The organism is Pedococcus sp. P2_E5 (assembly GCF_056403895.1).
Genome location: NZ_JBFUEP010000019.1, coordinates 1 through 55,507 on the forward strand (window position 1 = coordinate 1; position 55,507 = coordinate 55,507).

Here is a 55,507-nt window from a genome sequence, read left to right on the forward strand (position 1 = left end):
CCACGTCGGAGGGTAGGGCTTCCCAGTTGTAGATCAGCTGCGCTTCACCGATCTGCTCACCCATGCGGGCGCCGATCATGTGCACGCCGACCACCGGGCCGTCCTTCTCGCGGACCAGCTTGACGAAGCCCTGGGTCTGCAGGATCTGGGACTTGCCGTTGCCCCCGAGGTTGTACTCATAGGTCTCGATCTCGGCGTACTTCTCGCCGGCCTGGGACTCGGTGAGCCCGACCGAGGCGATCTCGGGGTCGCAGTAGGTGACGCGTGGGATCCCGACCTCGTCGATCACGGCCGGCGACAACCCGGCGATCTCCTCGGCGACGAAGATGCCCTGGGCGAACCCGCGGTGCGCCAGCTGGAGGCCGGGCACGATGTCTCCCACGGCATACACGCCGTCGACTCCGGTGCGCAGCCGCTCGTCGGTGATGACGAAGCCGCGGTCCAGCGTCACGCTGGCCTCGGCGTAGCCGAGCCCTTCGGTGACCGGTCCGCGCCCGACGGCCACGAGCAGGAGGTCCGCCTCGAGGGAGCTGCCGTCCTCGAGCGACACCGACACGGTGTCGCCGGACTGCGTCGCCCCCGCAAACTTCACGCCCGTCTTGAACGCGATCTTGCGCTTGCGGAAGGACCGCTCGAGGGTCTTGGAGATGGCCTCGTCCTCGGAGGCGACGAGTCGGGGCAGGGCCTCGACGATGGTCACCTCGGAGCCGAACGACTTGAACACGGATGCGAACTCGACGCCGATGACGCCACCTCCGAGCACCACGACCCGCGGTGGGACGAAGTCGAGCGTCAGCGCCTGCTCGCTGGTCATGATGCGTCCGCCGATCTCGAGCCCCGGCAGCGACTTGGCGTAGGAGCCGGTGGCGAGCACGACGTTGCGCCCGCGGATCTGGCGGCCGTCGACCTCGACGGTGGAGCGGTCGACCAGGCGTCCGGCGCCCTCGACCAGCTCGATCTTGTGCGCCTTCGCCAGACCCTGCAGTCCCTTGTACAGACGGGCGATGACGCCGTCCTTGTAGGCGTTGACACCCGACATGTCGACGGACTCGAAGGTCGACTTCACCCCGAACTGCTCACCCTCGCGGGCGGTGTCGGCGACCTCGGCGGCGTGCAGCAGCGCCTTGGTCGGGATGCAGCCGACGTGCAGGCAGGTGCCGCCGAGCTTGCCCTTCTCCACGAGAGCGACCCGCAGTCCGAGCTCGGCCGCCCGGAACGCGCAGGCGTAGCCGCCACTTCCTCCTCCGAGGATCACCACGTCGTACGTGGTCTCTTCAGTGGCCTCGGCGTCAGCCGGCATGCTCGCTCCCTTGCGTCGTGTGCGTCGGATTGTCGCGTCGCTCACGGGTCGCGGTCAGGTCGTGGCCGGTCCGGGATCGACACAGAGCATCTTGTCACTGATTGCACAGCAAGGCGCAAGCAGGTCGACCGATGGCCCGCAGGTCAGGGGGCCCCGGCGCTCCGCTGCCCCGAATGGCGTCGGATCGCGGCGCCAATCCCCGTATCGTTGCCCCCATGGCGTGGTGGAAGCGGAGCGGCAAGCGCTCGGACCGGGGACCCTCCGACGGGCCCAACATGGCCGTGGACCAGCAGGCCGTCCGCAAGCACCTGACCGAGTTCGCCACCAGCCGCCGGGGTGTCGAGGCCTATGTCGAGCCGCCGACCAACGTCACCGCGACGACGGTGATCCTCATCGCCTTCGACGGCGAGTGGACCCGTCGGGCCGCGGGGTCGCGCGATGCGGCCTTCGCTCTCGCGCGCAGCCTCGAGGTGCCCGTCTACGACGTGCTCCAGACCGGCTACCCCAACCGGATGCGCGAGTGGAACTCGCGCCAGCGCAAGAAGCAGTGACCCGTATGCCGCGTGGCTGGCAGAGTGGGTACAGACCTGCGGGCCGGGAACCGGCCCGTTCAGCACCGAGAAGCAGGGAGGCACCATGGCCAAGTCCGGTGACGCACGGAAGTCCGGGGAACCGAAGCCGGGGGGACAGGGACCGAGCGAGGAGATGAAGCGCAAGTTCCGCGAGGCCCTCGACAAGAAGCAGTCGCACTCAGGTCGCGACGTGTCCGACGACACCGAGCACGGCAAGGTCGACCACGCGCAGGCGGCGGCGACGACCGCGACGCAGCAGATGTTCCGTCGCAAGAGCGGCGGCTGACCGCGCCTGACAGCTGAACCGCGCCTGCCGGCGGAACCGCCAGGCAGGCCAACGCCAGAGGGGCCCGTCCGATGTGGACGAGCCCCTCTGGCATTCGAGCACTTCTGGCCACGGGTGGCTCACCCGGGCGGCGATCCGGGCCTGCGATACGACACCGGTGGCCAGAGGTCGGGAGGGGTGGGGTGTCAGCCGGCGTAGCCCTCGACCAGGGTGAGGAGGGTGGCGACGCCGTAGCCGGTGGCGCCCTTCGGGGTGTAGCCCCACGCCGACCCCTCGTTGTACGACGGCCCGGCGATGTCGACGTGCGCCCAGGGCGTGCCCTTGGTGACGAACTCCTGGAGGAAGAGGCCAGCGGTGAGCATCCCGCCCCACCGCTCGCCCTTGTGGGCGAGGTCCGCCACGCCGGAGTCGAGCTGGCTGCGCAGGTCGCTGGGCAGGGGCATCGCCCACGCCGCCTCCCCGGCGGCGGCGGCTGCACTGCCGACCCGGTCGCGGAAGGCGTCGTCGTTGGCCATGATCCCCGCGACGCGGCCACCGAGGGCGACCATCTGGGCCCCGGTGAGGGTCGCGATGTCGACGATGGCGTCGGGCTTGGCCTCACCGGCCAGGCAGATGCCGTCACCGAGGACCATGCGTCCCTCGGCATCGGTGTCGAGGATCTCGACGGTGGTGCCGTTCCGCATCGTCACGACGTCGCTGGGGCGCTGCGCGGTGCCACTGGGCATGTTCTCGGCGAGGCAGAGGTAGCCGGTGACCTTGACGGGCAGCCCGAGCTGGGCAGCGGCGAACACCGTGGCTGCGACCGCGGCGGCTCCGGCCATGTCGGACTTCATCGTGAGCATCCCCGTGGCGGGCTTGAGGTTGAGGCCACCGGAGTCGAACGTGATGCCCTTGCCGACCAGGGCCACCGAGGCCGTGGCCCTCGGCGGGTTCCACGTCAGGGTGACCATGCGCGGCGGGTTGACCGAGCCCTGGCCGACGCCGACGATGCCGCCGAAGCCGCCCTTCTCCAGGGCCTTCTCGTCCAGCACCTTGATGGTGACCTTGGCGGTCGCGGCGGCGTTGCGCGCCTTGACGGAGTCTGCGAACGACTGGGGGAAGAGCTGGTTCGGGGGAGTGTTGACCAGGTCGCGGGCGTAGGCCTTGGCATCAGCGAGGATACCCGCGCGGGTGGCGCCGGCCTTGACGGCCTTGACGCGGGCGTCCGAGGTGGCGACGGTGACCGTCGTGATGCCCTTGGTGGCCTTGGCCGCGGGGCCGCGCACGCCGGCATACCGGTAGGCGCCGAGCGCAGTGCCCTCGGCGACGGCGGCGACGGACTCCGCACCTGTGGTCGGCAGCGCGACGACGACCTTGGTCGCGTTCTTGAGCGACCTGGAGGCGGCGCCGGCAGCGCGCCGCAGCACCTCGTGGTCGAACGACGTCGTCCGGGCGGTGCCCTTGCCCAGGCCCGTGAGGACGACGAGCGGTGCGGCCACGCCGGGCACGGCCGCGATGGTGAGCACCTCGTCGGCGGCACCCGTGGCGTGCAACGCCGCGAGCTGGGCGGCGACGTGCGTGGCGGCGGGCCGCAGCAGTCCGTGGCCCGCGGCCAGGGCCGCCTTGCCGTCGGAGTCGACCGTGGCGAGGACGAGGGCGTCTGCCTTGAGGTCGTGGGCGGGGCGGTCGGAGACGTTGACGGTCGTCACGTACTCATCCTTCGTATCGGGGCTGGTGGCACCTGCTGGTGCGCAGGATAGCCGTGCCGTGTGAGGTGCAGGTCGAGGGCGGTAGCGTTCGGAGCATGAGCGACGGAGCCCTGAAGACCTCACCCCTGCACGACCGGCATGTGGCCCTCGGGGCCAAGATGGCCGACTTCGGTGGCTGGGAGATGCCCATCGAGTACCCCGGTGGCGGGGTCGTCCGCGAGCACACCGCGGTGCGCACCTCGGTCGGCATCTTCGACGTCTCGCACCTCGGCAAGGCGCGCGTGTCCGGGCCCGGGGCCAAGGACTTCGTGAACTCGTGCCTGGCCAACGACCTGGGCCGCATCCACGAGGGCAAGGCGCAGTACACGTTGTGCTGCAACGACTCCGGCGGGGTCGTCGACGACCTCATCGCCTACCTGCGCAGTGACGACGACGTCTTCCTCATCCCGAACGCCGCCAACACCGGCGCGGTGGTCGAGCTGCTCGCGGCGGCTGCCCCCGAGGGTCTCACGGTGGAGAACCTCCACGAGGGGTACGGCGTCATCGCGGTCCAGGGCACCAGGAGCGACGAGGTGCTCGAGGCGCTCGGGCTGCCCACCGGACACGAGTACATGTCCTTCGTCGAGACCGACTGGAGCGGCCATCCCGTCATCGTCTGCCGCACCGGCTACACCGGCGAGCGTGGCTACGAGCTGGTGCCGGCGTGGGAGGCCTCCGCGCAGCTGTGGGACGCGCTCATCGAGGCGGCGGCGCCGCACGACGGACTGCCCTGTGGCCTGGGTGCCCGCGACACGTTGCGCACCGAGATGGGGTACGCCCTGCACGGCAACGAGCTCTCCCCGACCATCTCGCCGGTCCAGGCGCGCGTCGGCTGGGCGGTCGGCTGGAAGAAGGAGGCGTTCTGGGGTCGCGAGGCCCTCGTCGCCGAGAAGGCTGCCGGCCCCGCGCGGGTGGCCTGGGGCCTGCTCGCGACCGGCCGCGGCATACCCCGGGCGCACTGCGAGGTGAAGGTCGACGGCGAGGTGGTCGGCGAGGTGACGTCGGGGACGTTCAGCCCCACGCTCAAGAACGGCATCGCCCTGGCCCTGCTCGCGCCGACGGTCGCCGTGGGCGACGAGGTCGTCATCGACGTCCGCGGCCGCGAGGTGACCGCCACGGTCGTGAAGCCGCCGTTCGTGCAGGTCGACGTCCGCGAGGACTGAGACGGCGCGCAGCGGACTCGCAGGGGCTTCGGTATGCCGGACAAGGACTTTCGCGGACACGTGTACTCCGCGCGGGTCGAGTGGAGCGGGTCCACCGCAGGGGGCTATCGCGCCTACCCGCGGGCCCACACGGCCTGGACGCCACCCGCGACCGAGGGGTTCGACCTGAGTGCCGACCCGCACTTTCGTGGTGACCCCGACCTGCCCAACCCCGAGCAGCTGCTCGTCCTCGCGGCGTCGTCGTGCCAGCTGCTGTCGTTCCTCGCCGTCGCTGCGCGTGGCGGCGTGGACGTCCTCGGCTATGCGGACGACGCGTCCGGGGAGATGCCGGCCGACCTCGTCCCGGAGCGCATCACGCGGATCGTCCTGCGGCCGGTCGTGACCGTGGCGCCCGGGACCGATCCGGCGCTGGTGTTGCAGATGTCCCATGAGGCCCACGACCAGTGCTACATCGCCAACTCGCTGACCACCGAGGTCGTCGTGGAGCCCGAGGTCGTCACGGCCTGAGGCACGGCTCACGGGCACCGGGCTGTCGGGGGTCCGGCGTATTTTCGCAGGATGAGATACGGCTTCGTCGTTCCCTTCGCCGACGCCCGCGAGTTCGCCGAGGTTGCGGCGCTCGGTGAGCAGCACGGCTGGGACGCCGTGTTCACCTGGGAGAGTCTCTACGGCGAGCACGCCTGGGTGACCCTGGCCGCAGCGGCGATGGAGACGTCGACGATCCGGCTGGGCACGCTGCTCACACCGGCCAGCCGACACCGGCCGTGGGATCTCGCGTCGATGGTCAGCTCCGTCGACCGGCTCAGCGGAGGCCGGGTGGTCATGTCGGTCGGCCTCGGCGCGCTGCACCCCGGGTGGACCCGGTTCGAGCCCGACGAGGGCCGGGCGGTGCGAGCGCAGAAGCTCGACGAGTCGCTTGCCGTCTATCGCGGGCTGCTGTCGGGCGAACCGTTCACCTACGACGGTGCGCACTACCCGGTCGGGCGCCCAGGTCGCGGCGCCCCGCCGCTGCCGCCGCCACCGACGCAACGACCGCATCCGCCGGTGTGGGTGGTGGGCGCCCACCTGCCAGGGCGGAGCAGGCAGCCGTCGCTGGAGCGGGCCGCGCGGTGGCAGGGGGTGCTCCCCACCGTCGCCGTACCCGACGCCAAACCAGGCAGTCCGCACCTCACCCTGGAGTCGGTGGCCGAGGCCCTGGCCGCGGTTCGTCGACTGCGTGACGAGGCCGGGCTGGCGTGGGAGGGCTACGACGTGGTCATCGAGGGCGACAGCACGGGGGAGTTCGTCAGGTCGGCGGGCACGCCGGACCAGTGGGCGACGATCGGCGCGACGTGGTGGATCGAGAGCTGGTGGAGCGTCGCGCCCGGTGCGGCCGGGCTGGCCGAGATCCGCCGACGGGTCGAGACCGGTCCGCCGGGCTACCCGTCGACGAGCTCGCCCGCGGGTCCTCCGAGCTAGCCGACGACGTCCGAGACCCGCAGCATGGGCACCGGATGCATCACCTTGGCGACCTGCGGCGCGAAGGCCGGTGAGTCGCCCAGGATGCGACTCGCGGGACCGTCGGCGACCACCTCCCCTTCCGCCAGGATGACCACCCGGGTCGCGACCTCGGCCGCCAGCTCCACGTCGTGCGTGGCCAGGATGACGGTGCGGCCGGCGACCGCCAGCTGCGTCAGCAGCGAGGTCAGGCGGGCCTTGGCCGGGTAGTCCAGTCCGCGGGTGGGTTCGTCGAGCAGGACCACCTCGCTGCCGCGAGACAGCACGAGGCTCAGCGCCACGCACATCTTCTGGCCCTCGGAGAGCTGGGCGGGGTGGCGGTCGCGGGCCAGTCCCGGGACCAGACGCTCGAGGACGGCGGCAGTCGACCCCCGCGAGAGGGCGAACGCGGCATCGTTGGCAGTGAGCTGGTGGTCGACAGGGGAGTCCGTCAGGAGGGCGCCCGGGTCCTGCGGCGCGAGGGCGGAGCGGCCGAAGAGCGTGGCCCGTCCGGACGTCGGCTCCAGGCTCCCGGCGAGGGCGCCCAGCAGGCTCGACTTGCCGGCCCCGTTGCGACCCATCAGCACGACCACCTCGCCCGCACCCGCCTGGAGAGTCACCGTGCGGAGCGCGACGACCTGCCCGCGGACCAGGCTGAGCCGGAGTGCCTGCACTCGCACCTCGACTCGCGAGGCGACTCGCGCGTCGACTCGCGCGTCGACTCGCGCGTCGGTGACGTGGCCCACACGGTCGACCGTCGTTCCGGCGCTGTCCTCGAGGGCGGCGCGCAGGTCGCGAGCCTGCCGCCGGGCGGCCCGGACCGAGAGGGGCAGCGGGGTCCAGCCCAGCCGAAGGCCGAGCTCGACCACAGGAGGGCGGATGGCAGAGCGGGCCATCGCCACCGCAGGGTCGAGTGGGCCGGTGACCCGACCTGCCTCGACGAGGAGCACGGAGTCGGCGTGGTGCACCACCCGCTCCAGCCGGTGCTCGGCGACGAGGACGGTGATGCCGACGTCGTGGACGAGGCGGTGCAGGATCGCGAGGACCTCCTCGGCCGCCACCGGATCCAGCGCTGACGTGGGTTCGTCGAGGACCAGGACCCGAGGACCGGCAGCCAGAGCCACCCCGATGGCCGCTCGCTGCTGCTGACCGCCGGACAGGTCGACCACGGAACGGTTGCGGAGGTCCGCGAGGCCGAGGAGGTCGAGCGTCTCCTCGACCTGTCGCTGCCCGCCGTGAGGGTCGTCCGCACGCGGTCGGACGCCAGCGGCGATGGCCGACTCCACCGTTCCGGTGGTCAGGCCGGCTGCGGGATCCTGTCGAACCAGCCGCACGATGGCTCCGCCCTCGTCGGCATCCGCGTCTCGCAGGTCCACACCGTCCACCTGCACGCGGCCGGTCTGGGTGACCTCGGCGCCCGTGCGGGGGCCGACACCGGCGCCCGTACCCCAGTAGTCGCCGAGGCAGCGCAGCAGGGAGGTCTTGCCCGATCCGGTCGGTCCGACCACCAGCACCAGCTCACCCTCGGGGATCGTGAAGGAGGCGTCGCGCAGGGCCGGCTCCCCGGCATACGCGATGGTCACGGCCTCGAACACGATCACGGGCCGAACCCTAGAGTGGAACCATGAGCGATGCGTGGACCTGGACCTACCTCGATGCCGAGGGCAACGCCGTGACCGGCAACGAGCTGGTGACGACCGCGTTCCCGTCGCAGTCGGACGCCGAGAACTGGTTCGGCGAGTCGTGGCACGAGCTCACCGACCTCGGCGTCGACGCGGTCAACCTGTTCCACGAGGGCGTCCTCGTCTACGGACCGATGAGCCTGCGCGCCGCGGAGTAGCTGCCGACCAGCAGCCCGGACACCACTCAGACGGGGTAGTCGCCGCGCTTGGCCAGGGCTTTCGGCATGCGCGAGCGCCGGAGCTGGAAGCCGCGCATCACGGCGTACATCGCCAGCCCGCGGCCGACCTTGTCCGCACCGAACTTGGCGACCAGCAGCTTCTTGAGCCGCCGCCACATGAGGAAACCGTCGATGACCGCGACGAGCAGCAGCGCGTAGACGCCGATCGAGACCGCGGCGAACACGGCCGGGATCCGGATGAACGACAGGGCGAGCACCACGACCATCACGGGAAGCATGAACTCGCCGACGTTCCAGCGGGCATCGATGTAGTCGCGGATGTAGCGACGCACCGGTCCCTTGTCGCGCGCGGGCAGGTGGGCGTCGTCGCCGGTGGCCATCGCGGCCCGCTGCTTGAGCTGGGCCTCGCGGCGCTTGACCTTGTCGGTGTCGCGGGCAGCCTTGCGGTCGGTCACCACCAGCGGACGCCGGTTCGCCGCCTCCTGGTCCTTGCGCTTGGGCGTGGGCCGGTTCTTGGCTCCCTCGCGGGGGGCACGAGCGACCTGCTGCTCGTTCAGGGTCTTGTTACGTCCAAACACGAGTTCACTGTATGCCGTGTGGTCGCCATCCCCTGAATCGCGCGTCCCCACGCCCCAACTTCTGCTGGCAGAACTTGGCTCGCCCAGCAGAGGTCGCAACCCGCGCTGAGCGACCCCACCCGCGCTGGGCGAGCCAGGCTGCGCGGCATACCTCGAGGTGCTGGCGCAGCCACGCGTTAGGCTCCCCGACGTGACCGACGACGTGCTGACGACCGACCAGATCTCCGCCCTCAAGACCACTGTCGCGGGCCTGATGCCCGGCCTGCGCAAGGACCTCGAGGACCTCACCCGCATCCCCAGCGTGAGCCTCGACGCGTTCGACCAGGCCCACGTCGAGGCCAGTGCCGAGGCCACCGCAACACTGCTGCGGGCCGAGGGACTCGACGTCGAGATCGTGCGCGAGGGAGGTCGTCCGGCGGTCATCGGGCACATCGACGGACCCGAGGGCGCGCCCACCGTCATGCTCTACGCCCACCACGACGTGCAGCCGCCCGGAGACGACAAGGACTGGGACAGCCCGCCGTTCGAGCCGACCGAGCGTGACGGCCGCCTCTATGGGCGGGGCGCCGCCGACGACAAGGCCGGCATCATGGCGCATCTCGCGGCCCTGCGCGCCCACGCGGGCAACCTGCCCGTCGGCGTCACCGTCTTCGTCGAGGGGGAGGAGGAGATCGGCTCCGACTCGCTCCCGACCCTGCTGGAGAAGCACGGCGAGAAGCTTCGCGCCGACGCCATCGTCCTGGCCGACTCCACCAACTGGGCCATCGGCGAGCCGGCGCTCACCACCACCCTGCGCGGCCTGATCCGCGTGGTCGTCACGGTGACGACCCTTGACCACGGTGTGCACTCGGGCATGTTCGGTGGCGCCGTGCCGGACGCCATCACGCCGCTCATCCGCATCCTGGCGACGCTGCACGACGACGCAGGCGACGTCGCGATCGCCGGGCTCAAGTCCGGCAAGGCCAGCGACCTGGCGTTCGACGAGGCGCGGTTGCGTGAGGAGTCCGGCCTGCTCGACGGGGTCGAGGTCATCGGCACCGGCACCCTGCTCGACCGCATCTGGACCAAGCCGACCGCCACGGTCATCGGCATCGACGCCCCCTCGGTCGCCAAGTCCTCCAACACGCTGGTGCCCACAGCCAGCGCCAAGGTGTCCATCCGCCTCGCCCCCGACGAGGTGCCGATGGAGGCGTATGCCGCGGTGCAGCGTCACATCGCGGCCAACACCCCGTGGGGTGCCAGGGTCGAGATCCACCTCGACGACCAGGGCGCCGGCTTCGACGCCGACGCCAACGGGCCCGTCTACGACCAGGCGCGCGCCGCCTTCACCGATGCCTGGGGAGTCGAACCGGTCGACATCGGAGTGGGCGGCTCGATCCCCTTCGTCGCGTCCTTCGCGGAGAAGTTCCCCGACGCGGCGATCCTCGTGACGGGGGTCGAGGACCCCGACACCCGCGCCCACGGCGCCAACGAGTCGCTGCACCTGGGGGAGTTCGAGAAGGTCTGCGTCGCCGAGGCCGTGCTGCTCGCGCGTCTCGGCGCCATGCCTCGCTGACGGCGGCGGGCCCCGCTGAACCCTCCCGACCCGAGCGAACGGAACCCCTGATGAGCGAAGCCACGAACGACGCCCGCCCCCACGACGTCGTCATCTTCGGGGCCACCGGCTTCGTCGGCCGGCTCGTGGCGGAGTACCTCGCCGAGCACGCACCAGAGGGTGTCCGGATCGCCTTGGCCGGCAGGTCGCCCCAGCGCCTGGAGGAGGTCCGAGCCGCGTTGCCGGCTCGCGCCCACGACTGGCCGCTGGTCACCGCCGACGTGGCAGATCCGACGTCCTTGCGCAGCATGGCCGAGTCGACGACCGCCCTGGCCTCCACAGTCGGCCCCTATCTGCGCTACGGCGTCCCGGTCGTCCAGGCCTGCGCGGACGCGGGCACGCACTACGCGGACCTCACCGGCGAAGTCCTGTTCGTGCGCAAGGCGATCGATGCCGTCGACGCCCGCGCGCAGGAGACCGGTGCGCGCATCGTCACGGCCTGCGGCTACGACTCGATCCCCTCCGACCTCGGTGTGCTGTTGCTGCACCAACGTGCGGTCGCCGACGCCGCGGGGGGACTGCTCGACACGACGCTGCACGCCAAGTCCAAGGGCGGTCTCAGTGGCGGCACGATCGACTCCTCGCGAGCCCAGCTCGAGGCAGTGGGCGAGGACCGGGCGTTGCGCAAGGTGCTCTTCGACCCCTACGCCCTGAGCCCGGACCGCTCTGCCGAACCCGACCTCGGCAAGGAGCGCGATACCAGGTCGGTCTTCGCCGACTCCGAGACGGGCGAGTGGGTCGGGCCGTTCGTCATGGCTGGGTTCAACACGCGAATCGTCAGGCGCAGCAACGCTTTGCGGGGCTACGCCTATGGTCGACGCTTCCGCTACCGCGAGGTGAGCGCCTATGGCCGGGGGTTGCGCGGGCGCCGCCGGGCCACCGTCTTCACCGCGGCGATGGGCCTGGCCTTCGCCGGTCTGGCCAACCCGCGTACCCGTCCGATCTTCGACCGCCTGGCGCCGTCGCCGGGCGAGGGCCCGAGTGAGCAGGTCCGCCGGTCCGGCTGGTTCTCCATGAAGATCCGCACCACCACCGAGACCGGGCGGCGCTACCTCGCGACGGTGTCGGCCGCGGGCGACCCCGGGTATGCCGCGACGGCCGTCATGCTCGGTGAGTCCGCCCTGTGCCTGGCCCTGGACGGCACGCGCCTACACCCGGCTGCAGGGGTGCTCACCCCTGCCACCGCGATGGGCGACGCCCTGGTCGAGCGGCTGCGGGCTCGCGACTTCGTGCTGACCGTGGACGAGCTGTCCGACCGCCCCTGAAAGTCTCAGGTCGGGCTGCCCGTCCACGGAAACCGGAGTCACTCTGCCGGATCGCAGATTCCCTGCGAACTATCCAGTCTGCGCCCGGATGCCTGCGATCGCCTCCACCACCCGACGTAGTGCACCCGCGCCCGTAGGCCCGCAGCCCCCGGGTGGCCCGCAGCGCCCGTAGGCCCGCAGCGATTCGTCGCCGGAAGGGGTCAACCTTTCCGGGGTGCGCTGCGACTCTGAGGGTGTGAGCCCCATCCTGCGACCTGCCGAGCCGAGCGAGTTCGGTCCCGATGCCACTGACGTGGTCGTCGGTCGCGAAGAGGCCCTGCCGTTGTTGTTCAGGGCGCACGCGGCCAGCCTGGTCCGCCTGGCGTACTTCCTCACGAGCGACCGAGGTGTCGCCGAGGAGGCCGTGCAGGACGCGTATGTCTCCCTGTACCGGAACTGGCACACCCTGCGGGACCGCGCGGCGACCCTGCCCTACCTGCGCGCGGTCGTCGTCAACCGGTGCCGGTCCGCTCACCGGCGGCGGGCACGCACGGTCCGCGCGACCGAACCGCTGACGCCGGACCTCGCGTGGCTGCCCGGGGCGGACACCGAGGCGGTCGCCCACGACGAGGCGCTGCGGATCGCGACCGGCGTCCAAGGGCTGCCGACCCGGCAGCGCGAGGTCGTCGTGTGCCGCTACTACCTCGATCTGACCGAGCGACAGACGGCCGACCTGCTGGAGATCTCGGTGGGATCGGTGAAGAAGCACGCCAGCCGGGCGCTGGCCCGGCTGCACGACCGACTGGAGGTGTCGCTGTGAACGCCATGGAGGGCCGCACCCGCGAGGCGCTGCACCGTGTCGCGGACGGGCTGGTCGTCTCCGAGCACGACCTGGATCGAATGGAGGGGAACCTGATGACACTGCTCGACTCACGACCCACCGACGAACGGACAACACCCCGACGACAGCGGGACTGGCTGGTGGCTGCGGTCGCCGCCGTGGCCCTCGTCGTCGGGAGCGTCGCGCTGTGGCAGGCGAACACCACCACCACGCAGACCCCACCGGCAGGTCGCCTCGCGCCGAGTGAACCCCTGGTCCCGCCCGAGCTCGTCGGGCTGTGGCAGAACCAGCCCGCCGGCCCGTGGCTCTGGGAGTTCACGGCCGACGGTCGGATCACGTACACCGACACCGCCGCCGGCTACCTGGACGGAGGTCAGGGGAAGGAACGGGTCATCCAGCGCAATGGTGACCTCTACACGCTGGTCGACTCCTCGACGACGCCCGGCGGCGGCTGCGCCAAGCTGCGCATCCGGGTGGTCGGGCCCGGGATCCTCACCGTCGGGGGCGGTTGCCCGGGCGACAGTCTCGACCTGCGCCTGGAGAAGGTGTCGCCGCGCGACACCACGGATCCGCAGCTCACCGTGAGGTTCCCGAACGAGGTCCGGCGCCATGTCACGCTCGGGACCCAGCTCGAAGGGTCCTGGATCGACCAGGAGACCGGTCGGGTCCTGGTCGTGGGGCTCCCTCGCGTGGGTGGCGAGCTGCCCTACATGGTGGACGACGACGGAGACGGCTTGGTGCGCCCGGACCAACGAGGCGTCCTGACCGTCGAGGCGGACGGGAGCGTGCGTGCGCAACCCAGCAGCACCACGGCCGCGTCCGGAGGGTGCACGCCGGCCTTCTCATCGGTCTTCTCGACCACGGCGACCCTGGTCACCACGAGCGGCGCGGACAGCTGCTACCCGCAGGAGACCCGGCAGACCTGGTTGCGACTGAACTAGTCGGCCACACCAGCTGGTTGGTCGAGGCGACTCACTCAGTCCTTGGAGGTCTCTCCCGGGAGGGCCAGCATCTGGTCCAGGGCCACGCGGGCGAAGTGGGCCACCTCGTCGTCGACCTTGATGGCGTTGACCACCCGGCCGGCCACCAGGGACTCGAGTGCCCAGACCAGGTGGGGCAGGTCGATGCGGTTCATCGTGGAGCAGTAGCAGACGTTCTTCTCCAGGAAGGAGATCTGCTGTCGCGGGAACAGCGTGCCCAGACGCCTCACCAGGTTGAGCTCGGTGCCGACCACCCATTTCGTGCCATCTGGGGCGGCGGCGATGGTCTGGATGATCCTCTCGGTCGAGCCCACCTCGTCGGCAGCCTCGACCACCTCGTGCTGGCACTCGGGGTGGACGATCACCTTGACGTCAGGAATCTCGCGACGAGCCTGCTCCACGGCTGCGAGGCTGAACCGGCCGTGGACGGAGCAGTGTCCCCGCCACAGGATCATCGTGGCGTCCTGGAGCTCCTGGCGCGTGAGGCCGCCCATCGGCTTGTGGGGGTCGAACACGACACAGCCGTCGAGCGAGCCGCCGAGGTCGCGGACGAAGGTGTTGCGGCCCAGGTGCTGGTCGGGCAGGAACAGCACCTTGCCGCCGTCGCCGGCCTGGTCCAGCGCCCAGGTCAGCGCGGTCTTGGCGTTCGACGACGTGCAGATCGTGCCGCCGTGCCGACCGGTGAAGGCCTTGATGGCAGCGGAGGAGTTCATGTACGTCACCGGGACCGTGACGTCGGCGACACCGGCTTCGACCAGGTCGTCCCAGCAGTCCTCGACCTGCCGGATCGCTGCCATGTCGGCCATCGAGCACCCGGCGGCCAGGTCGGGGAGGATCACGGTCTGGTTGTCGCCGGTGAGGATGTCGGCGGACTCGGCCATGAAGTGCACGCCGCAGAAGACGATGTAGGGCGCCTCCGGCCGGGCCGCCGCGTCCTTGGCCAGCTTGAAGGAGTCACCGGTCACGTCGGCGAACTCGATGACCTCGTCGCGCTGGTAGTGGTGTCCCAGCACGAAGACCCGGTCGCCGAGGGCGGCCTTCGCAGCGCGGGCGCGCTCGACCAGGCCGGGGTCGGACGGGGCCGGCAGGTCGCCCGGGCACTCGACGCCGCGTTCGGTGTGCAGCTCCGTGCCACGTCCGAGGACGAGCAGCGGCAGGGGAGTGGTGGGTCGGGAGTCCGACTGCGTCACAGGGGTGCTCACGTGCTCGATCGTATGCCGTGGACCGGCGAGTTCCCGCGCGCGCCCACACGGACGTCAGACAAGGTGACGCAGATCCCCGTCGAAGAGCGCGGAGCACGTCTCCTCGACCCGGCGAAGGCGTTCCTCGTATTCATGGCACTAGGGTCGCCGCAATGGACGACGCAAACCTCGTGGACGCACTGCGGGCATCCACGACCGCCATGGTCGGCACGGTCCGTGCCGCCGACCCGCAGGCGTCCGTGCCCGCGTGTCCGGGCTGGACCGTCACCGACCTCGTCGACCACCTCGGCCGGGTGCACCTGTGGGCTGCGCACTGCGCGCGCACCGGCTCGCAGCCGGACCAGTACCCGCGTCGAGACCGCGAGCAGCCGTTGCCCGACTGGTATGCCGCGTGTGCCGACACGGTCGTGACCACCCTGGCCGGGCTGCCGGCAGACCACCCGTCGTGGAGCTTCTCAGCCGTGCCGGGACACCAGGACGTCCGGTTCTGGCGACGTCGGCAGTTCCACGAGACCACGGTGCACCGTGTCGACGCCCTTCAGGCGCGCGGTGCGGTGTCGACCGCCGGGGTCGTCGAGAGCATCCCCGGCCTGACGACCGAGCAGGCAGCCGACGGGGTTGCCGAGGTCTTCGAGGTGATGGCCCCACGGAGCCTGGTCCGACACGCCGACCGTCCGCCCCTGCAGGTGATCCCGGCCGCCGAGCCCATCGCCTTCTCCTGCACGGACACCAACGCGTCATGGACCGTGCGCGTGGTCGACGGAGCGGTCCGCGTCGTCGACGCAGTGGCACAGGAGGCGGTCGCCCGGGTCAGTGGACCGGCGTCGCACCTCTACCTTGCGCTGTGGCACCGCGCTGACTCAGCGGTGCTCGTGACCGACGGGGACGAGGCTGCCGCCCGCCGGCTCCTGCACGCTGCGTTGGTGCCCTAGGGGTGGCTGGACCGACAACGAGCGGATCCAGGGCGAGCGGATCCAGAGCGGGTGGATCCAGAGCGGGTGGATCTAGAGCGGGTGGATCCAGAGCGGGTGGATCTAGAGCGGGTGGATCTTGCTGCTGGACATCGCCACGCTGACGGTGTTCTCGCCGAACTTCACGTGGATGCGGTCGCCGGTGATCTTGACGACCGATCCGAGCCCGTGGCGGTCGTGGGTCACCCGGTCGTTGACTGCGAAGTCCGGGATGTCCGGCACCGGAGCGGCCCGAAACGGGCTGTTCGGCAGATGCGGCTTCTTGGCGGGCTGACGGGGGCGCATCTATCCATTGTGGACCTGTTTTGCCCCTCTGGCCTCCACGTCGAACAGGATTCAGCCCAGCGCGTGCTCAGCAGCACGGAAGAATGGGAGGGAAGAAACCCGCCGCGGCCTTCAGCGCCCGGGCTGGAAGGATGGCTCCGTGCACGTCGTCATCGCGCCGGACTGCTTCACCGGCACCCTCACCGCCCAGCAGGCCGCGCGGGCCATCGCCCACGGGTGGGCGGCCACCGCGCCCCACGACCTGCTGACCTTGCGTCCCCTGTCCGACGGAGGTCCGGGGTTCCTCGACGTGCTCGCCTCGGCGCTCCCCGAGGCGCAGACCCTGGCCGTGACCGTCGCCGACCCGCTCGGTCGCGACGTGCCGGCCGCGATCCTGGTGGCCGACACGGACGGTGACCGCACGGCATACCTCGAATCGGCGCAGGCGGCGGGGCTGCACCTGCTTGCGGCCGACGAACGGAACCCCGCCGTGACGAGCACGTGGGGGGTCGGTCAGCTCGTCGACGCGGCCCTGCGCGAGGGGGCGACGCGCATCGTCGTGGGCCTCGGCGGAAGCGCGACCAACGATGCGGGCGCGGGGATGCTCGCGGCGCTCGGCGCCGGCGCACCGCACGACCTCGCGCGGGGTGGACTGGCCCTGGCCGACATCTCCGACGCGGCCCTGCCGGCGCTCGCGGCCACCCGCGAACGCTTCCGCGGTGTCGAGCTGGTTCTTGCCACCGACGTCGAGTCGCCGCTCCTCGGACTGCAGGGTGCCAGCGCGGTGTTCAGCCCGCAGAAGGGCGCCTCTCCCGAGATCGCCCAGGCGCTCGAGGGGGCGCTGGGGCGGTTCGTCGAGGTGGTCCGGCGCACGCTTCCGGAGCAGACCGACCTGTTGACCGGTGCTGGCCGCCGCCTCGACAAGGCACCCGGAGCGGGTGCTGCGGGCGGCCTCGGCTACGGACTGTCCCTGCTCGGGGGCACCAGGGTGAGCGGGGTGACGGAAGTCCTCGAGGCCGTGGGGTTCCGGGACCTGCTGCGAGCCGCCGACCTCGTCGTCACGGGGGAGGGCTGCTTCGACTGGCAGAGCCTGCAGGGCAAGGTCGTGGCCGGGGTCGCCGCGATGGCGCTCGAGACGGCGACGCCGAGCGTGGTCATCGCCGGCCAGACCCTCGTGGGACGCCGTGAGGCGATGACCCTCGGGCTGTCGGGCAGCTATGCCGTGGCGCAGACCCCCGCACAGGTCGAGGCGGCGATGTCCGATCCGGTCGGAACCCTCGCGGCGCGCGCTGCCCGGGTGGCGGCCACCTGGTCCCCTCGGAGCTGACCACGTCGTACAGTGGTGGGTGCGCGGGGAACATTTCGCGAGAACCGCAGGTTGGCACTGGTGGCCAACCTCCACCGACATGAAGGACTCATCACCATGAGTGTTCAGGACCAGACCGCTACGGCGACGACCGCCGACGCGACCGAGGCACCTGCAGAGGCCACGCACGGCGTGCTCCTCTCCGATGTTGCTGCCGCCAAGGTCAAGTCCCTGCTCGAGCAGGAGGGCCGTGACGACCTGCGCCTGCGCGTCGGCGTGCAGCCCGGTGGCTGCTCCGGCCTCATCTACCAGCTCTACTTCGACGAGCGCACCCTCGACGGTGACCTCGTGCGCGACTTCGACGGTGTCGAGGTCGTCGTGGACCGGATGAGCGCGCCCTACCTCGTCGACGCGAGCATCGACTTCGCCGACACGATCGAGAAGCAGGGCTTCACGATCGACAACCCCAACGCGGGCAGCTCCTGCGCCTGCGGGGACTCTTTCAGCTGATCGAGCACGGCAGCTGATCGAGCACCGCAGCTGATCGAACCGCCGCTTCGCGGCGACCAAGCCACCCGGGCATCGCACCCGGGGAACGCACGTGGCCGGCACACCCACTGGGTATGCCGGCCACGTGCGTTCGTGCGTCCGGCCGCGGGCGCGCGGGCCGCAGGCAGGTCAGCGGTACTCGGGGTTGGGGTAGTCGAACCGGGCGCCGGCATCCCACTCGGTGCGCTGGTTGCCGCCCACGGGGAAGCCGCCCGCCGCCTTCAACAGGGCCGCAAGGTGCATCAGGTTCCACGTCATGAAGGTGGTGTTCCGCTGGGTGAACTCGTTCTGGGGGCCCCCGCTGCCCGGGTCGAGGTAGGACGGACCGGGACCGGCTTCACCGATCCACCCGGCATCGGCACCCGGCGGGATGGCGTAGCCGATGTGCTGCAGGCTGTAGAGGATGTTGGACGAGCAGTGCTTGATGCCGTCCTCGTTGCCGGTGATGATCGCCCCGCCGACCTTGCCGTAGTAGACGTACTGGCCGGCCGCGTTCGTCATGGACGACCCCGCGTAGAGGCGCTCGATGACCTGCTTGGTGATGCTGGAGTTGTCGCCCAGCCAGATGGGCCCCGCCAGCACGAGGATGTCGGACTCGATGACTCGTGCGAACAGGGTCGGCCACTCGTCGCGGTCCCAGCCGTGCTCGGTCATGTCGAGGTAGACGCCTGTGGCGATGTCGTGGTCGACCGCCCGGATCACCTCGACGTCGACCCCGTGCTTGCGCATGATGGCGGCGCTGATGTCGACCAGGCCCTGGGTATGGCTCTGCTCCGGCGACCGCTTGAGCGTGCAGTTGACGAAGGTCGCGCGCAGTCCGCTGAAGTCGAAGGCGCCGATGTCGGGTTCACTCATGGAGGTGACTGTGCCCGGTTCGGGAGCCGCGGGCAACAGTCATTCGACGCACGGCACGGTAGGTTTCCCACCGTGCGAATAGCCATCACGGGTTCCATTGCCACCGACCACCTGATGACCTTCAAGGGCAGGTTCCGCGACAGCCTCGTCGTCGAGCAGCTCGACAAGGTCTCGCTGTCGTTCCTCGCGGACGACCTCGAGGTGCGCCGCGGGGGCGTGGCCGCCAACATCGCCTTCGGGATGGCCAACCTCGGCCAGCGCCCGATCCTCGTGGGGGCGGTGGGTGAGGACTTCGGTGACTACCGCAGCTGGCTGGAGCGGCACGGGGTCGACTGCGCTTCGGTGCACACCTCCGAGTCCAAGCACACCGCGCGCTTCGTCTGCACGACCGACGAGGACATGGCCCAGATCGCGACCTTCTACGCCGGGGCGATGAGCGAGGCACGGGCCATCGAGCTCGGTCCGATCGCCACGCGTGTCGGGGGTCTCGACCTCGTGCTCATCGGGGCCAACGACCCCGAGGCGATGCTGCGCCACACCCGCGAGTGCCGCTCCCGCGGCATACCGTTCGCTGCCGACCCGAGCCAGCAGCTCGCCTTCGCCGACGGCGCGACGATCCGCCAGCTCATCGACGGCGCCGACTTCCTGCTCACCAACGAGTACGAAGCCGCCCTCACAGAGCAGAAGACCGGCTGGAGCGCCGAGGAGATCGCTGACCGCGTGAACACCCGCGTCGTGACCCGGGGCAAGGAGGGCGTGACGATCGAGCGCAAGGGCGAGGACCCCATCGAGGTGTCGGTGGCCCGCGAGGTCCGGCGCGCCGACCCCACCGGGGTGGGCGACGCCTTCCGGGCAGGTTTCCTCACGGGGCTGGCTGCCGACCTGGGGCTGCGGCACTCCGCTGAGCTCGGGTCGATGCTGGCGACCTACGTCATCGAGACGGTGGGCACCCAGGAGTACACCCTCGGCAAGGCGAGCTTCCTGCAGCGCCTGGCGGACGCGTACGGCCAGGAGTCGGCCGACGCCATCGAACCCCACATCGCCTGCGTCGCCCCCTAGGGATCGAGCGCACCCGTGGCGACCGACCCGGTCGAGCCCCTGCCGACCACGTGGGTGTTCGACCTCAGCGAGGTGGATGACGGCGAGGACATGGTCGCGGTCGGTGGTGACCTCAGGGCAGGGACCCTCGTCGAGGCCTACCGCAGCGGGGTCTTCCCGATGGGCTTGGGCGAACACGGTACGAGGCCGCTCGGCTGGTGGTCACCGGATCCTCGCGGCGTGCTGCTGCCGGGCGGGGTCCACGCCAGTCGATCGCTGCAGAAGTCGCTGCGGCGCTTCGAGATGCGGGTGGACACCGTCTTTCGCGAGGTCGTCGACGCGTGCGCCGACCCGAGCCGCGACGGGCGATGGATCACCGAGGAGATTGCCGACGCCTACACCGAGCTGCACGCCCTGGGATGGGCCCACAGCATCGAGACGTGGCAGGACGGCGAGCTCGTCGGCGGGCTGTACGGGATCACCGTCGGCGGGCTGTTCGCAGGCGAGTCGATGTTCCACCGGGTGACCGACGCCTCCAAGGCGGCCGTGGTCGCCACCGCGGGGTACGTCTTCGCCGACGGCGACCCGCGCCGGCTCATCGACGTGCAGTGGGCCACTGACCACCTGCGCAGCCTCGGTGTGGTGACGGTGTCCCGTCGCGACTACCTGCGCCGGCTCGAGGACGCCGTGGACCTGGCCCCGCCCACGTTCGGTGCAGCCCCGTGAGGTCAGGGCTTCAGGACACCAGCCGGACCCGGTATGCCGCGTGGGCGCCGTCCGCCGGCACCTCACCGAGGTAGTCCTGACCGCGCATGCGGCACCACGCCGGGATGTCCGACCTGGCGGCCGGGTCCGTCGCCCACACCTCGATCACTGCTCCCGGTGGCGCGTCGCGTGCGGCCTGGGCCAGGCGGATGACGGGCAGGGGGCAGCGAAGGCCACATGCGTCGACGAGCAGTGGCGTGGGTGCGGCCAGGTCCTCAGGGTCCGACGTCACAACCGGTGCGCTCCGAGCTCGGCGCGCACCGAGGCGACCACCTCGGCGATGACCTCGCAGAAGGCGTCGACCTGGGCGCCACGGTGGGGGGCCACCGCCGCGAGGGGCACCGTGATCCGGACGTTGCCGTGCGTCAGGGCGCCCATCGCCGCGAGGACGTGGCTGGGTTCGAGGGTGCTGGCCGTGCACGCCGACCCCGATCCGACGGCGAAGCCGCGCCGGTCGAACTCGCGGACGAGGGCCTCACCGTCCGCGTAGAGGGCCGAGAAGGTCACGACGTGGGGGAGCCGGGCGACCGGGTCGCCCACGACCTCGACATCGGGTACCGCTGCCGCGGCTGCCCGGATCCGGTCCACGAGGCGGAAGGTCTCGGCCTCGTCGGACTCGTGCGCCGCCTCGGTCTGTTGCCAGGCCTCCGCCGCGGCCAGGGCCAGCGGCACCCACGGGGTGTGCCGCGTCGGACCGCTGAGCGCGGCGTCGGGGTCCGGTGCTCCCGGCAGCAGCCACCGGGAGCGCTCTGGGAGCACCACCAGCCCGAGGCCACCCGGACCACCCCACGACTGGGCGTCGCCGGCGAGGGCGTCGTAGGACCTGGGGGAGGCCACTCGACCCAGGGAGGCCTGTGCGTCGACGGCGAGCGGCAGCCCCGCCCCCTGGCAGAGGGCCCAGGCGCGCTCCAGCGGCTGCACGGTGCCGACCTCGCCGTTGGCGTGCTGGAGAGCGGCGGCGACGGTGCCGGGAGCAGCGATCGCGTGGGCCCACGCCTCGAGGTCCACGTGCCCCGCCGTGTCCACGCCGACCGTCGCGAACACGGTCGGGTCACCGGAGGAGTCCGCGGCGTGGCGGCCCGGGACCAGCACTGCCGAGTGCTCGACCGCGGAGGCGACGACGCGCGCCCCGCGGCGGCGGGCGGCATACCGGAAGCCGTCGAGCATCCAGCGGACGGCGGTCGGGCCGTCGGGCGCGAACGCGACCTCGGAGGGTCGGACCTGCAGTCCTGCCGCGAGCACCTCGCGGGCCTGGTCGAGCAGGCGGCGCGCGGTCCGAGCCTCACGGTGCAGGCGTCGCGGATCGGCCCACCCGGCATCGATCGCGGCGACGAGGGTCTCCCGGGCGCGGGGGTGCATCGGGCCGGGTGCCGCATCGAGGAACGCGCGGTCGGAACCGTCGTCCGGGAAGGGGTTCGCCACACCCCGACGTTAGTCCCACCCTGACCGGACGACACGCACTCGCTGGAGTAGGGTTTGGCGCGATGGCCCATCACTGTCTCGAAGAAGGTGCACCGTTGCGTCAGCACGACGTCTCTGCGCCGCGCCCACACAGGCGGCGGACTGCAAGCAGGAGAACGACCACAGCTCTCGGGCTGTCGCTCGTGGCCCTCACCCTCTCGGGGTGTGCCGGCCGCGTGCAGGACGGTTTCCTCCCCCGTGCGGTGACCGAGGGCGGGGAACGGGTGACCTCGCTGTGGAACGGCGCCTGGATCGCCGCGCTCCTCGTCGGCGCCCTGGTCTGGGGCCTGATCGGCTGGTGCGTCGTCGCCTATCGCCGCGCGAAGGACGACACCACCCTCCCGGTGCAGCTTCGCTACAACGTGCCGATGGAGATCCTCTACACGATCGTCCCGGTGTTCATGATCGCGGTGCTCTTCTACTACACCGCGCGTGACGAGGCCGCCCTGCTCGACACGTCCAAGCACCCCGACGTCGTCGTGAACGTGGTGGGCAAGAAGTGGAGCTGGGACTTCAACTACGTCAACGAGCAGACCTACGAGAGCGGCACGCAGGCCGAGCTCACGGGGGAGCCCGGCACCGAGAAGAACCTGCCGACCCTCTACCTGCCGGTGAACAAGCGCACCGAGTTCGTCCTCACCTCGCGTGACGTCATCCACTCGTTCTGGGTGCCGGCGTTCCTGCAGAAGCTCGACATGATCCCGGGCCGCGTCAACAAGTTCCAGGTCTTCCCGACCGAGACCGGTGACTTCAAGGGCAAGTGCGCCGAGCTGTGCGGCGCCTACCACTCCCAGATGCTGTTCAACGTCAAGGTCGTCGACCAGGCCGCCTACGACGAGCACATCGCCGAGCTGAAGTCCCAGGGCAACACGGGTCAGCTGGACAACAGCCTGAACCCCGCGAAGGTCATGGACGAGGACAAAGACCTTCTTCCGAGTGCAGGGAGCAACTGATGGCAGCGGCAACCGAGTCCACCTCGGCAGGCACCTACTACCGCTCCACCGAGGCGACGGCGACCCGCCGGCTCACCAAGGGCCAGACGGTCGTGAAGTGGGCGTCGACGACCGACCACAAGGTCATCGGCAACCTCTACTTCATCACCTCGTTCCTCTTCTTCATGTTCGGCGGCGTTCTCGCCCTGCTGATCCGCGCGGAGCTGTTCCAGCCCGGACTGCAGGTCGTGGACAACCCCGACCAGTTCAACCAGCTGTTCACGATGCACGGCACGATCATGCTGCTGCTGTTCGCGACGCCGCTGTTCGCCGGCTTCGCCAACGCCCTCATGCCGATCCAGATCGGCGCGCCCGACGTCGCCTTCCCGCGGCTCAACATGTTCGCCTACTGGCTCTACCTGTTCGGTGGCCTGATCGCGTCCGCCGGCTTCCTCACCCCGTCGGGTGCGGCGTCGTTCGGCTGGTTCGCGTACTCGCCGCTGTCGGACGCCTCCAACACCCCCGGCCTCGGCGGTGACCTGTGGGTCTTCGGCCTCGCGCTCGGTGGTTTCGGAACCATCCTCGGTGCCGTCAACTTCATCACCACGATCATCTGCATGCGTGCTCCCGGCATGACGATGTTCCGCATGCCGATCTTCACGTGGACGATCCTGGTCACCAGCCTGCTCGTCCTGATGGCCTTCCCGGTGCTCGCATCGGCGCTCCTGGCACTCGGTGCCGACCGCAAGTTCGGGGCCCAGATCTTCGAGGCCGACAACGGCGGGCCGATGCTGTGGCAACACCTGTTCTGGTTCTTCGGCCACCCCGAGGTCTACATCATCGCGCTGCCGTTCTTCGGCATCATCTCCGAGATCCTGCCGGTGTTCTCGCGCAAGCCGATCTTCGGCTACAAGACGCTGGTCTTCGCGACCATCGGCATCGCGGCCCTCTCGGTGACCGTGTGGGCCCACCACATGTACGCCACCGGCCAGGTGCTGCTGCCGTTCTTCGCGGTGATGACCATGTTGATCGCGGTGCCCACCGGCGTGAAGTTCTTCAACTGGATCGGCACGATGTGGGGCGGCAAGCTGTCCTTCGAGACGCCCATGCTCTGGGCGGTCGGATTCCTGGTCACCTTCCTGTTCGGCGGCCTGACCGGCATCATCCTGTCCAGCCCCGCCCTCGACTTCCACCTCTCCGACAGCTACTTCGTGGTCGCCCACTTCCACTACGTCGTCTTCGGCACCGTGGTGTTCGCGATGTTCGCCGGCTTCTACTTCTGGTGGCCCAAGTTCACCGGACGGATGCTCGACGAGACGCTCGGCAAGATCCACTTCTGGATGCTGTTCATCGGCTTCCACACGACCTTCCTGATCCAGCACGTCCTGGGTGTGGACGGCATGCCGCGTCGCTACGCCGACTACCTGCCCGAGGACGGCTTCACCTGGGAGAACAAGGTGTCCACGTTCGGCGCCTTCCTCCTGGCTGCGTCGACACTGCCGTTCCTCTACAACGTCTGGAAGACCTGGCGCACCGCGCCGCTGGTCGAGACCGACGACCCGTGGGGCTACGGCGCCTCCCTGGAGTGGGCGACGTCCTGCCCGCCGCCGCGTCACAACTTCGACGTCCTCCCGCGGATCCGGTCCGAGCGCCCCGCATTCGACCTGCACCACCCCGAGGCGGCACCGCTCGGTGGGGTGTACGCCGACCCGGACACGCTGACCCGGATCATGGCCGAGACCCGCACGTCCGAGCACCACGCGACGGGCGAGTACGACGAGCACAAGCACCCCAGGTTCCACGAGGAGCGTGACTGACCCGTGAAGATCGAGTACAAGCTCTTCGTCATCCTGGCTGCCTTCTTCGCCCCCTTGGGGGTCATCTACGGCGTCTTCACCCACTGGGAGGAGCCAGTCGGTCCGGCGGGGCTGTTCCTGTCCGCCGGTCTCGGCGCCATGATCGCCTTCTACCTGTGGGCCACGGCCCGGCGACTGCCGGAGCGGCCCGAGGACAACCCGAGCGGGGAGATCTGGGAGCAGGAGGGCGAGTACGGCTTCTTCAGCCCGCACTCCTGGTGGCCCCTCGCGCTCGCCGGTGCGTCTGCCCTGTGCTTCCTGGGCCTGGCGGTCGGCTGGTGGCTGTTCATCATCGGTGCCGGCTTCGGCGTCATCGCCCTGGTGGGCTGGACCTTCGAGTACTTCAAGGGCCCGCACGCCGTCTGACGGCGCTCAACGACAGGTCGGCCGGGCGTGCGCACCCCTCGGGGTGGGCGCGTCCGGCTGTTCGTCGTGTCAGGGCATCGACACCGAGCAGGTAGACTGGGGCCAGGTCCGCGCAGGGGCGGGCCTCTTTCCAGGGGGCTCGGCTTCCAGGGGGCTTGGCGCGGAATCGTGATCGCCCGGCCAGACACAGCTGCATAGCCAACCAATGAGGGCTGCCCGGCGTCTGTTCGGGTGAGGGCATCGTCGGCATCGTCCGACCGGTCCAGCCGACACACGAGACAAGTCACGCACAGGGCGCCACGGTGGCGCGGAGCACAGGAGCACACACGTGGTGGGTAGGACACAGGGGTCACGACGACTGGCCACGGCCTTGGCCGTGGCTGCGTTGGCAGGCGTGACCGTGCTGGCGGGCTGCTCGGGCAGCGCGGACAGCCCGAGGACCGACAACGTCGCAGCCAGCTCGAGCAGCAGCTCGTCCTCCTCGTCGTCGGCCACCCCCACGCCCGCCGCGCTCAGCATCAGCCCGGCCAAGGACGCCACCGACGTCCTGCCCACCGAGCCCGTCGTGGTCAAGGCCACCACCGGTTCGCTGGGTGAGGTCGCCGTGACCGACGCCAAGGGACGCTCGGTCGCCGGCGCACTGGGCGCCGACGGCTCCTGGACCTCCAGCGCGCGACTGGCGCCCAGCGCGGCATACACGGTCACGGCGAAGGCGACGGGTCCCGACGGCACGCCGTCGACGACGACCTCCACCTTCACGACCCTCAAGCCCAAGGTCACGGCCACCTACGGAATCCTCAACGCGGGCGAGACCGTGGGCGTCGGTATGCCGGTGAGCATCCAGTTCGACTCGGCCGTCGCCACCGCGAAACTGCGTGGCGAGGTGGAGAAGCTCGTCAAGGTCACCACCTCACCCAAGCAGACAGGCGCCTGGGGATGGCTGGACAACCGCCAGCTCATGTGGCGCCCCGTGAACTACTGGAAGCCCGGCACCAAGGTCTCCGTGAGCGCTCCCCTCACCGGCGTCCAGACCGGCGAGGGCAAGTGGGTCGGAAACGACGACTCGGCCAGCTTCACCATCGGTTCCGCGATGATCTCCACGGTCGACATCAAGCGCCACGTCATGACCGTGAGGCGGGGCGGCGCCGTGATCAACACGATCCCGATCAGCGCTGGGCGCCCGGGCCCCCAGACCGAGACGCGTTCCGGCATCAAGGTGATCATCCGCAAGGAGGGCACCGTGGTCATGGACTCCACGACCATCGGGATCAAGAAGGGCGAGCCCGGCTACTACAAGATCACCACCCAGTCCGCCATGCGCGTGACGTGGACGGGGGAGTACCTCCACTCCGCCCCCTGGTCGGTCGGGGCGCAGGGCAGCGCCAACGTCAGCCACGGCTGCGTCAACATGTCCCCGGCGAACGCCGCCTGGATGTACGCCAACTCCAAGGCGGGCGACGTCGTGAAGTTCACCGGCTCGTCCCGGCAGTTCCTGCCCTCCGAGGGCATCGGCGTCTGGCAGTACTCGTTCGCGGGCTGGAAGGCGCAGAGCGCCCTCATCTGAGCCGGGTCCCGCCGAGGTCGGATGAGGGGGTGAGCGGGTGGTGTCCACGCTGGTGTACGCCTGCCGAGGCCTGCTTCACACGGCGGTCGTCGGCGCACTCGCCCTGAGTGGGTGCGCGACCACCTCGACACCGGAGGGTGCCACCGCGACCGGCTCCGCCATCTCCACCGCGTCGACGACCGCGACACCACCGCCCGGCGGACCCGACACCGGTGCGGGCGCGGGAACGACCGCCACGGGGACCCGCGCAGATCGCGCGGTGGTCACCAAGGTGCTGGTCTTCGTGATGGAGAACCACTCCCTGGCCCAGATGAAGGCCGGCATGCCCTACACCCACGGGTTGGCCACGACCTACGGCTACGCCACCAGCTACTTCGCCACCCGGCACCCCTCGCTGCCCAACTACCTCGCGATCGCGTCGGGCAGCACCCACGGTGTCACGACGAACGCCGCGCCCGCGGACAACGTCGTCGTCAGTGGACCGTCGGTCTTCGGCGCCGCCATCGCGGCCGGCCGGACGGCAGGGGTGTATGCCGACGCGATGCCGCGGCCCTGCTCGGTGACTTCCTCGGGCCGGTACGCCGTCAAGCACAACCCGTGGCCGTACTTCGTGGACGAGCGCGTCCTGTGCCGCCAGCACGACCTGCCGGTGGCCGCGCTCGGGAAGGACATCGCCGCCGGGACCCTGCCCAACGCCGGTATGGTCATCCCCGATCTGTGTCACGACGCCCATGACTGCAGCCTGGCCACGGCCGACGCCTGGTTCAAAGGGTGGATGGCCACGATCCAGGCGGCCCCGGACTGGACGTCGGGGCGGCTGCTCGTCGTGCTCACCGCCGACGAGGACGACACGACGGCCGGCAACAGGGTGCTCACCGTGGTCGTGCACCCCAGCCAGCACGGCACAGTGGTGTCGAGCCGGCTCGACCACTACTCGCTCACCCGCCTCTATGCCGAGGTGACCGGGACGACGCCCCTGGGGCGCGGGGCGAAGGCCGCCTCCATGGCGAAGGCTTTCGACCTGCCACTGCCCTGAGGCTGGTGGTCCGGTCTCGGGGCAGACGTCGCGGGTTGCAGCGTCAGCGGAGCCTCGGGGGGAGCCACCATGGCAAAGGCTTGGTGGGCCTCGGGCAAATTGTTGGTCAAGCAGGCAACCGCGAGGCGGTCTGGTGGAGTCAATCCAGGTGTGACCATCCAATGGGGGATGGTCCGTCACACAGCTGGGGGATTCACATGTTGTTGATGTCTCGCTCCGCCCTGTCCGCGGCCGCCGCACTGCTCTTGCTGCCGGCGTTCGCCTCCGCCGCCAGCGCGGCACCCGTCCCGAACGACACCGCCGCCACGGCGACCGTCGTCTCGGTCCTGCCCAGCACCATCGAGCAGGACACCACCGGCGCCACGACCGATGCGACCGATGCGGCGCTGAACGCGCAGTGTGGGGCGCCGTTCACCAACGCCAGCGTCTGGTTCCGCTACACCGCCGCAAGTGACGGTGGCGTCATCGCCGACATGTCCGCCTCGAGCTACTCGGGTGGCTTCATCGTGACCGAGGGCGACCCCTCGGCCGGCAACCTCGTGGCGTGCGGCCCGACCACGGTCGGTTTCGGGACCACTGCCGGGCAGACCTACTACGTGGTCGCCTTCAGCGACACGACCACCCAGGGCGGCAACCTCGCGGTGACCTTCGACAACGCCCCTCCGCCGCCGGAGGCGACCGTCACGGTCGACGCGCGGGGCGTGGCCAACAAGGACGGCTCGGCCACCCTGACCGGGACCTACTCCTGCACCAACGCCGATGACTTCTTCAGCGACATCGAGGGCAGCCTCACCCAGCAGGTCGGCCGGGTGAGGATCAACGGCTTCTTCTTCGTCAACCCCATCCAGTGCGACGGGGCGACCCACACCTGGTCGGGCACGGCCTTCAGCGACAACGGAGTCTTCAAGGGCGGCAAGGGCGCGACCGTGACCTTCGCCTTCGCCTGTGGCGCCTTCGAGTGCGCGGTCGGCTACGCCGAGCAGACGGTCCAGCTCAGCGGGGCCAGGAAGTAGCAGCAACGCACGACCGGTGCCGTGTCCCGTGACCGGGGCACGGCACCGGCGCGTCGGGGGAGTCGTGGTGGGGCTCAGCCCCACCCGAGGTCGTGCAACCGGGAGTCGTCGATCCCGAAGTGGTGCGCGATCTCGTGCACCACGGTCACGGCGATCTCCTCGAGGAGGTCCTCCCGGTCCTCGCACATCCGGGTCAACGGGCCGCGGAAGATCGTGATCCGGTCCGGCAGCGCCCCGGCCCAGCCGTCACCGCGCTCGGTGATGGGAGTGCCGTCGTAGACGCCCAGCAGGTCGGGGTCGTCGGGTGGTGGCTCGTCCTCGACGAAGAAGACGACGTTGTCCAGCAGCCGCATCAGCTCGGGTGGCACCGCGTCGAGGGCGTCGCCCACCGCCTCCTCGAACTCCGCTGCCTCCATCTCGACCACGGGGCCAGCCTGTCATGCGACAGCCGCGATGCCGAAGTGCCCTCGGACAGCGGTATGCCGCCCGCTCACGGCCCACGGCGATGCGGGGGTGGTGAGCGGGCGGCATACGGGCCCGGAGTGGCCCTGCGGGGCTCTGTGAGAGCCCCTGGTGGGGCCCAGAGGGGCCTCAGGGGCGCTTCGGGGGCTCCCTGCGCGAGCTCTCGAGGGCAGGTCGCGACCCGTCGCCGCTCGGGGCAGCCTCGATCGCCTCGTGACCGTGGCCGTCGTGGTGTGCCGCGGCCAGCTCGGCCGGGGTCACCGGGTTGATGGTGTCGGTGAAGTAGAACCGCGACAGCGCCGAGCGGGCCTTGTCCTTGCGGGCGGTCGGGGAGGCCACGCCGTGGCCGTCGGTGCCGGACTCGAGCAGCAGGACCTCATGGTCCTCGTGCTGGACGAGGTTCCACCGGGTGAACTCGTCGAGCGGCTCGTGCTGCTCGAAGAACTTCCCGTCGGCGGTGCGCACGATGCGTCCGGTCTCGCGGCCGTGCAGGACCAGGTCGCGGTCCTTGCGCTGCAGGGACAGGCAGATGCGCTTGGTGACCCAGAAGACGATGGGTGGCGCGATGAAGAAGGCCGCTCGCAGGGCGTGAGTGATGTCGTTGATCGACAGGTGGAGCTTGATCGCCATCAGGTCGTTGCCGGCGGCGAACATGAGCACGCCGTAGGCCGTCAGGGCCGCCATGCCCAGGCCGGTGCGAGTGGGGTTGTTGCGCGGCCGGTCGAGCAGGTGGTGCTCGCGGTTGTCGCCGGTGACCCACCTCTCGAGGAACGGGTAGGCACCCATGAGGCCGTACATGACCGGGATCAGGAGGATGGCGCCGATCATCACGTTGAACGAGAACGTGAAGCCGAAGGCGGTGAACTCCAGCCACCCGGGCAGCAGGCGGAGGGCGCCGTCGGCGAAGCCCATGTACCAGTCGGGTTGGGCCCCGGCCGTGACCGGCGAGGGGTCGTAGGGACCATAGGCCCAGATCGGGTTGATCGTGACCAGACCAGAGATCAGCGAGATGACACCGAAGACGATGAAGAAGAAGCCACCGGCCTTGGCGGCATACACCGGCATGACCGGGAAGCCGACGACGTTGTCGTTGGTGCGGCCCGGCCCGGGGAACTGGGTGTGCTTGTGCACGAACACCAGACCGATGTGGGCGGTGAACAGCCCGACCAGGATCGCCGGCAGCAGCAGGACGTGGATCGAGAACAGGCGGGGGATGATCGCCTCGCCGGGGAAGGGGCCGTCGAACAGCGCGAACGACAGGTAGGACCCGAGCACGGGCACCGAACGCATGAAGCCCTCTGCGGCGCGAAGCCCGGTGCCGGAGAGCAGGTCGTCCGGCAGGGAGTAGCCGGCGAAACCCTCGATCAGGGCCAGCATCGACAGGATGCAGCCGATCACCCAGTTGATCTCACGCGGCTTGCGGAACGCACCCGTGAAGAACACGCGCAGCATGTGCACCGACAGCGCGACGATGAACATCAGGGCGGCCCAGTGGTGGATCTGCCGGATCAGCAGACCACCGCGGATGTCGAAGGAGATGTCGACCGTCGAGCGGAACGCCTCGGACATCGTGATGCCACGCAGGGGCAGGTAGGAGCCGTCATAGACGACCTGACCGGCGCTGGGGACGAACCAGAAGGTGAGGAACGTGCCCGAGAGCAGGCAGATGATCAGGGAGTACATGGCGACTTCGCCGAGCATGAAGGACCAGTGTTCGGGGAACACCTTCTTCATGAGGTAGCCGACCGGCTTGGCCGCTCCTGTGCGGTCGTCGAGCCAGCCTGCCACGCCTCCGACGGCCTTCAGGCCCGGGTTGGTGGGCGCCTCCGGCTCGGCGTCGTCCTGGCGCAGGCGGCCGATCGGGTCGTCGCGAGTGGCGGTGCGGTCGGTGCTCATGCGGAACCACGCTCCCAGAAGCTCGGACCGACGGCCTCGCGGAACGGGGCGTCGGCGATCAGGTAACCCTGCGCGTCAACGGTGATCTTCAGCTGGGGCAACGGGCGCTTGGCCGGCCCGAAGATGACCTTGCAGTCCTGCGTCACGTCGAACGTCGACTGGTGGCAGGGACAGAGCAGGTGGTGCGTCTGCTGCTCGTAGAGACCGACCGGGCAACCGACGTGGGTGCAGATCTTGGAGTAGGCGACGATGCCCTCGTGGCCCCAGTCGCGCTCCTTCTGGGGCTTGATGTCCTCGGGGTTGAGGCGCAGGAGCAGCACGGCAGCCTTGGCCTTGTCCTCGAGCACGTGCTCGGAGTCCTTGATCGACTCGGGGAGGACGTGGAACACCGAACCGATCGTGACCTGGTCGGCGCGGATCGGGGTGCGCTCCGGGTCGCGGACCAGGCGGTCACCCTTCTTCCACATCGTGGTGGAGAGCTGGTCCTTCGGCATGGGGCCGAGGCCACCCACGAGCGGCAGCAGGATCGCGATCGGTGGCAGGGCGAGGGCGCCGGCCAGCGAGAACTTGATGAGCGGGCGTCGGCCGAGCTGGGCCTTGTCGCCACCGTCCATGAGACCGGTGACCACGCGCTTGCGGTCCTCGTCCTTGGCCCGCAGGGGGTGGCGCTCCTCGACGGACTCGGCGTCGGGCATCAGGGTCTTGGCCCAGTGGACCGCCCCGACACCGCATCCGAGCAGGGCCAGCGCCATCGTCACGCCGAGGGCGACGTTGTAGATGCTGGCGTTGCCGATGCCGGGGATGAAGCCCGACTGCTCGGGGTCGATCGCGAAGTAGGCGACGACGAACAGCACCGTGCCCAGGCTCGAGAGGCCGAACAGGGCTGCGACCTGCTTCTCCGCCCGCTTGGCCGACTTCTCGTCGAGGTCGGCCATGCGTGGTGCGTGCGGCGGCAGGCCCGGGTTCTGGAAGCGCACCGGAAGTCCGCCGGTGCCCTCGACGTGGCCCTGGTCCAGCCGGACCGCGGTCGAGCCATAGCCATCTCCATGGCCATCGCCGTGGCCGTCGCTCTGCCCGGCACTGTGGGCGTCGCTCGTGCCGACGACCGCGCCGTGCGGCGTGTCGTGTTCGCTCATCGTGTCGTCGATCCTGTCGAGTCGCGGTGGTCAGTTCCAGTGTCGCTCCGGGTGGTGGTCTGGGCCAGTGGGTTTGACCGAGCCATCAGGGCCGTCAGTGCCGTCGCGGCCATCAGGCGGCCTTCCTGCCGAGCCAGACGGCGAAGCCGACCATGATGCCGAGCCCGAAGATCCAGGCGAACAGCCCCTCGGACACGGGGCCGAGGTTGCCCAGCGCCATCCCGCCGACGTTCTCCTGCTCGTCCACCGTGTGCAGGTAGGCGACGATGTCGTTCTTGGCGTCGGGGGAGATGTTGTCGTCGTTGAAGACCGGCATGGACTGGGGACCGGTGACCATGGCTTCGTAGATGTGCTTGCCCTCGACGTCGCGCAGGCTCGGGGCGTACTTGCCCCGGGTCAGGGCGCCACCCGAGCCGGCGAAGTTGTGGCACATCGCGCAGTTCACCCGGAAGAGCTCGGCGCCGAGGGCGACATCGCCACCTTCACCGCTCGTGTACTCCGCATCGGGGACGGCGGGTCCGGGGGCCAGCGACGCGATGTAGGCGGCGACCGAGGAGATCTGCTCCTGTGAGAACCGGACCTGCTCCGCGCGGGGCGCCTGGATGTTCGGGGCAGCCATCGGCATACGGCCGGTGCCCATCTGGAAGTCCACGGCAGCGGCGCCGACGCCCGGAAGGGCCGGACCGGCCTTGGTGCCCTGGGCCTGCAGTCCGTGGCAGGTCGCACAGTTGGCGAGGAAGAGCTTCTTGCCCTCCTCGACGGTGCTGGCGGCCGCGGTGGCGGCGCCGGCCTGCTTGGGCGCGAAGGCGGAGTAGGCGAACCCGCTGAGGATCAGGCCCAGGAGCAAGAGCAGGGCGATCGCGGCCGGGTGACGACGGCGGGCGGCCAAGGCGTTCACAGTGCGGTCCTGTCGATGGAGGCGGGCAGGGCGGGCTGGGAGGTCATCGTGCCGGTCACTTCAACAGGTAGATGGTCGCGAACAGCGCGATCCACACCACGTCGACGAAGTGCCAGTAGTAGGAGGTCACGACGGCGCCGGCAGCCTGGGCATGGCTGTAGTGACGGGTCGTGAAGGTGCGGCCGATGATCAGCAGGAAGGCCAGCAGGCCACCGGTGACGTGCAGCGCGTGGAAGCCGGTCGTGAGGTAGAAGACCGAGCCGTACGCGGTGGAGGAGAGGGAGATGCCCTCGTGGACGAGCTCGGAGTACTCCAGGACCTGCCCGGAGACGAAGACCGCGCCGAAGATGTAGGTGAGGACGTACCACTCGCGCATGCCCCAGCTCGGGACCGCGAGGAGGCTGGCGTCGCCGCGGTGCGGCTTGCCGTGCTCGGCTGCGTGGACGCCGAGCTGGCACCACACCGACGAGACGACGAGGACGATCGTGTTGATCGTCGCGAACGGCACGTTGAGGACGCCGGTCGACTCCTTCCACAGCTCCGGCTCGACCGAGCGGATCGTGAAGTACATCGCGAACAGGCCCGCGAAGAACATCAGCTCGCTGGAGAGCCAGACGATGGTGCCCACCGACACCATGTTGGGTCGGGACACCGGCCCGTGGCCGGGGATGCTGCCGGCCGAGCGAGCGGGTTCAGAAGTCACTGGGGATGCTGTCGCCACGTGCGCCAGATTAGCCATAATCGCGGTGCGGCACACCGTCGACCCCCCGATGGGTGCATGGGCGTGCCGAAACGCCGCACCGGTAGCATCAGCGCCATGACCGCTTCGCACGCGACCGCCGCCGACGCACCGACCTCGTCGGGGCCCTCGGCCCGCCAGATCTCCGTGCTGTTGTACAGCGACGACAAGACCACGCGCGACGCCGTGCGGGTCACCGTGGGACGTCGTCCGGCGCGTGACGTCGAGGTCGTGTCGTGGCGTGAGTGCGCGACGGCGGCAGCGGTGATCGAGGCCGTCGAGAACGCCGGCTTCGACGTCCTCATCCTCGACGGCGAGGCTGCGCCGATGGGTGGCCTGGGCCTGTGTCGCCAGCTGAAGAGCGAGATCTTCGAGTGCCCGCCTGTTCTCGTCCTCACCGGACGACCGCAGGACGGCTGGCTCGCGACGTGGTCCCTCGCCGACCAGGCGGTCCCGCACCCGCTCGACCCGATCGCCCTGGCCTCCGCCGTGGCCGAGCTGGGTCGGCGCGCTCGCCCCAGCGCCTCCTGATCGGCATGAGCGCCCCGGAGCCGGCTGGTCCCACCTGGCCGGACCTGCTCACCCTGCTGATCGCGCGCAACCACCTCTCCACCGACCAGGCCGCCTGGGCGATGGACCAGATCATGAGCGGCGAGGCCTCGCCGGTCCAGGTGGCTGGTTTCCTCGTCGCGCTGCGCGCCAAGGGCGAGAGCGTCGAGGAGCTGCGTGGCCTGGCCGACGTCATGCTGGCGCATGCGAACCGCATCGAGGTCCCGGGCCCGAGCCTGGACATCGTGGGCACCGGCGCCGACCGGTCCAACACGGTCAACATCTCGACGATGGCCTCGATCATCATCGCGGCCAGTGGGATCCGGGTGGTCAAGCACGGCAACCGGGCCGCGTCGTCGGCCTCCGGTTCTGCGGACGTCCTCGAGGCCCTCGGGGTCAACCTCACCCTGAGCCCGCAGCGGGTGGCCGAGGTGGCGTCCGAGGCCGGCATCACGTTCTGCTTCGCCCAGGCGTTCCACCCCGCGATGCGACACGCCGCCGTGGCGCGCAGCGGGCTGGGTGTGGGCACGGCGTTCAACGTCCTGGGGCCGCTCACCAACCCCGCGCAGCCCACGTATGCCGTGGTCGGAGTCGCCGACCCACGCGTGGCGCCGCTGATGGCCGGCGTCTTCGCCGGACGCGGCAAGGCTGCCGTGGTCTTCCGGGGCGACGACGGCCTCGACGAGCTGACCCTGAGCACCACCTCGACGGTGTGGTGGGTGCAGGGCGGCGAGGTCACCCAGCGCACCTTCGACCCGCTCCACGTCGGTCTCGGACGCCAGCCGGTGGAGGCGCTGCGTGGTGCCGATGCGGCGCACAACGCCCAGGTGGCGCGCGACCTGTTCGCCGGAGGGCGCGGGGCGGTGCGCGACGCGGTCGTGCTCAACGCCGGGATGGCCCTGGCGCTGGCCGCACCCGATCTCGCGGGCACCGACAGCACGTCGGGCGGGGCGGTCGACAGGATCGAGCACGCGGTGTCCGACGAGGCCTTCGCGGCAGCGGTGCGCGCCGGCATGGACCGAGCCGAGGCTGCCCTGGACTCCGGGGCTGCCGCCGCACAGCTGGCGCGGTGGGCCGCGGCGACCCAGCGCACCGGGTCCGAGTAGACCAACGGGTCCGAGTGGGCCAACTGGTCCGGCTAGACCAGCGGGTCCGCCTGGTCCGGCTCCACCTCGGTCGCCGCCACCCGCAGGATGGCTGCGACCGACTGGTCCACGTCGGCTTCGGTCGTGGACCAGTTCGACACCGAGACCCGCATCAGTCGACGGCCGCGCCAGGTCGTGCCACCGAGCCAGCAGGTCCCGTCACGCTGTACCCCGTCGATGATCCTGTCGGTTCGCGCGTCGCTGCCGAAGCTGACGAGGACCTGGTTGAGGACGACGTCGTTGACCACCACGGCGCCGCCTGCCTCGAGCCCGTCGGCGAACCGCTGGGCCAGTGCGCAGCACCGGTCGACGAGGTCGGCGACACCGTCCCGGCCCAGCTCGCGCAGGGCAGCCCACACAGCGAATCCCCTTGCCCTTCGCGATGATTCGGGGACGAGGTCGCCCAACGCCGGCGTCGGCCCGCCCTGCCCGGTGAGGTATGCCGCGGTGTAGGACAGCGCCGCAGCGTGCACCCGAGGGTGGGCACAGATGGCGAAACCGCAGTCGTAGGGCACGTTGAGCCACTTGTGCCCGTCACACGACCACGAGTCGGCGAGGTCGACCCCGTCGACGAGGTGCGCCTTGCCGGGCGAGGCGCCTGCCCAGAGGCCGAAGGCCCCGTCGACGTGCACCCAGGCGCCGTGTCGGCGGGCCACCGCACAGGCGGCCCGGAGGTCGTCGCACGCGCCGGTGTTGACGTTGCMGGCCTGGAGGCAGACGATCGTCGGTCCGGGCTCGCGCCGTTCGAGGACGGCGGCGAGCTCGCCGACGTCGATGGCGCCGTTCTCGCCGGCGCCCACCTCCTCCACGACCGCGGTGCCGAACCCGAGCAGCCGCAGCGCCCGGTCGATCGTCGCGTGGCGCTCGGCGCCGGCGACCACGCGCACGACCGGGGCGCCACCCAGTCCGTCGCGCCCGACGTCCCACCCGACCGCGGCGAGCACGTGCTGACGAGCAGTGGCCAGGCAGACGGTGTTCGCTCCCTGGGCGCCGGTGACGAAACCGACGGAGGCGTCGGCCGGCAGCCCCATCAGGGCCTTCAACCAGCCACCCGCGACCTCCTCGGCGACGGCGGCCGCGGGGGACAGGACGGCGTTGAAGGCGCACTGGTCCCACCCGAGAGCGACCATGTCGGCAGCAGTGGCCGACGGCAGCGCGCCACCGATGACGAAGCCGAAGAACCGCGGTCCCGGCGTCGCGACGAGCCCCGGCGTGAAGGCCGTGACCAGCTCGTCCAGCACCTCGCCGGCCGGTGTCGGTGCATCGCGCAGGACCGTGTCCAGCCCCAGACGCAGGGTGGCCGCATCGGCTGCTGCAGCCACTGGCGCTCCAGGCAGTCCGGACCGGTGGCGGGCCGCGACGTCGGCGGCCCGCTGCAAGAGGAGGGTCAGGTCATCCATGTCGGCGAAGGTACGCCGGCTCGGGCCACGGCAGCCTCCCCCGTCGGGGTGAGGAGCCGGGGACTTGGCTGTCCCAGTGCCTGCCGACCTAGGACATTCCGGCCAGCCAGCTGGCCGCCTGGCGCGCGTCGGCCCGGCGCTGCTCGTACCTCGCCCCGATGGCCAACAGCGCGACACCGAGCGTGCCGAGGGTGAGGTAGCGGGGCAGCTGGACGGCATAGGGGCCGAGCTGGGTGACCGCGATGACGACGGCAGCTGTCGCCCCCAGGACGACCGGTGCCTGCCACCGGCGCAGCGCGCCGGCGACCAGGACGAGCACCGCCGCCGAGACCGTGACCAACGGGCGCACGACCCCGTCGTCGACCGTGGTGAACAGCGCGGAGGGCAGTAGCGCCACCACCAGACCCGGTCCGGCGGTCAACCACGAGTGGTCGCCGAGCTCGCGGTGCGACCACAGCCCGGCGGCGAGCACCAGGGCGGCCAACGGCAGGGTCCAGGCCTCGAGCGTCGTCACGTCGGCGTGGGCGAGCTCGAGCCAGACCGCCGACGTGAGTGCCACCACGGCCAGGGTGACCACCGCGCGGCGGTGCGGCAGGGCGGCATACCCGATGGCGACGAGCCCGTATGCCGCGGCGACGGCTGCGGCCGCGTGCGGCCAGGAGCGGTCGACCGCGACCACGATGGTGGTGAGGGCGACGAGGCAGGCGAGGGTGCCGAAGACGAACTCCTCAGGACTGCGGCGGCGCCACTGGGCGAGGGCCACGAGGACCAGGGCGGCGGCCACGAGCACGGTCCACTGGGTGCGGCTGCCGACCAGCCCACCGGTGAGCCACAGGGCCCAGGCTGCCGCCACGGCACTGACACCTGCGGCGACCGGGCGAAGGAGAGGTCGCAGCACGGCGGTGGCCGCCGCGGTCAACGCGATGGCCATGAGCAGGGTGATCACCACGACGTCGCCGAGCTCACTCCCCAGGGCGCCCAGCAGCGCGCCGAACAGGGTGAGGTGGCCGACTACGGCCAACGGTGGCTCTTCGGGCTCCGATCGCCGGGCCAGGGATCCGGTGACGAGGGCGGCTCCCGCCGCGGCAGCGGCCAGCACCGCGGCGTCGAGGGAGGCGATGGACCCGGTGAGGGTGACGGCTGCGACGGCGGCGACTGCGCCCACTGCCGTCGCCTGCACCCGCCAGCCCGGCCGGTGCACGGCAGCCGTCGCGGCCGCCAGGGCGACGCCGGTGAGGGCGACGATCGTCGCGGGACGCGAGTCGTGGACGATCGCGACCAGGACCAGGACCGCGAGGGCCAGGCCTGTCTGGGCCTCGCACCAGGCTGTGCCCAGCGACGTCGTCCGGGTGCGGGTGGCTGCGAGAACCGTGGCGAGCACCGCGGTGAGCAGGGCCAGCACCGCGGTCCACAGAGCGCCGACCTGCAGGGCCAGGCACAGGACAGCCGTGGGGACCGCTGCGGAGGCGACGAGGGCGACGACACCGAGGGCTCGCCAGTCGCCGGACAGGGGACGCCCGACCCAGTCGGCTCGGACCGCGGCGCGGCTGCCGAGGTGGGTCGCTCGCACGGCGACGACCCGCCGGATCGTCAAGGCGCCTGCGACAGCCAGGGTGGCCAGGAGGACGACGCAGGCCGCGCCGTCGAAGGTCATCGCGCCGACTCCGGCACCTGACGGGGTGTCCAGGGCATCGGCCGACGCCGTGGCCGCGCCGACAGCCGCCGCGGCGAAAGAGAGCGCCGCCCATCCGGCGGCGGGGCCGGTCGCGGCGCGGCGGGTCAACCCGAAGGACGCCGGCACCACGAGGTGAACGACGCCGAAGAGGACGGCACCGAGGAGGGAGAGTGCGGCGCCTGCGGCAGCGGTCGAGGCGTAGCCGACGACCCCTGCCCAGCCGATCGAGGCTGCAGTCAGCGACAGCACGGCGAAGCCGGCGATGCGCCTGTCATGGCGGTGCAGGGCGGCAAGGGCGAGGGCGGCGAGGAGGCCGGTGACGGCCGTGTACGTGCGTCCGTCGAGGGCGTCGAGGTTGGCCAGCCCGAAGCGGCGCGCGGCACTGACGTCCAGGAGCAGCAGACCCCCGGCGACCAGGGCCAGGGCCTCGGCGCTGCTGGGCAGGTGGCGACGCGAGAGCTGGAGCGAGGCCACGGTCGCAGCAGCGGTGAAGCCACCCATCACGAGCATCTGGCCGGTGCGGCCGATGACGAACCAGGCGATGGCCAGGGCGATCGACGCCGCGACGAGGACGAGCAGGACACCCACTGCCAGCAATGTCTGCTGGGTGGTCCAGCTCCGGCGCGGGGCCGGGGCAGGTGTCGATGGGGGACGGGCGACCGGCGACGAGTCGGACAGGGCGACGTCCGAGGGCGACTCCGAGGGCGACTCCGACAGCTCCCAGGGCAGCTCCGACGGCGGCTGCGACACCCGTTCCTCGGTCCCGGTCGTGGCCACCGAGGCCGCGGGCGCAGGCGTGGCGCCCACCGTGGCGCCCACCGTGGCGCCCACCGTGGCGCGCAGGGCCGCGAGCAGCGAGGCGCGTTCGCGCTGGAGGGCGGCAAGACCCTGGTCGACCTCCCACAGCCGCACGGCGTCGGGGCCGGTGAGGGGCAGGTGGCAGCCGGGGCACGAGGTCGGCGCCTCGGGCAGCAACCGGCCACAGGCGGGGCAGGGGATCGTCGACATCGGTCCTCCCGGAGACGTGGGGCGCGGTGCACCCTCTGACCCGAGTGTGGAGGTCGCCCGGGGTTCGCGGAAGGGCGTTGCTACTCAGATCGGCCGTGCGGACGAGGGCGCGCCCGAGGAGAGTCGCGCTCCGAAGCGGAGGGCGCGGACGCCGGTGCTCAGTCCCCGTCGAGGCCGAGGCTGAAGGCCGCCTCGAGGTCGTGCTTGGAGTAGGTGCGGAACGCGATGTGCGTGTTGGTCCCGATGACGCCCTGCACCTTGTTGAGCCGGTCGGCGATGACGTCGTTGAGCTGCTCGTGCTCCCTGACCCGGATCATCGCGATCAGGTCGGCGTCACCGGCGACCGAGTAGACCTCGGACACGCCTTCGAGCTCGGCGATGGCCTGCGCCACCTCGGGAATGCGGTCGACTTCGGCGTTGATGAGCACGATGGCGGAGATCACCTCCCCAATGTATCGGTCCGGGCTCGACGAGAGCAGCGCACTGGCGCGGCGCGTCAGGAGGCCGCGACGAAGCCGGAGACCGCGTGGCGCGCGACCACCTGCGGCTCGAGCTCGGCGCGTGCGCCACCGGCACCCCCGACCGGGCAGGTCCACTCGCCATCGAGGTCGACGATGCGCACCCCGGACGACTCCAGCCAGCGGAGGATCTTCTCGGTCTCCTCGGGCGTGGCCGCCGGGGCCGGCCAGTGGGCGGGCAGCACGACCTCGGCACTGTCGCGCACCGCATCGACATAGGGCATCGGGTCAGCGCCTCGGGGGGAGATGGTGCTGGCGGCGAGCCGGCCGTGCCGGACGACCACGACCTCCCAGCCGCCGGAGGTGGCCGGACGGGCCGCGATGATCTCGGGGCTGGCCGCCAAGGGCGCGATCCGCTGGGCCCGGGCCATGCCACGCACCAGCGCGAGCAGGCGGTCGCGCAGCATGCCGGCGTCCTCGAACCGCTCCTGGTCGGCGAGCGAGCCCATCCGGGTGCGCAGCGCCGTCACCACGCCGCGAGAGTCGCCGGCCAGGGCGTGGACGGCGTCCTGCACCACCACGGCATACTCCTGGACGCTCTGGGCCCCGGTGCAGGGGGCGCCGCAGCGCCCCATGTCGGCGAGGGCGCACGACCCGACGGGGCGGGTGGGGGACAGCCGCTGCACGCACTGGCGCAGGGGGATGACCTCGTGGACGGCCGCGACGGCGGCCTCAGCCGACCCCCGGCTGCCGAACGGGCCGATGTAGCTGGCGCCATCACCGCGGACCTCGCGCACGATCGAGAGCCGGGGAAAGGCCTCGACGGTGAGCTTGACCCAGGTGGCCCGCTCGGGGCTCTTGGAGCGGCGGTTGTAGCGCGGCTTGTGCTCGGCGATGAGGCGCAGCTCGCGGACCTCGGCCTCGAGGGTGGTGGCGCAGACGATCGGGGTGACCGACTCGGCGAGCCGCACCATCTCGGCCATCCGGGTGCGCTGCTCGGAGGCGGTGAAGTAGCTGCGCACGCGGGTGCGGATGTTGACCGAGGTGCCGACGTAGAGGACCCGACCGTCGCTGTCCTTGAACAGGTAGACACCGGGCTCGTTGGGCAGGCCGTCGGCCAGCCACCGCTTGCGTCGCTGGGCGGGGCTGACCCGCGACGTGTAGCTCGCCAGCTCCTCGAAGGTGTGCACCCCGAGACTGCCCACCCTGCCGATGAGGGCGTGCAGGACGTCGACGGTGGCCTGTGCGTCGTGCAGGGCGCGGTGGTCCGGCGTGGTCGTCGCGCCGAACAGGGCGGCCAGCGTGGACAGCTTGTGGTTGCGCGCCTCGTCACGGCTGACCAGCTGGCGTGCGAGGTGGACGGTGTCGAGCACCGCGTGCCGCGGCCAGTCGATGCCCTGGTCGCGGGCCGCCATCTTGAGGAACCCGACGTCGAACCCTGCGTTGTGGGCCACGAGCACCGCGCCCTGGGCGAACTCGAGGAAGGCGGGCAGCGCGGACTCGATGCGTGGTGCGTCGGCCACCATCGAGGTCGTGATGCCGGTGAGGGACTGGATGAACGGCGGGATCGGCAGGTGCGGGTTGACCAGCGTCTGGAACTCGCCCAGCACCTCGCCGCCACGCACCTTGACCGCGCCGATCTCGGTGATGGCCGAGTCGGCCGGGCTGCCACCGGTGGTCTCGAGGTCGACGACGACGAACGTGACATCGGCCAGTGCCGTGCCCAGGTCGTCGAAGGTGCCTTGCACCATCTGGTCGTCGGCCGTCTGCATGGACCCGACGGTAGGCCGGTGGTGTGACAGCCCGTGGCAGGCGCGCCCTTCGCCAGGACCTCGGGTATGCCGCGTGGCTGGCGTTGTCAGTGCCCTCACCTAGCGTCGTCGACACGACAGCAGTCCCAGACGGACAGGGTCCCAAGACAGAGAGCGAGGTGGTCGCGATGATCATCGAATGCCAGAGCTGCCCGGTGCGCGACCTGCACTGCGCCGACTGCATGGTGACGGCCATGCTGGTGCCGCAGGGCGCACAGCTGCCCCTCGACGCCGCCGAGCGCGCGGCCGTCGCACGGTTCGCCGACGCGGGGCTGGTCAGCGCCCACGAGGCCACCTCGGCCAGTGCTCGCCGTGAGCCGTGGGCCGCCCACATCCGCGCCGTCGGCTGATCGCTCCCTACGATGGCTGGATGAGCCGGCCCACCCCGTCCCGTGGCATTCGCCGGGGCCGCCCGGCTGCCGGTGCGGGGCTCACCGCGCTGGTCGTCTCCCTGCTGGTCGGCTGCTCACCCAGCGAGCCGCCGACCGTCCGCCCATCGACGACGTCGCAGGCTTCCCAGCAGAACGCGCCCGAGCCCTCCGTCGCGCGGGAGGACGCCCTGGCCGCCCTGCTCTCGCAGCGGGCCGCGGCCGTCCGGGCCCACGATCGGTCGGCGTTCGCCGCCTCCCTGGACGACCCGACCTCGGGTTTCGGGCTGCGCCAGCTCGCGCAGTACGACGCCTTGGCCCAGCTCCCGCTGGGCACCTTCAGCTATGGCACGCCCGAGCCCGCTCCTGCCCTGAGCGCCGAGCGGGTGGCCCAGCTCGGGCCCGATGCCTGGGTCTCCCGGGTGGCCGGCCGCTACGGCCTCGCGGGCTACGACACGGCGACCCGGGAGTTCGAGTCCTACTTCACCGTCGTGCGACGAGGGGAGGACTGGCGGCTGGCTGACGACACCGACGGCGGCACCCAGGTGCAGCTGTGGGACCTTCCGAAGTTCACCGTGGTGCGCAGTGCGACCACGCTCGTCGTCGGCTCGGGTCCACAGAGCCGGCTGCTTCCCTACCTCGCCCTTGGAAACCTCGCCGTCAAGCGGGTCGACGCCGTCTGGACTCCGCCGTGGAACAGCCGCCTGGTCCTCGTGGTTCCCGGAACCGCCGCGCAGATGGCCGAGCAGGTCGGTCAGGACAAGGACCAGGTCGGGCAGGTGGCGGCCGTCACGGACGGCCCGTTCGACCTCCAGGGCCGGGGCGGCGCAGACCGGGTGGTGGTCAACCCGAGTGCCTTCGCCCGCCTCGTGCCCCGCGGCAGGCAGGTGGTCGTGACCCACGAGGCGACCCACGTCGCCATCCGGGCCTCGACCAACCGTCCGGTGCCGCTCTGGTTGTCCGAGGGCATGGCCGACTTCGTCGGCTACCGCGACAGCGGCGCGACACGCACCCAGGTGGCCGCAGCCCTGCTCGCCCGGGTCCGTGCGGGCAGGGGGCCCAAGGCACTGCCGTCGGCAGCCGACTTCGACCCCTCGCGCACCACCATCGCGCCGAGCTACAACGCCGCGTGGCTGGCTGTCACCCGCATCGTCGACCGCCACGGCACAGCGGGGCTGGTGCGGTTCTACCTCGCGGCGGCCACGAAGCCCGACCCCTCGTCCAGCGACAGCAGCGACCCCGACGCGAACGTCGCCACGGCCTTCGCGACGGTGCTGCACACCTCCCAGGCCACCTTCACCAAGGAGTGGCTGGCCTACCTGAAAACCCTGGCCAACGGCTGACCGAGGACACGCCGTGCGGGGAGAAAACGGGGTCTGCGGCTACGACCCCGGCGCGTCGTGTCCCCGGTCGAGGGCGACGGCCAGCGACGCGACGACGAGGGCGCCGACGAGCCAGAACTGGTTGTAGAAGGCCTGCTTGTTGACGAGGTTGGCCACCAGCAGGACCAGGGCCAGCCAGCGCAGCACGTCGGCCAGGAGGGGTTGGCGTCGCCACACCGTCCAACAGACGCCAGCGAGGGTGCCGAGCACGGCCACCCCGGTCACGGCGAACGGCAGCGTCACGCCAAAGGTGTTGAGTGCCAACAGGTAGAGCGTGTTGGCGAACTTGATGGGGTGGAAGCCAACCAGCAGGCTGATCGTGTCGTGGACGAAGTCCGGCGGGCTCGCGAGGAACCAGGGGGCGATGAGCGCCCCGGTCAGCGCGCCCGTCGCGATGGACCGGCGCCAGCCGAACGGGCGCCACAGCAGCAGGACGGGCAGCAGCAGGGCGAGGTGCTGCTTGCTGGCGCACGCCAACGCCAGCGGGATGACGGCCCACCAGGCCCGGTCGCGCTGCACCAGGACGGCCCACCAGACGATTCCGGCGAGCAGCAGTGGCTCGGTCCAGGACTGGTCGAGCTGGGTGAGGGTTCCCGGCGCGAAGACCAGCAGCGCCGTCACCGTCGCGGCGGTCCAGACCCATCCGCGCCCAGCATCGGGGCCGGTATGCCGCGGTGTCACCCCGCGCGCGAGCAGCCAGACACCGGCCACCGCCACGAGCGTCCAGAACGCGAGCGCCCAGCGGATGTCACCGAGGAGCCACTTCCCCGGCGCGAGCAGCACCGTGGTCCACGGCAGGTAGGGGAAGGCGTCCTTGACGCCGGGGGAGCCGGCCCACGTCATGGCGTAGAAGTTCTCCCCGCGCCCGAGGGCGTCCGTCGCCTGCTGGAGGACGACCCAGACGTCGATACGCGGGCGCGGGGAGGAGATGACGGCGGTGGCCGCGCACGCGGCATACCCCGTGACGGCGACGGCGCCGGCTGCCCACGGGGCGCGAGAACCGTTGGTGCACAACAGGACCGCGGCCGCCAGCGGCGCGACGACGAGCAGCGTGGTGGCCAGTGCCAGCCCGGTCGGTGCGAGATAGCTGAACAACGGGACTGCCAGCGTGGCCAGGGCCGAACCGGCCAGCATGACGGCTACCGCCGGACGGGTCAGCCGGACCCGCCAGCCGGCCCACTGCCACAGGGCGAGCGCCACGGTGGCCGCCGTGAGGGTGGCCACGATGGGGATGCGGTAGCGCACCACGCTCCACTGCAGGGCGGTGAAGAACAGCAGCCAACCCAGGGCGAACGCGAACGAGGACACCGCCACGGTCCGAGTGGAGGAATCGTGGCGGTGTCGGCGCATGGCTAGACCCTAAAGGTCGCCCGGCTACTCCTTGCCGCCCCCGGCGTAGAGGGACTCGACCTGGTCGTGGAAGTCCTTCATGACGATGTTGCGCTTGAGCTTCAGGCTCGGCGTGAGGTAGCCGTTCTCCTCGGTGAAGTCGCCGGGAAGGACGGCGAACTTGCGGATCGACTCGGCCTTGGACACCGACTTGTTGGCGTCGTCGACGGCCTTCTGCAGCTCGGCGAGCACCGCCTCGTTGGTGCGCGCCTGGTCGAAGGTCACACCCGTGAGCCCGTTGTTCTTGGCCCAGCCGGGGTACATCTCCTCGTCGAGGGTCAGCAGGGCGCCGATGAACGGCTTCTGGTCACCCACGACGATGCACTGGGAGATCAGCGGGTGGGCACGCAGCCGGTCCTCGAGCGCGGCCGGCGCGACGTTCTTGCCGCCGGCGGTGACGAGCAGCTCCTTCTTGCGGCCGGTGATCTTGAGGTAGCCGTCCTCGTCGAGCTCGCCGATGTCGCCGGTGTGGAACCAGCCGTCGAGCACCGCGCCCGAGGTCGCCTCGGCGTTGTTGTGGTAGGCCGCGAAGACGTTGTTGCCCTGGATGAGGATCTCGCCGTCGTCGGCGATCCGGATGCCCACGCCGGGCAGCGGGGCGCCGACGGTGCCGATCTTGACCCGGTCGGGCACGTTGACCGTGGCGGGCGCGGTGGTCTCGGTGAGGCCGTAGCCCTCGAGGACGGTGACGCCGATGCCGCGGAAGAAGTGACCGAGGCGGGTGCCGAGCGGGGCGCCGCCGGACACGGCATACATGACCTGACCGCCCATGGCGGCCCGGAGCTTGGAGTAGACGAGCTTGTCGAACAGGGTGTGGCGGACCTTGAGCCCGAGGCCGGCGCCGCCGGTGTCCTGCGCGGTGGACCAGGCGATCGCGGTGTCGGCGGCGGTCGCGAAGATCTTGCCCTTGCCCTCGGCGGTCGCCTTGGCCTCGGCGGAGTTGTAGATCTTCTCGAAGACGCGGGGGACCGACAGGATGAAGGTCGGCTTGAACTCGGCGAAGTCCGCGAGGAGGTTCTTGATGTCGGCGCTGTGCCCCATCTTGGCCTCGCCCGTGACGCACAGGACCTGGATGAACCGCGCGAAGACGTGCGCCAGCGGCAGGAAGAGGAGCGTCGACGCGCCCTCGGCCTTGACGACCGACGTGAGCTTGGTGATGGCGTTCTCGGACAGCGCCAGGAAGTTGTCGTGGGTGAGCTGCACACCCTTGGGCCGACCGGTCGTGCCCGACGTGTAGATGATCGTGGCGATGCTGGCGCGGTTCAGGCTGCCCTTGGCGGTCTCGAGGTCGGCGTCGGACACCTCGGCACCGGCGGCCTTGAGCTCGGCGATCGCCCCGGCGTCGACCTGCCAGGCGTGGGCCAGGCCGGGCACCTGCGCACGGACCTCGTCGAGGGTGGCTGCGTGGGCGGGGGTCTCCAGCATGATGCCCTTGGCGCCGGAGTCGGTGAGGATCCAGCTGACCTGCTCGGCCGAGGAGGTCTCGTAGATCGGGACCGTGACCGCACCGGCGGTCCAGATCGCGAAGTCCGTGAGCGTCCACTCGTAGCGGGTCTTGCACATGATCGCCACGCGGTCACCGGGCGCGATCCCCGAGGCGATCATGCCCTTGGCGACCGCCTGGACGTCCTGGTCGAACTCGGATGCGGTCACGTCGATCCAGCGGGTGCCCTCCTTGCGCGAGAACGCGACCCGCGAGGGGTTCGAGGCGGCGTTGCGCGCTGGAAGATCGGCAAGACTCCCCTCGGTGGTCGGCGRCACGAGGGGCGGTGCGACGTGTTCCTGCACAGAGTCTCCTTTGACGACGGCATCACTGCCTCAGTGCTGCACAGACTACCCGTGGGTAGGTGCACCGGGGGAGGGCGTTCTGTTGAAGGCTCCGTCACATCGCGGCGCGAGGTGCGAAACACTGGGCCGGTGAGGGACCGCAGGATCGACATCGTCGACGAGACCTTCATCCGTGCTGCGCCGCGGGTGGTCCGGGCAAGCCTCGACGAGGAGGCCTGGACCGCCCAGATCTGGCCACACCTGACCCGGGCAGTCATCCGGGATCGCGGCGTGAAGGGGGTGCGCTGGAGTGTGACCGGACAGGTCGTCGGCGAGATGGAGGTCTGGCTCGAGCCGTTCCGCGACGGGGTGGTGGTCCACCACTACGTCCGCGGCACCCGGGGGCCGCGGGCACCGCGCGACGTGGCCACGCGGCATACCCTCCGGTGGAAGCGCGCCGTGCACGAGCTCAAGGACCGCCTCGAGGGCGCTCGTCCCTGACGGTGGTGGTCCCCGAGGGCCGCGGTGGTCCCCGAGCGCCGCGCTCGTCGCCGAGGGTCGCGGTCGTCGTGGAAAGGCCGGGCGCTGTAGCCTTCCGCGCATGGCCGACCGCACCGAATCCAGCATCGACATCGACGCCAAGCCGGGTGAGGTTCTCGACGTCATCGCCGATTTCGAGAGCTATCCGCAGTGGGCGACGGAGGTCAAGAACGTCACCATCCTCACCGAGGAGGGCGACGGGTGGGCCGACCAGGTCCAGTTCACCCTCGACGCCGGGGCCATCAAGGACACCTACACCCTCGACTACGAGTGGGACGTCGCCAAGAACGGCACCGGCGTCGTGTCCTGGAGCCTGGTCGAGGCGACCGTCCTCAAGGCCATGAACGGCTCGTACACGTTGGCAGCCAAGGGCAAGGACGCCACGACGGTGACCTACCGGCTCGCGGTCGACGTCAAGATCCCGATGCTCGGCATGCTCAAGCGCAAGGCCGAGAAGGTCATCATCGACACGGCGCTGAAGTCGCTGAAGAAGCGGGTGGAGGCTTGAGGCAGGTCGTCGCCCCAGGGCGCCGCTAGCCATGCGGGTCATCCTCTTCACCGGCAAGGGTGGCGTCGGCAAGACGACCACCGCCGCCGCCACCGCGGTCCACGCTGCCAGAGCCGGCGTGAAGACGCTGGTCATGTCGACCGACGCAGCCCACTCGCTCGGCGACGCGCTGGGTGTCGACCTCGGGGTGGACCCCCGGTCGGGTCGCGACGGCAGCGGGGCGCCGGTCGACGTCGAGCCCGGCCTGTCCGCCTTGCAGATCTCTCCACCACACCTGCTGGGCGAGTCCTGGCGGGTGGTCCAGGACTACCTGCTGTCAGTGCTGGACACGGTCGGCATCGACCCCGTGGTCGCCGAGGAGCTGACCCGCCTGCCCGGTGCCGAGGAGGTCGCGGCGCTGCTCGAGCTGCGCGCACAGGTCGAGTCGGGTCCGTGGGACCTCGTCGTCGTCGACTGCGCACCGACCGCCGAGACGTTGCGGTTGCTGGCCCTGCCCGAAGCCCTCGCCTGGCACCTCGAGCGCCTCCTGCCGGCCCAGCGCGGGCTGATCCGGACGCTGCGCCCGGCYGCGGCGGCCGCTGCCGGAGTGCCCCTGCCCGACGTCGCCGTCGTCGAGGCGGTCACCGGCTGGCACCGGCAGATGCGCGCCGTGCACCGCATCCTGACCGGCGACCAGACCTCCGTGCGGCTGGTCCTCACCCCCGAACGTGTGGTCATCGCCGAGTCCCGGCGCACCTGGACGTCGCTGTCGCTCTACGGGTTCGTCGTCGACGCGGTGGTCGTCAACCGGGTCTTCCCGGACGCCGCCGCCGAGGCGGGGCGTCACGCCCCCGACGCCTGGCGCGCCTCCTGGAACGCGGCGCAGCAGGAGGGTCTGGTCGAGGTCCGTGAGTCGTTCGCCGGGCTGCCCGTCGTCGTGACTCCCTACCTGTCGTCCGAGCCGATCGGGGCCGACGCGCTCGCCGACCTCGCGCAGGCGCAGGAGGGTGCTGCCGACGTCCTCTCGCCGGTCACCCACCGCGGCCTGACGGTCGAGCGGACGCCCGAGGGGTTCGTGATGACCCTGCCGCTGCCGCTCGCGCACGCCGCCGACCTCGGCCTGCAACGCCGTGACGACGAGCTGGTCGTGACGGTGGGCGAGCACCGGCGGGTGCTGACCCTCCCGGCCGCTCTGCAACGATGTGTGGTCGAAGGTGCCTCGGTGCGCGACGGTCTGCTGCGGGTGCGCTTCGTCCCCGACGAGGAGGTCTGGCCGCGTGGCTGACGACGAACGCCCTGCCGTGGGCACGGTGGCCCAGGAGGCCGCCCGACTGCTCGACGCCCTCGGCGGGTGGGCGAGCACCACCCAGGCCGGGTATGCCGCGGCGGCGGGAGGTGCGCGGACGTCACCGAACGACGCTGGTCCAGACCGCGACCGCGACCGCAACGGCGACCCCGACTCCGGCGGCGGCGGCGGCGGCAAGGCTCCCCGCTGTGAGTCCTGCGGTGCCGAGAACGGTGTCGGGCAGGCCGTCACCTGTCAGCTGTGCCCCGTCTGCCAGGGCATCGGGTTGTTGCGCTCGGTGCGACCCGAGACCGTGGACCGACTGGCCGACCTCGCCGGCGCGCTCGCAGCCACCCTGCGCGACATCGCCGGGCAACGGCGCACCGACGACGGCGCAGCCGCGCCAGGGACCTCCCGGGGGAAGGCCTCGGGGAAGTCGTCCAGCGCGGCACGGGGCCGCGTGCAGGACATCGTGGTGGACGACGAGGACGAGCACCACGGCACCAAGGGGAGTGCCACCTCATGAGCGTCACCATCGGCGTGGACATCGGCGGCACCAAGATCGCCGCCGGTGTCGTCTCCGCGACGGGGGAGATCCTGGCGCGCGCCCGCAGGGACACCCCCGCCCACGACCCCGACCAGATCGCCCATGACGTCGCGGCCGTGGTGGCCGAGCTCGGCGCCGACCGCACGGACGTGCGGGGTGTCGGCGTGGCGTGTGCCGGCTTCATCGACCGCACCGGCTCGACCGTGCTCTTCGCCCCGAACCTCGCCTGGCGCGACGAACCGCTCAAGATGCGGCTCGAGGCGCTCGTCGACCAGCCTGTCACCATCGAGAACGACGCCAACGCCGCTGCGTGGGGTGAGTTCCGGTTCGGGGCGGCCACCGAGGCCGACGACATGGTGCTCATCACCGTCGGCACCGGGATCGGTGGTGGCGTCGTGGTCGACTCGAGGCTGCTGCGCGGCGCCTTCGGCATCGCTGGCGAGCTCGGGCACATGCGCGTCGTCCCCGACGGCATCCGTTGCGGCTGCGGCAACCGCGGCTGCTGGGAGGTCTACGCGTCGGGCAATGCCCTGGTCCGCGAGGCCCGCGAGCTCGTGGCGTCAGGCGCCTTGAGTGCCGCGGCGCTGTCGCAGGCCTGCGACGGCGACCCGAGCGCTCTCCGGGGGCACCACGTCACCAGCGCCGCGCAGGCCGGGGACTCGGCGTCCGTCGAGCTCCTCGCCGACCTGGGCCGATGGGTGGGCGAGGGCGCAGCCTCGGTCTCAGCCATCCTCGACCCCGAGCTCATCGTCATCGGCGGTGGCGTCGTCGCGGCCGGCGACCTGTTGATCGGAGCTGCCCACGCGGCATACGCCCGCAACCTGACGGGGCGCGGCCACCGGCCGGTCGCCGAGATGGTGGCCGCCCGGCTCGGCAACGACGCCGGGTTGATCGGCGCGGCAGCGCTCGCCGCCGAGGGTGTCGGGTCGTGAGCTCCGGGCTGGCTGTCGGCATCGACATCGGCGGCACCAAGGTGGCCGGTGGAGTCGTCGAGGCCGACGGCACCGTCGTCGCCAGGGCCAGACGGGACACGCCCCACCGGTCCACCAGCCCGGGCGTGGTCGAGGACACCATCGTCGAAGTCGTCGGGGAGCTGATCGACGTCGCGGGGGACGACGTGGTCGCGGTCGGCATCGGAGCGGCTGGATTCGTGGCCGCCGACCGGGCCACCGTCGTCTTCGCCCCCCACCTGTCCTGGCGCGACGAACCGCTCGAAGCCAACCTGCAGCGCCGCGTCCCGGTGCCGATCTCGGTCGACAACGACGCCAACGCCGCTGCCTGGGCGGAGTGGCGATTCGGTGCGGCACAAGGAGAGTCACACGTCGTCATGGTGAACCTCGGCACCGGCATCGGCGGCGCCTTGATCATGGACGGCCAGATCATGCGCGGCCGGTTCGGGATCGCGGGGGAGTTCGGGCACATGCAGGTGGTGCCGGGCGGACTGCGTTGCGAGTGCGGCAACAGGGGCTGCTGGGAGCAGTACGCCTCGGGCAACGCACTGGTCCGTGAGGCCCGCTCCCTGATGGCCGCGAACAGCCCCATGGCCAGCGACCTGCTCGCGCGGGCAGGTGGTGACCTGTCGGCGCTGACCGGCCCCATGATCACGGAGGCGGCGCGCGAGGGTGACTCGACGGCCACCGAGCTGCTCGGCGAGATCGGGCAGTGGCTCGGTCTGGGCATCGCCAACCTGGCGGCCGCCTTCGACCCCGGCGTCTTCGTCGTCGGGGGAGGGGTGAGCGCGGCCGGTGACCTGCTCCTGGAACCAGCTCGCGCCGCGTTCCGGCGGCACCTCACGGGTCGGGGCTACCGCCCGGAGGCGCGGATCGTGGCGGCGGCCCTGGGCAACGAGGCCGGTCTGATCGGTGCTGCCGACCTGGCCCGACGAGACGCCCTGGGACGCGCCGGCGCCGAGGGCGCATGAGCACGATGCGCGTGGCGTCCTACAACGTCAAGGACTTCACCCTCGACCGTCGCGCGGCTGCCCGGGTCATCCGCGCGATCGACCCCGATGTGCTGTGCCTCCAGGAGGTCCCACGGCGGCTGTTCTCGACGTGGCGGGTGTCGGACTTCGCGGCCGAGTGCGGGATGTTCTGGTCGGGGCGGCACCGCGGCAGCGGGGGCACGACCATCTTCACGTCGTTGCGGGTGCAGGTGCCCGAGTCGCGCCACTACCGGCTGAGGGTCGCAGCCCTCCAACGCACCCGCGGGTATGCCGTGCTCCGCGTCGGGCCCGCCGGTCACCAGCCGCTCGTGGTGGCTTCGGTGCACCTCAGYCTCGATGCCGACGAACGTGAGCGCCACGCCGGCCAGATCCTCAAGAGGGTGTCCAGCGGCGGGCCGGTGCTGTTGGCCGGCGACCTCAACGAGGGGGAGACGGGCCGAGCCTGGCGCCTGTTCGCCTCGCCGCTCCGGTTGATCTCACCCACCGCTCCGACCTACCCGGCGAGGGCACCCCGCAAGGTGCTCGACGTCATCTTCGCCTCGCCCGACCTGGGCGTCCTGCCGCACCAGGACGTGGCTCTGGAGCTCGCCGACCTGGTGGCGGCCAGCGACCACCGCCCGACGTGGGTCGACGTCGACCTCGACCCGCAGGCGGTCCCGACAGCGCAGACCGAGACCGGACCCACGGTGGCCGAGTCCACCGTCGAGGAAGCCGAGGCCACCGCGGCTGACGAAGCCCCGGCGGGCTAGCGGGAGCCTGGGTCAGCTACTCGGTCCGGGGCGTCTGCCTCGCCGACCACCCAGGGAGTCAGCGACGTCGTCAGCGGTCCGTCGGCCACGCGCACGGAGGGGGCGAAGCCCGCCACTGCCTTGGTCAGGTTCGAGCGCTCGAGGCGGCCGGCGACACCGATCTGGCGGTAGGGCATCGCCTCCCAGGCCGCCACGGACTCCATGATCCGTTCCCCGATGTCGGGCAGGTGACCCGCCAGCTGCTCGAGCTGGGCGCGCTCGTCGGCAGGGATGGGACGGGGGGCCCGGAGCCGCACCCCGAGTGCACGGTGGCGGTCGACCCGGGTGACATTCACCCGACGCTCCACGACGGTGAAGAAGACCGGCTCCTCGACGTCGCTCCACGGGATCGCCTGACCGGCGCGGCGGTCCGTGCCCGCCAGCCAGACACCGCCGGCGCCCACGGAGACAGCCGGGGCCGAGGACTGCTGGAAGCGGACCCACCCCATGTAGCCGGGGACCACCGCGAAGATTCCCATGATCACGAAGCCGGGGATCGACAGGTGGGCGAGGGCCCACACGGCTCCCACCGCGCCGAGCACCGACACCACCATGAGGACCAGGACGTCGACGACGGGACCACCGACCCCGTTCACCTGGCCGCCGCGCGTGATCGACTCGGGGGGCGTCAGGTCGCGGGCCCGCATCCAGGTGACCTGGGTCTTGACCGGCTTGATCGGCTGCATGGGCGCGAAAGTAGCGGCGGCACCAAAGTGCAGAGGCCCGAACGGGACTTTTCGGAACGAACGGCTCAGACGCGGGCGCCGTTGTCGGGGTCGTCCTCGTCGCGGGCCTGCGGCTGCCGCATCACCAGGAGGACGAAACCCATGACCGTCAGTCCGAGGGCTGCGAGCGCCCACCAGTTGCTGACGTTCGGCCGGAACAGCACGAGCCACAGCAGGAGCAGCGGACCGGCCACGAGGCCGACGATGATGCCCCAGAACTGCAGGTCCTCCTGCGGCGGCAGGGGCGCCGTCGGGCCGGGCTCGAAGTGATCGTCGTCGTCGAGGTCGCGAAGGTCGCGCAGCTCGACCGGGTCGGGGGTGTCCTCGGCGGGTCCCGGCTGCTCCGCTCCGCGCCACACGACGAACGGCCGGGTCGGTGGCGGGTTCACGCTCGGCAGCAGCGGCGGGTTGACCCCCGGTGGCGCCTGGCCCGCGGCGCCGCCCTCGATCGACGCGTCGTGGGGGCTGGCGTCGCTGTTCGTGGGGTGGCCGGCGTCGTCGTCGGTGGAGCCGCCAGTGTCGCTGTCGGGGGAGCCGGGGGTGTCGGGCAGGGACTGGACCTCGTCCCAGCGCGCGATGATGTCCGCGAACTCGGCGTCGACGTCGCGGTCGCTCATGGATGCCCCTTGGTCTGGATCGAGCAGGAAGGCTGGACTCGGTGGACTCGGTCTAGCTCAGCCGCTCGATGAACTGCACCGACTCCTCAAAGATACGTGGCGCATCGTTGTCGAGGGTAGCCACGTGGTAGCTGTCATGGAGGAGGATCTCGGTGGAGTCCTCGCTGGAGATCCTGGCCAGGACGAGCTCCGAGCTCGCCGCGGGCACGACGTGGTCCTCCGACGAGTGCAGCAGGAGCACGGGCTGGGTCACCTCCGGCAGGTCGCGGATGACGTTCTTCCACGCCGTGAACTGCGAGTGTGCCGCGTGCACCGGCGAGCGGTCGTAGGCCAGCTCGACCACCCCGGCCTTCTTGATGTCGCTGGCGATGGCCGCTGCGCTGGGCATGACGTGCTTGAGGACAGGAACGAGCCGGACCCGCCAGTCCTCGAACTTCACGGCCGGGTTGACTAGGACCAGTCCCGAGACCCGAGGGCCGTGCTCCTGGGCGAGGGCGAGCGCCAGCGCCCCGCCCATCGACAGCCCGCCGACGAAGACCAGGCCACAGCGTTCGTGGAGCTCGCGGAACGCTGCGTCGACGACGGCATACCAGTCGTCCCAGCGGGTGCGGTTCAGCTCCTGCCACGTCGTCCCGTGCCCGGGCAGCCGCGGAACGCGGACGGTGTAGCCGCGCTCGGCGAGGTACTCGCCCCAGGGACGCACGCCCTGGGGGGTGCCCGTGAAGCCGTGGACCAGCAGCACGCCGGTGTCGGATCCGTCGTGGGAGTAGGGCTCCGCGCCGGGAAGCAGGTGCAAGGGATGACTCCTGGGACAGGTGCCGAAACTGATCTGGGGGTGGCGCGCATTCTCGCACGGGCCGCGACGACGGCTTGAGTACCGTAGAGTTCACGGCGTCACTTCGGGAGGTGTGCTGGTGTTCTACTGGGTGCTCAAGACGGTCGTTCTTGGCCCGATCCTCAAGTTGCTCTTTCGCCCGTGGGTCGAGGGCGAGGAGAACATTCCCGACGACGGTCCAGCCATCTTCGCGAGCAACCACCTGTCGTTCTCGGACTCCATCTTCCTCCCGTTGGTGATCCCGCGACGGATGACGTTCCTGGCCAAGTCCGACTACTTCACGGGACGAGGCCTCAAGGGCCGGATGACCGCCGCGTTCTTCCGCGGTGTCGGTCAGCTGCCGGTGGATCGTTCCGGCGGTCGCGCCGGCGAGGCGGCCCTGCGCTCTGGTCTGAAGGTGCTGCGCCGCGACGAGCTGCTCGGCATCTACCCCGAGGGCACCCGTAGCCCCGACGGCCGCCTCTACCGTGGCCGCACCGGTGTCGCCCGGATGGCGCTCGAGGGCAAGGTCAAGGTGCTTCCCGTCGCGATGATCGGCACCGACAAGGCGCAACCGACCGGCACCAAGATCCCCAAGCTGATCCGGATCGGCGTCAAGATCGGCAAGCCGCTGGACTTCTCGCGCTACGAGGGCATGGAGGACGACCGCTTCGTCCTGCGCTCGATCACCGACGAGATCATGTACGAGCTGATGCTGCTGTCCGGCCAGGAGTACGTCGACATGTACGCCACGTCGATGAAGGACCGCATCCTCGCTGCTGCCAAGACCAAGGCCCGTGAGCTCCAGGAGGCCGCCCTCCCGGGCTCGGCCGCCAAGGAGCTCGAGGAGGCTCTCGACGCCGGCGACGACGAGAGCTC

The 55,507-nt window shown here is 70.9% G+C and carries 56 protein-coding genes (1 of these 56 cut by a window edge); 33 read left to right on the forward strand and 23 right to left on the reverse strand.

Annotated elements, in window-relative coordinates; all coding sequences use genetic code 11:
• A partial coding sequence (gene lpdA, locus AC1DVZ_RS08060) for a dihydrolipoyl dehydrogenase (protein ID WP_477617667.1) occupies positions 1–1,300 on the reverse strand: 1,300 nt, incomplete at its 3' end.
• Between the two features lie 215 nt (positions 1,301–1,515).
• Here lpdA and AC1DVZ_RS08065 point away from each other — a divergent pair.
• Both AC1DVZ_RS08065 and AC1DVZ_RS08070 read left to right on the forward strand, forming a co-directional pair.
• Complete coding sequence (locus AC1DVZ_RS08065; RefSeq protein WP_477617668.1) at positions 1,516–1,851, forward strand: hypothetical protein; 336 nt, start codon at positions 1,516–1,518, stop codon at positions 1,849–1,851.
• Between the two features lie 85 nt (positions 1,852–1,936).
• Complete coding sequence (locus AC1DVZ_RS08070; protein ID WP_477617669.1) at positions 1,937–2,158, forward strand: DUF5302 domain-containing protein; 222 nt, start codon at positions 1,937–1,939, stop codon at positions 2,156–2,158.
• Positions 2,159–2,343: 185 nt separating this feature from the next.
• Here the strand turns inward: AC1DVZ_RS08070 and AC1DVZ_RS08075 are convergent, their stop codons facing one another.
• Complete coding sequence (locus AC1DVZ_RS08075) at positions 2,344–3,846, reverse strand: leucyl aminopeptidase (protein ID WP_477617670.1); 1,503 nt, start codon at positions 3,844–3,846, stop codon at positions 2,344–2,346.
• 95 nt (positions 3,847–3,941) lie between these two features.
• Here AC1DVZ_RS08075 and gcvT point away from each other — a divergent pair, with 95 nt between their 5' ends.
• From gcvT to AC1DVZ_RS08090, 3 genes are read left to right on the forward strand one after another with little or no spacing between them, the layout of a single operon-like run.
• Complete coding sequence (gene gcvT / locus AC1DVZ_RS08080) at positions 3,942–5,048, forward strand: glycine cleavage system aminomethyltransferase GcvT (RefSeq protein ID WP_477617671.1); 1,107 nt, start codon at positions 3,942–3,944, stop codon at positions 5,046–5,048.
• 33 nt (positions 5,049–5,081) lie between these two features.
• The gene (locus AC1DVZ_RS08085; RefSeq protein WP_477617672.1) at positions 5,082–5,555 is read left to right on the forward strand and encodes an OsmC family protein; all 474 of its coding nucleotides are present in this window, start codon (positions 5,082–5,084) and stop codon (positions 5,553–5,555) included.
• A 51-nt stretch (positions 5,556–5,606) separates the two neighbouring features.
• The gene (locus AC1DVZ_RS08090) at positions 5,607–6,506 is read left to right on the forward strand and encodes an LLM class flavin-dependent oxidoreductase (protein ID WP_477617673.1); all 900 of its coding nucleotides are present in this window, start codon (positions 5,607–5,609) and stop codon (positions 6,504–6,506) included.
• On the opposite strand, the gene AC1DVZ_RS08095 is transcribed toward AC1DVZ_RS08090, so the two are convergent.
• Positions 6,503–8,125, reverse strand: coding sequence for an ABC transporter ATP-binding protein (locus AC1DVZ_RS08095; protein WP_477617674.1), 1,623 nt, complete (start codon positions 8,123–8,125; stop codon positions 6,503–6,505). The two genes, AC1DVZ_RS08090 and AC1DVZ_RS08095, sit on opposite strands and share 4 nt — an antisense overlap.
• Before the next feature lie 23 nt (positions 8,126–8,148).
• On the opposite strand from AC1DVZ_RS08095, the gene AC1DVZ_RS08100 reads away from it, so the two are divergent.
• The gene (locus AC1DVZ_RS08100; protein WP_477617675.1) at positions 8,149–8,364 is read left to right on the forward strand and encodes a hypothetical protein; all 216 of its coding nucleotides are present in this window, start codon (positions 8,149–8,151) and stop codon (positions 8,362–8,364) included.
• 26 nt (positions 8,365–8,390) lie between these two features.
• Here the strand turns inward: AC1DVZ_RS08100 and AC1DVZ_RS08105 are convergent, their stop codons facing one another.
• Positions 8,391–8,963, reverse strand: a complete 573-nt coding sequence (locus AC1DVZ_RS08105; protein ID WP_477617676.1) for a DUF3043 domain-containing protein — start codon at positions 8,961–8,963, stop codon at positions 8,391–8,393.
• 190 nt (positions 8,964–9,153) lie between these two features.
• Between AC1DVZ_RS08105 and AC1DVZ_RS08110 the strand changes: the two genes are divergently transcribed.
• The 4 genes from AC1DVZ_RS08110 to AC1DVZ_RS08125 all read left to right on the forward strand — a co-directional run bounded on the left by AC1DVZ_RS08110 (position 9,154) and on the right by AC1DVZ_RS08125 (position 13,583).
• Positions 9,154–10,518, forward strand: coding sequence for a M20/M25/M40 family metallo-hydrolase (locus AC1DVZ_RS08110; RefSeq protein ID WP_477617677.1), 1,365 nt, complete (start codon positions 9,154–9,156; stop codon positions 10,516–10,518).
• 50 nt (positions 10,519–10,568) lie between these two features.
• Entirely contained in the window at positions 10,569–11,822 is a 1,254-nt protein-coding gene (locus AC1DVZ_RS08115; protein WP_477617678.1) for a saccharopine dehydrogenase family protein, read from the forward strand.
• A 235-nt stretch (positions 11,823–12,057) separates the two neighbouring features.
• Positions 12,058–12,621, forward strand: a complete 564-nt coding sequence (locus tag AC1DVZ_RS08120; protein WP_477617679.1) for an RNA polymerase sigma factor — start codon at positions 12,058–12,060, stop codon at positions 12,619–12,621.
• Positions 12,618–13,583 (forward strand): hypothetical protein, encoded by a 966-nt coding sequence (locus tag AC1DVZ_RS08125; RefSeq protein ID WP_477617680.1) that lies wholly within the window; start codon positions 12,618–12,620, stop codon positions 13,581–13,583. The genes AC1DVZ_RS08120 and AC1DVZ_RS08125 overlap by 4 nt, the downstream gene beginning before the upstream one ends.
• A gap of 35 nt (positions 13,584–13,618) precedes the next feature.
• On the opposite strand, the gene nadA is transcribed toward AC1DVZ_RS08125, so the two are convergent.
• The gene (nadA, locus tag AC1DVZ_RS08130; protein WP_477617681.1) at positions 13,619–14,824 is read right to left on the reverse strand and encodes a quinolinate synthase NadA; all 1,206 of its coding nucleotides are present in this window, start codon (positions 14,822–14,824) and stop codon (positions 13,619–13,621) included.
• Positions 14,825–14,976: 152 nt separating this feature from the next.
• Between nadA and AC1DVZ_RS08135 the strand changes: the two genes are divergently transcribed.
• Positions 14,977–15,756 (forward strand): maleylpyruvate isomerase N-terminal domain-containing protein, encoded by a 780-nt coding sequence (locus tag AC1DVZ_RS08135; protein WP_477617682.1) that lies wholly within the window; start codon positions 14,977–14,979, stop codon positions 15,754–15,756.
• Between the two features lie 102 nt (positions 15,757–15,858).
• Here the strand turns inward: AC1DVZ_RS08135 and AC1DVZ_RS08140 are convergent, their stop codons facing one another.
• Entirely contained in the window at positions 15,859–16,080 is a 222-nt protein-coding gene (locus AC1DVZ_RS08140; RefSeq protein ID WP_477613245.1) for a hypothetical protein, read from the reverse strand.
• Between the two features lie 139 nt (positions 16,081–16,219).
• Here AC1DVZ_RS08140 and AC1DVZ_RS08145 point away from each other — a divergent pair, with 139 nt between their 5' ends.
• Together AC1DVZ_RS08145 and AC1DVZ_RS08150 are read left to right on the forward strand one after the other, a co-directional pair.
• A complete protein-coding gene (locus AC1DVZ_RS08145) occupies positions 16,220–17,386 on the forward strand; it encodes a glycerate kinase family protein (protein ID WP_477617683.1) in 1,167 nt (388 codons plus the stop codon).
• A 96-nt stretch (positions 17,387–17,482) separates the two neighbouring features.
• Entirely contained in the window at positions 17,483–17,875 is a 393-nt protein-coding gene (locus AC1DVZ_RS08150) for a HesB/IscA family protein (RefSeq protein ID WP_477617684.1), read from the forward strand.
• A gap of 168 nt (positions 17,876–18,043) precedes the next feature.
• Here the strand turns inward: AC1DVZ_RS08150 and AC1DVZ_RS08155 are convergent, their stop codons facing one another.
• Positions 18,044–18,769 (reverse strand): flavodoxin family protein, encoded by a 726-nt coding sequence (locus tag AC1DVZ_RS08155; RefSeq protein ID WP_477617685.1) that lies wholly within the window; start codon positions 18,767–18,769, stop codon positions 18,044–18,046.
• 72 nt (positions 18,770–18,841) lie between these two features.
• Between AC1DVZ_RS08155 and AC1DVZ_RS08160 the strand changes: the two genes are divergently transcribed.
• Both AC1DVZ_RS08160 and aat read left to right on the forward strand, forming a co-directional pair.
• On the forward strand, positions 18,842–19,828 hold the full coding sequence (locus AC1DVZ_RS08160; protein ID WP_477617686.1) for a carbohydrate kinase family protein: 987 nt from the start codon (positions 18,842–18,844) through the stop codon (positions 19,826–19,828).
• Positions 19,829–19,843: 15 nt separating this feature from the next.
• Positions 19,844–20,533 carry a leucyl/phenylalanyl-tRNA--protein transferase gene (gene aat / locus AC1DVZ_RS08165; RefSeq protein WP_477617687.1) on the forward strand — a complete coding sequence of 230 codons (690 nt, stop codon included), beginning with the start codon at positions 19,844–19,846 and terminating at the stop codon, positions 20,531–20,533.
• Positions 20,534–20,543: 10 nt separating this feature from the next.
• Here the strand turns inward: aat and AC1DVZ_RS08170 are convergent, their stop codons facing one another.
• Both AC1DVZ_RS08170 and AC1DVZ_RS08175 read right to left on the reverse strand, forming a co-directional pair.
• Complete coding sequence (locus AC1DVZ_RS08170; protein ID WP_477617688.1) at positions 20,544–20,804, reverse strand: sulfurtransferase TusA family protein; 261 nt, start codon at positions 20,802–20,804, stop codon at positions 20,544–20,546.
• A complete protein-coding gene (locus tag AC1DVZ_RS08175; RefSeq protein ID WP_477617689.1) occupies positions 20,801–21,994 on the reverse strand; it encodes an aminotransferase class V-fold PLP-dependent enzyme in 1,194 nt (397 codons plus the stop codon). The genes AC1DVZ_RS08170 and AC1DVZ_RS08175 overlap by 4 nt, the downstream gene beginning before the upstream one ends.
• A gap of 62 nt (positions 21,995–22,056) precedes the next feature.
• Here AC1DVZ_RS08175 and ctaC point away from each other — a divergent pair, with 62 nt between their 5' ends.
• The 6 genes from ctaC to AC1DVZ_RS08205 all read left to right on the forward strand — a co-directional run bounded on the left by ctaC (position 22,057) and on the right by AC1DVZ_RS08205 (position 28,800).
• Entirely contained in the window at positions 22,057–22,986 is a 930-nt protein-coding gene (gene ctaC / locus AC1DVZ_RS08180; protein WP_477617690.1) for an aa3-type cytochrome oxidase subunit II, read from the forward strand.
• Entirely contained in the window at positions 22,986–24,782 is a 1,797-nt protein-coding gene (gene ctaD, locus AC1DVZ_RS08185) for an aa3-type cytochrome oxidase subunit I (protein ID WP_477617691.1), read from the forward strand. The genes ctaC and ctaD overlap by 1 nt, the downstream gene beginning before the upstream one ends.
• Before the next feature lie 3 nt (positions 24,783–24,785).
• Positions 24,786–25,187: a cytochrome c oxidase subunit 4 gene (locus AC1DVZ_RS08190; protein WP_477617692.1), complete on the forward strand. Its 402-nt coding sequence runs from the start codon at positions 24,786–24,788 to the stop codon at positions 25,185–25,187.
• 328 nt (positions 25,188–25,515) lie between these two features.
• On the forward strand, positions 25,516–26,751 hold the full coding sequence (locus tag AC1DVZ_RS08195; protein WP_477617693.1) for a L,D-transpeptidase: 1,236 nt from the start codon (positions 25,516–25,518) through the stop codon (positions 26,749–26,751).
• A gap of 40 nt (positions 26,752–26,791) precedes the next feature.
• The gene (locus AC1DVZ_RS08200; protein WP_477617694.1) at positions 26,792–27,787 is read left to right on the forward strand and encodes an alkaline phosphatase family protein; all 996 of its coding nucleotides are present in this window, start codon (positions 26,792–26,794) and stop codon (positions 27,785–27,787) included.
• Positions 27,788–27,984: 197 nt separating this feature from the next.
• Positions 27,985–28,800 carry a DUF6299 family protein gene (locus AC1DVZ_RS08205; protein WP_477617695.1) on the forward strand — a complete coding sequence of 272 codons (816 nt, stop codon included), beginning with the start codon at positions 27,985–27,987 and terminating at the stop codon, positions 28,798–28,800.
• A gap of 74 nt (positions 28,801–28,874) precedes the next feature.
• Here the strand turns inward: AC1DVZ_RS08205 and AC1DVZ_RS08210 are convergent, their stop codons facing one another.
• From AC1DVZ_RS08210 to ctaE, 5 genes are all read right to left on the reverse strand, one after another.
• Positions 28,875–29,216, reverse strand: coding sequence for a metallopeptidase family protein (locus AC1DVZ_RS08210; protein WP_477617741.1), 342 nt, complete (start codon positions 29,214–29,216; stop codon positions 28,875–28,877).
• A gap of 175 nt (positions 29,217–29,391) precedes the next feature.
• On the reverse strand, positions 29,392–31,158 hold the full coding sequence (qcrB, locus tag AC1DVZ_RS08215) for a cytochrome bc1 complex cytochrome b subunit (RefSeq protein WP_477617696.1): 1,767 nt from the start codon (positions 31,156–31,158) through the stop codon (positions 29,392–29,394).
• Positions 31,155–32,294, reverse strand: a complete 1,140-nt coding sequence (gene qcrA, locus AC1DVZ_RS08220; protein WP_477617697.1) for a cytochrome bc1 complex Rieske iron-sulfur subunit — start codon at positions 32,292–32,294, stop codon at positions 31,155–31,157. Before qcrA ends, qcrB begins: the two co-directional genes overlap by 4 nt.
• A 112-nt stretch (positions 32,295–32,406) precedes the next feature.
• Positions 32,407–33,192 carry a cytochrome bc1 complex diheme cytochrome c subunit gene (gene qcrC / locus AC1DVZ_RS08225; protein WP_477617698.1) on the reverse strand — a complete coding sequence of 262 codons (786 nt, stop codon included), beginning with the start codon at positions 33,190–33,192 and terminating at the stop codon, positions 32,407–32,409.
• A 55-nt stretch (positions 33,193–33,247) separates the two neighbouring features.
• On the reverse strand, positions 33,248–33,931 hold the full coding sequence (gene ctaE, locus AC1DVZ_RS08230; protein ID WP_477617699.1) for an aa3-type cytochrome oxidase subunit III: 684 nt from the start codon (positions 33,929–33,931) through the stop codon (positions 33,248–33,250).
• A 78-nt stretch (positions 33,932–34,009) separates the two neighbouring features.
• Between ctaE and AC1DVZ_RS08235 the strand changes: the two genes are divergently transcribed.
• Together AC1DVZ_RS08235 and trpD are read left to right on the forward strand one after the other, a co-directional pair.
• A complete protein-coding gene (locus AC1DVZ_RS08235) occupies positions 34,010–34,462 on the forward strand; it encodes a response regulator (protein WP_477617700.1) in 453 nt (150 codons plus the stop codon).
• Positions 34,463–34,467: 5 nt separating this feature from the next.
• On the forward strand, positions 34,468–35,586 hold the full coding sequence (gene trpD / locus AC1DVZ_RS08240) for an anthranilate phosphoribosyltransferase (RefSeq protein WP_477617701.1): 1,119 nt from the start codon (positions 34,468–34,470) through the stop codon (positions 35,584–35,586).
• Between the two features lie 32 nt (positions 35,587–35,618).
• Here the strand turns inward: trpD and AC1DVZ_RS08245 are convergent, their stop codons facing one another.
• The 4 genes from AC1DVZ_RS08245 to AC1DVZ_RS08260 all read right to left on the reverse strand — a co-directional run bounded on the left by AC1DVZ_RS08245 (position 35,619) and on the right by AC1DVZ_RS08260 (position 41,938).
• Positions 35,619–37,025 carry a pyridoxal phosphate-dependent decarboxylase family protein gene (locus tag AC1DVZ_RS08245; protein ID WP_477617702.1) on the reverse strand — a complete coding sequence of 469 codons (1,407 nt, stop codon included), beginning with the start codon at positions 37,023–37,025 and terminating at the stop codon, positions 35,619–35,621.
• An 88-nt stretch (positions 37,026–37,113) separates the two neighbouring features.
• Positions 37,114–39,708 (reverse strand): SCO7613 C-terminal domain-containing membrane protein, encoded by a 2,595-nt coding sequence (locus AC1DVZ_RS08250; protein WP_477617703.1) that lies wholly within the window; start codon positions 39,706–39,708, stop codon positions 37,114–37,116.
• Between the two features lie 158 nt (positions 39,709–39,866).
• Entirely contained in the window at positions 39,867–40,151 is a 285-nt protein-coding gene (locus AC1DVZ_RS08255) for an Lrp/AsnC ligand binding domain-containing protein (protein WP_179420205.1), read from the reverse strand.
• A 53-nt stretch (positions 40,152–40,204) separates the two neighbouring features.
• Positions 40,205–41,938 (reverse strand): DEDD exonuclease domain-containing protein, encoded by a 1,734-nt coding sequence (locus AC1DVZ_RS08260; protein WP_477617704.1) that lies wholly within the window; start codon positions 41,936–41,938, stop codon positions 40,205–40,207.
• A gap of 167 nt (positions 41,939–42,105) precedes the next feature.
• Here AC1DVZ_RS08260 and AC1DVZ_RS08265 point away from each other — a divergent pair, with 167 nt between their 5' ends.
• Positions 42,106–42,327, forward strand: a complete 222-nt coding sequence (locus AC1DVZ_RS08265) for a hypothetical protein (protein ID WP_477617705.1) — start codon at positions 42,106–42,108, stop codon at positions 42,325–42,327.
• 20 nt (positions 42,328–42,347) lie between these two features.
• On the forward strand, positions 42,348–43,688 hold the full coding sequence (locus AC1DVZ_RS08270) for a hypothetical protein (protein WP_477617706.1): 1,341 nt from the start codon (positions 42,348–42,350) through the stop codon (positions 43,686–43,688).
• A gap of 39 nt (positions 43,689–43,727) precedes the next feature.
• On the opposite strand, the gene AC1DVZ_RS08275 is transcribed toward AC1DVZ_RS08270, so the two are convergent.
• Together AC1DVZ_RS08275 and AC1DVZ_RS08280 are read right to left on the reverse strand one after the other, a co-directional pair.
• On the reverse strand, positions 43,728–45,077 hold the full coding sequence (locus tag AC1DVZ_RS08275; protein WP_477617707.1) for a hypothetical protein: 1,350 nt from the start codon (positions 45,075–45,077) through the stop codon (positions 43,728–43,730).
• Between the two features lie 24 nt (positions 45,078–45,101).
• On the reverse strand, positions 45,102–46,904 hold the full coding sequence (locus tag AC1DVZ_RS08280; protein ID WP_477617708.1) for an AMP-dependent synthetase/ligase: 1,803 nt from the start codon (positions 46,902–46,904) through the stop codon (positions 45,102–45,104).
• A gap of 129 nt (positions 46,905–47,033) precedes the next feature.
• On the opposite strand from AC1DVZ_RS08280, the gene AC1DVZ_RS08285 reads away from it, so the two are divergent.
• The 7 genes from AC1DVZ_RS08285 to AC1DVZ_RS08315 all read left to right on the forward strand — a co-directional run bounded on the left by AC1DVZ_RS08285 (position 47,034) and on the right by AC1DVZ_RS08315 (position 52,433).
• Complete coding sequence (locus AC1DVZ_RS08285) at positions 47,034–47,384, forward strand: hypothetical protein (RefSeq protein ID WP_477617709.1); 351 nt, start codon at positions 47,034–47,036, stop codon at positions 47,382–47,384.
• Positions 47,385–47,484: 100 nt separating this feature from the next.
• Positions 47,485–47,931, forward strand: a complete 447-nt coding sequence (locus tag AC1DVZ_RS08290) for an SRPBCC family protein (protein WP_477617710.1) — start codon at positions 47,485–47,487, stop codon at positions 47,929–47,931.
• A 31-nt stretch (positions 47,932–47,962) separates the two neighbouring features.
• A complete protein-coding gene (locus AC1DVZ_RS08295; protein ID WP_477617711.1) occupies positions 47,963–49,195 on the forward strand; it encodes an ArsA family ATPase in 1,233 nt (410 codons plus the stop codon).
• A complete protein-coding gene (locus AC1DVZ_RS08300; protein WP_477617712.1) occupies positions 49,188–49,721 on the forward strand; it encodes a hypothetical protein in 534 nt (177 codons plus the stop codon). Before AC1DVZ_RS08295 ends, AC1DVZ_RS08300 begins: the two co-directional genes overlap by 8 nt.
• Positions 49,718–50,674: an ROK family glucokinase gene (locus AC1DVZ_RS08305; RefSeq protein ID WP_477617713.1), complete on the forward strand. Its 957-nt coding sequence runs from the start codon at positions 49,718–49,720 to the stop codon at positions 50,672–50,674. Before AC1DVZ_RS08300 ends, AC1DVZ_RS08305 begins: the two co-directional genes overlap by 4 nt.
• Positions 50,671–51,663 carry an ROK family glucokinase gene (locus AC1DVZ_RS08310; protein WP_477617714.1) on the forward strand — a complete coding sequence of 331 codons (993 nt, stop codon included), beginning with the start codon at positions 50,671–50,673 and terminating at the stop codon, positions 51,661–51,663. The genes AC1DVZ_RS08305 and AC1DVZ_RS08310 overlap by 4 nt, the downstream gene beginning before the upstream one ends.
• Positions 51,660–52,433, forward strand: coding sequence for an endonuclease/exonuclease/phosphatase family protein (locus AC1DVZ_RS08315; RefSeq protein WP_477617715.1), 774 nt, complete (start codon positions 51,660–51,662; stop codon positions 52,431–52,433). The genes AC1DVZ_RS08310 and AC1DVZ_RS08315 overlap by 4 nt, the downstream gene beginning before the upstream one ends.
• On the opposite strand, the gene AC1DVZ_RS08320 is transcribed toward AC1DVZ_RS08315, so the two are convergent.
• The 3 genes from AC1DVZ_RS08320 to AC1DVZ_RS08330 all read right to left on the reverse strand — a co-directional run bounded on the left by AC1DVZ_RS08320 (position 52,430) and on the right by AC1DVZ_RS08330 (position 54,610).
• Positions 52,430–53,158 (reverse strand): hypothetical protein, encoded by a 729-nt coding sequence (locus AC1DVZ_RS08320; protein ID WP_477617716.1) that lies wholly within the window; start codon positions 53,156–53,158, stop codon positions 52,430–52,432. The genes AC1DVZ_RS08315 and AC1DVZ_RS08320 overlap by 4 nt on opposite strands.
• Before the next feature lie 65 nt (positions 53,159–53,223).
• The gene (locus tag AC1DVZ_RS08325; RefSeq protein WP_477617717.1) at positions 53,224–53,814 is read right to left on the reverse strand and encodes a hypothetical protein; all 591 of its coding nucleotides are present in this window, start codon (positions 53,812–53,814) and stop codon (positions 53,224–53,226) included.
• A gap of 52 nt (positions 53,815–53,866) precedes the next feature.
• Positions 53,867–54,610: an alpha/beta hydrolase gene (locus tag AC1DVZ_RS08330; protein ID WP_477617718.1), complete on the reverse strand. Its 744-nt coding sequence runs from the start codon at positions 54,608–54,610 to the stop codon at positions 53,867–53,869.
• 118 nt (positions 54,611–54,728) lie between these two features.
• On the opposite strand from AC1DVZ_RS08330, the gene AC1DVZ_RS08335 reads away from it, so the two are divergent.
• On the forward strand, positions 54,729–55,507 hold the 5' portion of the coding sequence (locus tag AC1DVZ_RS08335; protein ID WP_477617719.1) for a lysophospholipid acyltransferase family protein. 247 nt of this gene lie beyond the right edge of the window; only the first 779 of its 1,026 coding nucleotides appear in the window; the start codon lies at positions 54,729–54,731; its stop codon lies beyond the right edge, outside the window.

What these genes read in the sequence shown, in the direction of transcription:
- AC1DVZ_RS08065 (WP_477617668.1), top strand. Translation starts at nt 1,516, where the DNA reads ATGGCGTGGTGGAAGCGGAGCGGCAAGCGCTCGGACCGGGGACCCTCC.
- trpD (WP_477617701.1), top strand. Translation starts at nt 34,468, where the DNA reads ATGAGCGCCCCGGAGCCGGCTGGTCCCACCTGGCCGGACCTGCTCACC.
- ctaD (WP_477617691.1), top strand. Translation starts at nt 22,986, where the DNA reads ATGGCAGCGGCAACCGAGTCCACCTCGGCAGGCACCTACTACCGCTCC.
- AC1DVZ_RS08305 (WP_477617713.1), top strand. Translation starts at nt 49,718, where the DNA reads ATGAGCGTCACCATCGGCGTGGACATCGGCGGCACCAAGATCGCCGCC.
- AC1DVZ_RS08265 (WP_477617705.1), top strand. Translation starts at nt 42,106, where the DNA reads ATGATCATCGAATGCCAGAGCTGCCCGGTGCGCGACCTGCACTGCGCC.
- AC1DVZ_RS08085 (WP_477617672.1), top strand. Translation starts at nt 5,082, where the DNA reads ATGCCGGACAAGGACTTTCGCGGACACGTGTACTCCGCGCGGGTCGAG.
- AC1DVZ_RS08070 (WP_477617669.1), top strand. Translation starts at nt 1,937, where the DNA reads ATGGCCAAGTCCGGTGACGCACGGAAGTCCGGGGAACCGAAGCCGGGG.
- gcvT (WP_477617671.1), top strand. Translation starts at nt 3,942, where the DNA reads ATGAGCGACGGAGCCCTGAAGACCTCACCCCTGCACGACCGGCATGTG.
- qcrB (WP_477617696.1), bottom strand. Translation starts at nt 31,158, where the DNA reads ATGAGCACCGACCGCACCGCCACTCGCGACGACCCGATCGGCCGCCTG.
- ctaC (WP_477617690.1), top strand. Translation starts at nt 22,057, where the DNA reads ATGGCCCATCACTGTCTCGAAGAAGGTGCACCGTTGCGTCAGCACGAC.
- AC1DVZ_RS08235 (WP_477617700.1), top strand. Translation starts at nt 34,010, where the DNA reads ATGACCGCTTCGCACGCGACCGCCGCCGACGCACCGACCTCGTCGGGG.
- AC1DVZ_RS08250 (WP_477617703.1), bottom strand. Translation starts at nt 39,708, where the DNA reads ATGTCGACGATCCCCTGCCCCGCCTGTGGCCGGTTGCTGCCCGAGGCG.
- AC1DVZ_RS08100 (WP_477617675.1), top strand. Translation starts at nt 8,149, where the DNA reads ATGAGCGATGCGTGGACCTGGACCTACCTCGATGCCGAGGGCAACGCC.
- AC1DVZ_RS08090 (WP_477617673.1), top strand. Translation starts at nt 5,607, where the DNA reads ATGAGATACGGCTTCGTCGTTCCCTTCGCCGACGCCCGCGAGTTCGCC.
- AC1DVZ_RS08210 (WP_477617741.1), bottom strand. Translation starts at nt 29,216, where the DNA reads ATGGAGGCAGCGGAGTTCGAGGAGGCGGTGGGCGACGCCCTCGACGCG.
- AC1DVZ_RS08140 (WP_477613245.1), bottom strand. Translation starts at nt 16,080, where the DNA reads ATGCGCCCCCGTCAGCCCGCCAAGAAGCCGCATCTGCCGAACAGCCCG.
- AC1DVZ_RS08270 (WP_477617706.1), top strand. Translation starts at nt 42,348, where the DNA reads ATGAGCCGGCCCACCCCGTCCCGTGGCATTCGCCGGGGCCGCCCGGCT.
- AC1DVZ_RS08135 (WP_477617682.1), top strand. Translation starts at nt 14,977, where the DNA reads ATGGACGACGCAAACCTCGTGGACGCACTGCGGGCATCCACGACCGCC.
- AC1DVZ_RS08325 (WP_477617717.1), bottom strand. Translation starts at nt 53,814, where the DNA reads ATGAGCGACCGCGACGTCGACGCCGAGTTCGCGGACATCATCGCGCGC.
- ctaE (WP_477617699.1), bottom strand. Translation starts at nt 33,931, where the DNA reads ATGGCTAATCTGGCGCACGTGGCGACAGCATCCCCAGTGACTTCTGAA.
- AC1DVZ_RS08260 (WP_477617704.1), bottom strand. Translation starts at nt 41,938, where the DNA reads ATGCAGACGGCCGACGACCAGATGGTGCAAGGCACCTTCGACGACCTG.
- AC1DVZ_RS08155 (WP_477617685.1), bottom strand. Translation starts at nt 18,769, where the DNA reads ATGAGTGAACCCGACATCGGCGCCTTCGACTTCAGCGGACTGCGCGCG.
- qcrA (WP_477617697.1), bottom strand. Translation starts at nt 32,294, where the DNA reads ATGAGCGAACACGACACGCCGCACGGCGCGGTCGTCGGCACGAGCGAC.
- AC1DVZ_RS08115 (WP_477617678.1), top strand. Translation starts at nt 10,569, where the DNA reads ATGAGCGAAGCCACGAACGACGCCCGCCCCCACGACGTCGTCATCTTC.
- AC1DVZ_RS08205 (WP_477617695.1), top strand. Translation starts at nt 27,985, where the DNA reads ATGTTGTTGATGTCTCGCTCCGCCCTGTCCGCGGCCGCCGCACTGCTC.
- AC1DVZ_RS08150 (WP_477617684.1), top strand. Translation starts at nt 17,483, where the DNA reads ATGAGTGTTCAGGACCAGACCGCTACGGCGACGACCGCCGACGCGACC.
- AC1DVZ_RS08290 (WP_477617710.1), top strand. Translation starts at nt 47,485, where the DNA reads ATGGCCGACCGCACCGAATCCAGCATCGACATCGACGCCAAGCCGGGT.
- AC1DVZ_RS08320 (WP_477617716.1), bottom strand. Translation starts at nt 53,158, where the DNA reads ATGCAGCCGATCAAGCCGGTCAAGACCCAGGTCACCTGGATGCGGGCC.
- AC1DVZ_RS08275 (WP_477617707.1), bottom strand. Translation starts at nt 45,077, where the DNA reads ATGCGCCGACACCGCCACGATTCCTCCACTCGGACCGTGGCGGTGTCC.